Consider the following 57,671-nt stretch of genomic DNA (forward strand, 5'->3'; position numbering starts at 1 on the left):
CGGTTCTGCAGATCACCCTGCCCCACCAGCCAGTCGGTCGCTTCGCGCAAGCTTTCGCAGGCCTGCCAGACGGCTTCGGCCATATTGGGGTGGGTCGGACGGGCGCGTTCGGCCAGTTCTTCGATCTCATCCATCAGACGGTTGGCCATCTCGCCGCCATCCATCATCTTGCGGGCAACAAGATCCATCGCCTGAATGCCGTTGGTGCCTTCGTAGATCGAGGTCACGCGCACATCGCGGCAGAATTGCGCGGCGCCGGTTTCCTCGATGAAGCCCATGCCACCATGCACCTGCAGGCCGATATCTGCGACGCGAATGCCGGTGTCGGTGCCAAATGCCTTGGCAATCGGCGTCAGGAAGGCCGCGCGGGTCTTGCAATCCGCCTCTCCGGTGGCGGTGGACATGTCGATGGCCTGCGCGCAGGCCAGCAGGATCGCACGGGAGGCAAAGAGATCCGCCTTCATCTCCATCAGCATCCGGCGCACATCCGCGTGGTCGACGATGCCGCCCGACGGCGTCTTGCCCTGCTTGCGCTCCAGCGCATAGGCCAGCGCCTTCTGATAGGCGGCTTCGGCAATGCCGACACCCTGACCGCCGACACCCAGACGCGCGTTGTTCATCATGGTGAACATGGCCGCCATACCGCCATGTTCGGCGCCCACCAGCCAGCCGGTGGCGCCATCATATTGCATCACGCAGGTCGGGCTGCCGTGCAGGCCCAGCTTGTGTTCGAGACTCACCACCTTGAGACTGTTCGCCTTGCCGGGGTTGCCATTGTCATCCGGCAGGAATTTGGGAACCAGGAACAGCGAGATCCCCTTGGTGCCCGGCACACCGTCAGGCAGCCGCGCCAGCACCAGATGGCAGACATTGCCTGCGAAATCGTTGTCGCCCCAGGTGATATAGATCTTCTGCCCAGTGACGGCATAGGTGCCATCGCCATTCGGCACGGCCTTGGAACTGAGCGCGCCCACGTCCGATCCGGCCTGCGGCTCGGTCAGGTTCATGGTGCCGGTCCATTCGCCCGAAATCAGCTTCGGCAGGTATAGCTCTTTCAGCGCGTCGCTGGCGTGGTGATCCAACGCCTCGATCTGTCCCTGGCTCATCAGCGGGGCCAGCTGCAACGACAGGCAGGCGCCGGACATCATTTCATTGACCGCCGAGGTGATCGTCATAGGCAGCCCCATGCCACCGTGCTCCTGCGGTGCGCTCATCCCGAGCCAGCCGCCCTCGGCGATGGCACGCCAGCCATCGGCAAAGCCGGGCGAAGTACGCACAACGCCGTTTTCCAGATAGGCCGGGTTCAGATCTCCCGGACGCTCCAGCGGCGCCATCACCTCGTCGCACATCTTGCCCGCTTCGGTCAGAATCGCCGTCACCATGTCGTCCGAAGCCTCGGCAAACAGGTCGGTTGCGGCGACCTCCTCAAAACCGACGATGTGCTTGAGCATGAACTCATACTCGGAAACGGGGGAACGGAAGGTCATTGGCGTCCTCTTGGCGTCCTGTGGGGCTCTCTCGTGTCTGGGCTAGTCTTTTACCCAGTCTTGGCATTGCTTACGAGGCCCTTTATATCTCGCGGCCTGTCCGATTACCTATCCTCTCGACCTTTTCAATCAACCAAAACGCCGCGTCACCCGCCATGTCCAGCCTGACCACCGAAATTCTGGGGACCTCGGATGCTGATCTGAGCCGCGCCGCCGATCTTCTGAAGGCGGGGCAGCTGGTGTCCTTTCCGACCGAGACGGTCTACGGCCTGGGCGCCGATGCCCGCAACGGCACGGCGGTGGCTTCGATCTATGCAGCCAAGGGGCGCCCCAGCTTTAACCCGCTGATTGCCCATGTACATTCCGTCGCGGCGGCGCAGCAGCTGGTGCAGTGGAACGATTTGGCCGAACGGCTGGCAGCGGCCTTCTGGCCCGGGCCGCTGACCCTGGTCTTACCACTGCGCGAGGGCCACGGCGTTTCCGGACTGGTGACCGCGGGACTTCAGACACTGGCAGTTCGGGTTCCGGCCCACCCCACCGCCCTGCGGCTGCTACGCCTCGTGGACGGACCGGTGGCAGCGCCCTCGGCCAACCCGTCGGGACGGATCAGCCCCACTACGGCCGCGCATGTACTGGCCGGGCTGAACGGCAGGATCGCTGCCGTCGTGGACGATGGTCCCTGCGGCGTAGGAGTGGAATCCACCATCGTTGGCCTCAGCGGACCAGAACCCATGCTGCTGCGCCCCGGCGGACTGGCAGCCGAGGATATTGAGGCAGCCCTCGGTACGTCGCTGACCGGCCGCAACGCAGCCGATCCCCTGTCGGCGCCGGGGCAGTTGCTGTCCCACTACGCGCCCAATGCCCGCGTCCGCCTAAACGCGACAGAAGCCGGTGAGGGCGAGCTGCTGCTCGGCTTTGGCTCCATGGACTGTGATCTGAACCTGTCAGCGGTCGGCGATCTGGCCGAAGCCGCCGCCAATCTGTTCGAACACCTGCACCGGCTTGATGCAATCGGTCAGCCGATTGCTGTCGCGCCCATCCCCGAACATGGCCTTGGCAGCGCGATCAACGACCGTTTGCGCCGGGCCGCCGCGCCCCGGGACGACAGTTCCGCGCACTGACCCCGGCCCTAACGGCCAGCCAGATCCGCCAAAACCCCATCAATTATTCATATATTCGCTAGTCTCTATGCATAAATGGGATACCGGGCTATCCTGACCTCCTACTAGGGAGGAACATCATGAAACATTTACTGACAGCGGCCGCTGTAGCCACAAGCCTGTGCGCAGGCTGGACCACCGCAGCCCTTGCCGAAGGTGCCACGCATCACATCGCCGTTCACGTCAATCAGAATGACCCCAAGGTCATGAACATGGCGCTCAATAACGTGCAGAACCTGACCCGCTATTACGAGGCGCAAGGGGACACGGCGGTTGTGGAAGTTGTCGCCTACGGCCCCGGCCTGCACATGCTGATTCCGGGGAAAAGCCCGGTCGCGGACCGCATTGCAACCATGAGCCTTGAGAACGACAAACTGTCCTTTTCCGCCTGCGGCAACACCCACCGCAAGATGAGCGAGAAGGCAGGCAAGGAAGTTGCCCTGCTCGAGGAAGCCTCGATCGTGCCTTCCGGTGTGGTCCGGCTGGTGGAACTGCAGGAACAAGGGTTCTCTTACGTCCGTCCCTAATTGGCGCAGACCTGACAGACAATAACACGCAGGGGCGACCCGTCCCTGCGTATCTCGCCGCACTGACCGTGTGGGGTCAGGCGGTTCCGGCGCTTGAGGACAGCGACACCGGGTCCACGCCCAGCGTTTTCAACGCCGCGCCCCATTTTTCCAGATCGTCCATCTCGAACAACAGCTCGGCGCTGGCCTCGGCCGTCAGCCAGCCATTGGCGACGATTTCGCTTTCCAGCTGCCCCGGCCCCCAGCCAGCATAGCCCAGCATCACGACCATCTGCTCTGGCCCGCTGCCTTCGGCAATGTCTTCCAGAATGTCCAACGTCGCGGTCATCGCAAAACCGCCCGGAACATCCAGAGAATTGACCCGCGAATGATAATCGTCCGAATGCAAAACGAAGCCGCGCTGGGTCTCGACAGGACCACCGAAACGGACAGGCAGAGATGCAACATCGGTGTTTGCCTCGATCTCCAGCTGTTCCAGCAGACTGCCCAGCTGCACACCCGGCGCCGTCTTGTTCACGATCAGCCCCATCGCCCCCTCATCACTGTGAGAGCACAGGAACACCACCGCATGTTCGAACCGCGGATCGCCGATTCCCGGCATGGCAATCAAGAGTTTACCTGTCAGATCCATATCGCCTGTCTTTCTGTCTGCTTGGTCCATCGGACCAGACCGCATGCGACCAGCATGCAGCCCCACGCCCAGAGGTGCAAGGGCTGGTCCCCTGCGACACTGAAGCAGCCAGATCTGACGAAGTCTGACCGGAACGTGACTTGGCATTTGCAGACGGAATGCGCATTTATTGGTGTATGAGACATAAACGCCCCTCCTCTCGCCCTGTGTCCCGATCTGTGTTCGGGCTGGCCCGTCTGAAATCCGCCGTGGCGGCTTGCGCCGTTCTTGCGCTGATGCCGGTCGCGACTGTGCAGGCGGGCGCATCGCCCGATCCGGTGCAGATCGAGATCCTCGATGGCGGGATGACGAAACGGGGCACCTATATGGGCGCGCTGCGGCTGACGCTCGACAGCGGCTGGAAAACCTACTGGCGGGCGCCCGGGGATGCCGGCATTCCGCCCAGATTTTCCTGGCGTGGATCGCGCAACATTGGCGACGTGTCGATGACATGGCCCGCCCCCGAAGTCTTCATGACCTCCGGCTACCGCACCATCGGCTATCACGATCAGCTGGTGTTGCCGATCGAGATCACCCCCGCGAATCCTGCCAAACCCGTCCGCATCAAGGGACGCATGGAACTGGGCGTTTGCAAGGACGTCTGCGTGCCATCCGAGCTGTCCTTTGATCACCGGCCAGACCCCGAGGCAGGCCGCAACCCGGCGATCGTCGCGGCGCTGGCCTCGCGCCCTTATTCGGCGCAGGAGGCAGGCGTCTCCTCGGCGATCTGCAGCCTGTCCCCCGGCAGTTACGGCATGCGCGTCGAAGCGCAGATCACCATGCCCAGCGCCGGCGGCGAGGAAGTCGCGGTGATCGAACCGGGCACACCGCATCTGATGGCCGGGGAAACCAGCACCGAACGGCGCGGCGGTATTCTACTGGCACGGACCGAGTTCATGCCCGCAACCAGCAACAGCCCGACCTCCATTGACCGGTCAAAACTGCGCATTACCGTGCTGGGGCGCAGCCATTCGGTGGACATCAAAGGCTGCGACGCCGGATGAGCCGCCCGGTTCTGGGCGCGCTGGCGGTGGTCTGCCAGACCGTGGCCGGACAGGACAGCGTGATCCTGATCCAACGCCGCAATCCGCCCAACGCAGGCTGGTGGGGCTTTCCCGGCGGCCATGTGGAATGGGGTGAAACCGCGCTGGAGGCCGCCGCGCGTGAACTGCACGAGGAAACCGGCGTCCTTGCCCGTCCGCGGGGCTATCTGACCAATGTCGACGTGATCCTGCCCGGCCCGGATGAGGCGGTTTCACACCACTACCTGCTGACCGCCGTGCTCTGCGATTATGTCAGTGGCGCGCCGACCCCGGATGACGATGCGCTGCAGGCCAAATGGGTGGCGGTGGACGATCTGCCCCGCAGCGGGCTGGAGCTGATCGATCAGGTGGCCGAAGTGGCGCTCTTGGCCCGCTCACGCTGGCGCGAGCGCAGCGCGTGGGACAGCGCCCCGACCACATAGGTCAGCAGCCCCAGCACCGCCGCACCCAGCAGAAACAGGATAAGCGCAGCCCGCACCGGCTCCATCGTGGCCAGCCCGGCGTCCAACACCATGAGCGCCCCATGCAAGGCCGGATGCAACGCGCCGGTGGCCATGGCCCAGCCCAGCGTCAGCACCAGCCAGCCGAGCTGCACCGAAGCCGATCCGGCGATCAGCCAGCGCAAAACCCGGGTATGGGCCCGCTGGCCAGTCCGCAGTGCCCGCCGCAGCGATGTGATGGGCCGCGCCGCGTCCCGCTGCACCGCAACCAGCGCAGGAACCACCAGAAGCACCAGGAACATGCCAAAACCCAGCCCGTAGACCAGCGTGATCACCGTCGGTTTCAGGAACTGCGCCTGCTGAGAGCTTTCGTACATCAAGGGCGCCAGCCCCAGCACCGTGGTCAGCGTCGTCAACATCACCGGACGCCAACGATCCGCGGCCCCGTCGATGATCGAAGGCACCAGCCCGCGCTCAGCCGCGTATTCGTCGATGGTTGTGACCAGCACGATGGAATCGTTGATGATGATCCCGGTCATACCCAGAAGCCCCACCACCGTGAACATGCTGAGAGGCACCTCCCAGATGTAATGCCCCCAGATCGTCCCGACGAGGCCGAAGGGAATGATCGCCATCACCACGATGGGCCGCGTCCAGCTGGCAAAGATCCAGGCCAGCACCAGGTAGATGCCGGTCAGGCACAGGATCAGACCGGTGCCCGCCTCGGAGAGGAAGGTGTCCTCCTGCTCGCTGAGACCCGCAAGGCGCCATTCCACCTGACGCTCGCTGGCGATTGTCGGCAGGATCTCCTCCTGCAGCGCGGTGATCACCGCCTCGGCACGGGCGGGATCATCCTCCGAGATATCGCCGGTGACGCTGATCACCCGGATGCCGTTTTCGCGCCGCACGGTGGAAAACCCGCTGCGCTGGCTGACCGAAACGATATCGGCCAGCGGCACATAGCTGCCGCCCGGCGCCCGCATCAGGGTGCGCTCCAGGAAATCCGCCGTCAGCTCTCCCTCGGGCAATTCGACCCGGATGGTGGCGCTGCGCGGTCCGTCCGGATAGGTCGCTGCCTCGATCCCGTTGAGCCGCGCCCGCAGGGCCCGGCCCAGACTGTCGATGGTAAAGTTCAGCGCCTGCCCCTGCGGTGTCAGATCCAGAATGACCTCTTCCTTGTCATAGGCGAGGTTGTCCTCCACCGCTGACACCTCAGGATAGCGCAGGACGGCGGTTTTCAGATCTTCCGAGGCCGCCTTCAGCGTCTGCACATCGGCGCCGTAGAACTGCACATCCATCGCATCGCCGCCCGGCCCCGAGCGCCAGCTGCGGAAGGAAATCGTCTCTGCCAGCGGATGGCGCACCACCCGTTGCTGCAGCTCCGCAACAAAGGCAAAGCTGGAGTAATCCCGCTTGTCCGCGTCGATCAGCTCGATCGAAATGCCGCCCAGCAGGTCTGCGTCCTTGGCTTCGACGCCCGACAGACCGCGCCCGGCGTTGCCGCCAATCTCGGCCATGACAAAATCCAGCGGGTTTTCGCCATAGCGTTCGGCGTATTCAGCGCCCAGCGTCTCGGTCGCGCGCTGCATCTCGCGCATCATGTCCAGCGTGTCTTCGCGGGTCGCGCCCTCGGCCATGGCGAAATTGCCGGTGATCGAACCGCGCTCCGGCGCATTGAAGAACCGCCATTTGACATCGCCGCCAATGAACAGCGCCAGTTGGCTGGCCAGAATGACCGCAGCACCTGCCAGCACCACGTAACGCGCGCGCACCACCAGCGCCATCAACGGGCGGAACAGCACATCCCGGACCCAGCGAAAACCCCGGTTCACCGCCCGGTTGGGCCAGTCGTACCAGTGCCGCTGCTGCGCATGGGTCAGGGCATGAGCCATGTGGTTCGGCAGGATCAGGAAGCATTCCGCCAATGAGGCCGCCAGCACCATGATCACCGTAAAGGGAATATCCCGGATCAGATCGCCAAAGCGCCCGCCGATGATAACCAGACCGAAAAAGGCTATGATCGTAGTCAGGGTTGCAGCAAACACCGGCAGCGCCATGCGCCGGGCGGCGTTCTCGGCCGCCTGCATCGGCGTCTCGCCCAGGCGCCGGACCCGGAAATCGGCGTGTTCACCCACCACGATGGCATCATCGACCACGATCCCCAGGGTGATGATCAACCCGAACAGCGACACCATGTTGATGGTCAGCCCCGCCGCGTACATCAGCGCCACGGCAGCAAACATCGCCGCCGGGATGCCCGCCGCGACCCAGAAGGCGATGCGCACGTTGAGGAACAGGAACAGCAGGATCAACACCAGCCCGAGCCCCATCAGCCCGTTGTCCACCAGGATGTTGAGCCGGTCCGAGATCGCCTCGGCCCGGGTGCGGATCAGCCCGGCGGTGACCCCCTGCGGCAGGCTCAGCTGCAATTCATCGACGACCTTTTCAACCTTGTGCTGGATGCCGATGGCATCGCCCTGATCCGAGCGGTCGACCCGCACCGACATCGCCGGATGCTCCCCCACGAAATAGGAGCGGCTGCGGTCGACGCCTTCAACCCGGATGGTGGCAACATCGCCAATGGTCAGCGCCGATCCGTCCGCATTGGTGCGCAGGACGATCCCGGCCAGCTCGTCCGGCCTGCGTTTCTCACTGCCGGTGCGCACGCGGGTATTGGCGCCGGTGACATCGCCTGCCGGATCGGCATCGACCTCGGCGGCGATGGCGGCAGCGATTTCCGCCATGCTGACATCATGGGTGATCAGCGACGACGAGGGCACTTCGACGATGGTTTCCGGCGCTGCGACACCGCGGATGGTGGTGCGGGTGACGCCGACCTCGAACAGGCGCACGACCAGCTCATCCGCAAAAAGCCCCAATTGCTCGGGGCCGATATCGCCGGTGATCACCACGTCGGTCACCCGATCGCGCCAAGCACCGCGTTTGACGGTGGGCTCTTCCGCCTCTTCCGGCAGGGTGGTGACCAGGCTGACCGCTGTCTGCACATCATCCGAGGCGCGTGACATATCCCAGCCCGGTTCGAACTCCAGCGTGATGGTGCCCAGCCCCTCGCGGGAGATGGCGCTGGTTTCCTCGACCCCGTCCACCGCCAGAAGGGCCGGTTCCAGCGCCTGCACGATGGCGCTGTCCACGTCCTCAGGGCCGGCACCATCCCATTGCACCCGGACGGTGACGTTTTCCACGATCACATCGGGAAAGAATTGCGCCCGCATGTTGGGGATCGCCGCCGCGCCCAGCACCAGCAGGATCACCAACAGCAGGTTGGCCGCCGTCCGGTGACGGGTGAAGTAGCTTAGCAGGCCGCCAGCGGGCCGGGACAGATCGCGCATGGATCAGCCTCCCTTGCGGGCTTCGATACGGTTGACCAGTTGCGCAGGCACCGCCGTTTCCGAGAGCTGCGCCAGCACCCGTTTGCGAGCCTCTTCCGGCATCCGCGCGTTGCCTTCGACAAGAGCGACAAGACGGGCGCGGCGATCCTCGGTCAGCTCTATCAGCTCAGGCCCTGCGGCTTCGGGGGCAATCTCAGCCTTGGCGTCGATCCGCAGCGGCCGCACCCGGATACCCGCGCCCAGAAGGGGCGTGCGCCCAGTGACGATCTCGCGCCCTGCTAGGCCTTCGCCCCGGATCAGAACCGCATCGCCCTGCCTGCGCACCAGTTCCACAGGCAGCGCCTCCAGCCGGTCTTCGGCGCCCAGCACCAGCACCTGACCATCGCTGCCCAGCGCCGAGGCAGGCACCCGCACGACATTCTCCACCGGCGGTTCGGTCACCGAAACGGTCACAAAATCCCCCGGTTTGAACCCTGGCGCCGCATCAAGGCGCGCATAGACCAGACGGCCGGTCTGCCCGTCCCCGGCGGCGCCGCTGACCCGCGACAGCTGCCCGGTGGCCGACAGCGCGGCCCCGGCAGCATCCAGCATCACCCGCACCGGGGCCTCGATCAGGTGCCCGGCATCATCCAGCAGGCGGGCGTATTGCAGGGTCGAAACCCGGAAAGCCACCTCCAGCCGGTCCGCGTCCACCAGTTCGGCGAGTTTTTCATTGGCCGAGACGAGGCGCCCCTCGACCAGGCTGACCGCTTGCAAGGTACCGCTGAAGGCGGCCGAAATCGTGGTATCCGCCAGATCGCGCTGTGCGGTTTCCAGCGCAATCCCGGCGCGGGCCACCCGCGTCTTGGCCTGATCCACCCGGGCCTCGGCCTGCGAAATCGCCTGCCTGCGGGAAATCACCGCCTGCCGTGCCTGCGCTGCCGCCAGCGCTGCGGTTTCCACCGTTGCCGTGGTACCGACACCTCGTTCCTCAAGATCCAGCTGCCGCTGATAGGCCTTGCCACGCAATTCCGCCTGATCCTGCGCGGCTTCGAGCTCATCATTGGCCAGGATCAGGGCCCGTCCCGCATCACGCTCTTCGGCGCGGGCATCCATCATGTCAGCCTCGGCCCGGTCCAGTGCCGCCTGCGCATCGGCAGGATCGATCTGCACCAGCAGCGCGCCTTCCTCGACGCCGCCCCCCTCTTCGAAATTCTCGGACAGGTGAATGACCCGACCGGCCAACGCGGTGCGCAACTCCAGCGTCCGGCGGCTGTCGATGCGGCCAAAGGCGATCAGCTCTGGCGCGATGGTCTGTGCATCGGCTGAGACTACCCGCACCGCAAAGATCCGTTCGCGCGCAGGCGGCGTGCGCGGTTCGGCATTGAGCCGCGCCTGCACCGCGCCCATCACCAGCCAGCCCGCGTAGAGCAGCAGACCCAGCATCGCCGCCGTCAGAAAAAGACCCGTCAAACTATGCCGCAAAAACCGCATTCATATTCCTTCCGGTGGCAGATGTTGCCGCTTCGATCCCGCAAAACACCCGGGCAGGCGCAATCGCCCACCTGAAAAGATAGCAACTGAACATACCCGTTACGAGGTTACACGCGGCCGCGGATCACTTCCGTCGCAGATGTTCGTCCAAACGGGGCATTATCTCGACGAAATTGCAGGGGCGGTGGCGGAAATCGAGCTGTCTGCCCAGGATTTCGTCCCAGCCGTCCTTGCAGGCGCCCGGGCTGCCCGGCAGCGCGAACAGATATGTGCCCCCGGCAACACCGCCCGTGGCCCGTGACTGCACCGCCGAGGTGCCGATCTTCTGCATCGACACGATGGTGAAGACGGTACCGAAGGCGTCGATTTCCTTTTCATAGACATCGCGGTGCGCCTCGACCGTGACATCACGGCCCGTAAGGCCGGTGCCGCCGGTGGAAATCACGACGTCCACCTCCGGGTTCGCCACCCAGGCGCGCAATTGATCGGCGATCTCGCTGCGCTCATCCGGCAGGATCTTCCTGTCGGCCAGCACATGCCCTGCCTCGGTCAGCCGGTCCACCAGGACCTGCCCGGAGCGGTCCTCCTCCAGAGAGCGACTGTCCGAGACGGTCAGGATGGCAATGCGGACGGGAATGAAGTCTTTGCTCTCATCGATACGCGACATGGTCTGCTACGCCTTATGCTTTTTCCAGAATGGCCAGCCTCAGCGCGAGACCGGCAAAAATACCGCCAGAGATCCGCCCCAGCCAGCGCCCCGCCACCGGATTGGTGATCAGCCGCCGCCCGGCCTGCCCCGCAAAGATCCCGACCAACCCGTTGATCACGAAACCGCCCAGCGACAGGACCGCACCGAAGATCAGGAACTGCAGCAGCACCGGGCCTGCCTCGGGGACCACGAATTGCGGGATAAAGGCGAGGACGAAAAGGATCACCTTGGGGTTGGTGAGATTCACCAGAAATCCGGAACGAAAGGCCCGCGCCGCAGGCACCGCAGGCGCATCGCCGGGGGCCGGGCCGCTGCGGAAGGTGGTCCAAGCGAGATAGAGAAGATAGGCCACGCCGACCCAACGGATTACATCGAACAGGCCGGGCACCGCAGCAACCGCCGCGCCAAGGCCGAGACCAGCCAGTGCCACATGCACGAAACACCCCGCCGTGATCCCGGCGCTGGCCGCGACCGCCGCGCGCCGCCCCGAACGCAGCCCCTGCCCAAGGCAGAACATCATATCCGCCCCAGGCGTCAGGTTCAGCGCCAGCGCCGCGGGCACAAAGGCAAGAAGCGTCAGCGGATCAATCATGGCTCACCTCGAAAAAACTGGCCGTCGGGCCAAGGTTGGCACAGGCCGTCTGCCCGATCTTCCCGCGCGTGCCCCAGGCCTCGTGCACGTGACCGAACAAGGCCAGCTGCGGCTGCAGGCGCTCAATCGCGGCGCGGATCGCTGTGGAGCCGACCGACAGGCCGGTGGAGGTGAGATCGCCCAGCCCCTTGGGCGGCGAATGGGTCACCAGCACGTCTGCCTGCGTGCAGGGTGCGAGCAGGTCCTCGGCTGCGTCTTCGGACAGATCCCAGGACCAGGCGCCAAAGGGTGTTTCCGGCACACCGCCGCCCAACCCCCAGAAGGTAATGCCATCGATTGTGACACCATTTCCATGGAGCACATGGGCATGCCCGGGCGCAGCAGCGCGCAGCTCTTCGGCACTTTCGGCATTGCCGGCGACCATGACCATCGGCGCGGTAATACCCGAAAGCAGCTCCATCGCCTGATCCAGCCCCTGCCGCCCGTTGCAAAAATCACCGGCACCCACCACCAGATCTGCATCGGCGCTGGCCGCCACCAGATCGGCGGCGCGGGTGCGGGTCAAATGCAGGTCGGAAAAGGCAAGAATTTTCATGGCAAAGCCTCGTCAAAGGGCGGTGAGCCGCGCCTTCAGCTCCAGAAGGTCGGCCCAGGCGGCGCGTTTCTGCGCGGGCTGGCGCAAGAGGTAGGCCGGGTGGAACATCGGGATCACCGGCTTGCCCCAGACCTGATCCCACTGACCGCGCAGCCGGGTGATGCCACGTTTGCCCAGCACCGCCTGACAGCTGATATTGCCCATCAGCACCAGCACCTCCGGCTCGGCCAGCTCCACGTGGCGTTTCAGGAATGGCACCATCATCGCCATCTCCGCAGGCAGCGGATCGCGGTTCTGCGGTGGGCGCCAGGGCAGCACGTTGGTGATATAGACGTTCTTTTCGCGGTCCAGATCGATGGCGCCCAGCATCTTGTCCAGCAATTGCCCGGCACGGCCCACGAAAGGCTGCCCCTCGCGGTCCTCGTCGCGCCCCGGGGCCTCTCCGATGACCATCACGCGGGAACCGGCCTGACCGTCGCAGAACACCAGATTGCGGGCGCCGCGCTTCAGCTCGCAGTGATCGAAGGCGGCCATCGCTTCGCGAAGGGCAGGCAGGGAGGTCGCAGCGGCGGCGGCCTTTTGCGCGACTTCGACCGGGTCCACCTCGGGGAGGCGCTGGATCTGTCCGGGCTGCGGTGCATCAGGCTGCGCGCCGCGCGCGGGTTTGGGCGCCTGCTGCTCCAGCTCATACCGGTTCACGGGCGTTTCGCACAGGGCTTCGGTTGCGCCCAGTTCGATCTGCCACGCGAGCAAGGCGCGGGCGCTGTGATAATCCAATGCCGATTCCATGGCGCAAAGCTACTCTGCCTCAGCGCCAAGCGGAACCAGAGACTTGCGCATCGGGACAAGAGGTAACACCTTTGAGCCAAACCACCCCGCAGCGGCAGCACGGTGCCTTGCCCGGCAGCGACGCCGCGCCTATAAGGGCGCGCAAACAGCGCGGAGCCTGCCTCATGTCTCATGTTTCCCCACCCCTCACCGGCCCCGGTTTTGCAGCCCGTCATCTGTTGGGGATCGAGCATCTGAAGCCCCATGAGATCACCGAGATCCTGGATCTGGCCGATACCTACGTGGATCTGAACCGCCGCCCGGAAAAACATTCCGACGTGCTGGCGGGGCTGACGCAGATCAACATGTTCTTTGAAAACTCCACCCGCACGCAGGCCAGCTTCGAACTGGCCGGCAAACGGCTTGGTGCGGATGTGATGAACATGGCGATGCAGGCGTCCAGCATCAAAAAGGGTGAGACGCTGATCGACACCGCGATGACGCTGAATGCGATGCATCCCGATCTGTTGGTGGTGCGCCATCCCCATTCCGGCGCCGTGGGCCTTTTGGCGCAAAAGGTAAACTGCGCGGTGCTGAACGCAGGCGACGGGCGGCATGAACACCCGACGCAGGCGCTGCTGGATGCGCTGACCATCCGCCGCGCCAAGGGACGGCTGCATCGCCTCAACATCGCGATCTGCGGCGACATCGCCCACAGCCGCGTGGCGCGCTCAAACCTGATCCTTCTGGGCAAGATGGAAAACCGCATCCGCCTGATCGGGCCGCCAACGCTGGTGCCCGGCCATTTCGCCGAATTCGGCGCCGAGATCTATGATGACATGCGTGAGGGGCTTGAGGGTGTTGATGTCGTCATGATGCTGCGCCTTCAAAAGGAACGCATGGACGGCGGTTTCATCCCCTCCGAACGCGAATACTACCACCGCTACGGGCTCGATGCCGAAAAGCTGGCGCTGGCCAAACCCGACGCCATCGTCATGCACCCAGGCCCGATGAACCGCGGTGTCGAAATCGACGGCACCATCGCCGATGACATCAACCGCTCGGTCATTCAGGAGCAGGTGGAAATGGGCGTCGCCGTGCGCATGGCCGCGATGGACCTTCTGGCCCGCAACCTGCGCGCCGACCGCGTCGCAGAGGCGGGCTGATCCCGGTGGAGGGTGTCATACATATCCCTGCGGGCGAACACGGCGTGATCCGCCTGTTCCAGCTCGACATGCGCCCCGAACAAGCCGCTTTCCTGCGGGAACCGGGCGCGCTGGCGCAGGTGCTGGGGATTGATGCGCTGGATATGGAACAGGTCGAAATCTTCCCGGTCTGCGACCTCGAAGAGCTTGGTCTGGCAGGCTACCTGACCGAAGGCATGGGCGTTCCGGAAGAGCAGATCGCCCCGGACCGGGAGCGCCTTGCCGCGCTCGAAGGACATGTCATGGTGATCCGCTCGCGCGCCTTTGGCGGACGCGAGATGCGCCTGACGCCCGCCGAGCAGATCCAGCCCGTCGCCACCTACGGCACGCCTGGCACCAGCTGGAGTGGCGCCCCGATTGAGACGGAAAGCGCCAAACCCTATTCCGCACCGAAGCTGGCCCCGCGCAAAGCGCGCGCCGAGGCCCGCCGCATCGGCGCCACGCTTTTTGCGGTGGTGATGGGGTTGGTCGGGCTCGTGCTCTATCTGCTGGTGCGCTGACATGCAGCAGGGTACCGACGAGATCACCTTCACCCCCGACCGCAGCGCCTATATCCGCGCCCACGCCTGGATGGCGGCCTTTGCCATGGCGGCGGGCATGGGGATCCTCTGGGCGGCGGGCAATCCGCATATCTGGACCGGCGCCATCGGCGGGCTTGCTGCCATCGCCCTGCGCGGCTGGTATCTGGCGAGCGAGGAAATGGCCGTCGTCTGGCGCATCGCAGATGGTGTGCTGACCGGCCCCGCCGAGCGCCGGGTGCCGCTGGGTGAGATCGAGACCGCCCGGTCGATGGGCAGCTATGTCCAGATCATCACCAGGGGCGGTGACAAGCACCTTATCAAGTATCAGGCCGATCCGGCCGCCACCCTCTCAGCCATCGAAAGAGCCCGCGCATGACCACTCTGTTCATCAATGCCCGACTGATCGACCCCGAGGCCGGAACGGATGCGCCGGGGGCTGTGCTTGTCGCGGACGGTCAGATTACCGAAATCCTGCCCGAGGGTACGCAGGTAGAGCACCTGTTTCGTGCGCGAAACATTGACCCAACAGAGGCCGAAGTGGTCGATTGCGACGGCAAATGCCTCGCCCCCGGTATCGTCGATATTGGCGTGAAGGTGTGCGAGCCGGGTGAGCGGCACAAGGAAAGCTACAAGACCGCCGGCCTTGCGGCGGCGGCGGGGGGTGTCACCACCATGATCACCCGCCCGGACACCAATCCCGCAATCGACAGTCCCGAAACGCTGGAGTTCGTCACCCGCCGCGCCCAGGCCGATACGCCGGTCAACGTGTTGCCCATGGCCGCCCTCACCAAGGGGCGCGAAGGGCGCGAAATGACCGAGATCGGTTTTCTGCTGGATGCGGGCGCCGTGGCCTTTTCCGACTGCGATCACGTGGTCGCCAATACCAAGGTGTTTTCCCGCGCGCTGGCCTATGCCAAGAGCTGCGGCGCCTTGGTGATTGCGCATCCGCAGGAGCCAGTTCTGAGCGCAGGCACCGCCGCCAGCAGCAGCAAATTCGCCACCCTACGCGGCCTGCCTGCGGTCTCTCCCATGGCGGAGCGCATGGGGCTGGACCGGGATATCGCACTCTTGGAGATGACCGGCGCGCGCTATCACGCCGACCAGATCACCACCGCCCGCGCCCTGCCCGCATTGGAGCGTGCCAAGGCCAATGGGCTGGACATCACGGCTGGCACCTCGATCCACCACCTGACCCTGAATGAGCTCGACGTGGCCGACTACCGCACCTTCTTCAAGGTGAAACCGCCGCTGCGCGCGGAAGAAGACCGGCTGGCGGTGATAGAAGCGGTGCGCAGCGGGCTGATCGACACGATTTCCTCGATGCACACGCCGCAGGATGAGGAAAGCAAACGCCTGCCGTTTGAAGAAGCCGCTGCCGGCGCCGTCGCACTGGAAACCCTGCTGCCCGCAGCCCTGCGCCTGTATCATGCCGAGCAACTGGATCTGCCGACCCTGTTCCGGGCGATGTCCCTGAACCCGGCAAAACGGCTGGGTCTGGCTTGCGGACGCCTCACTGCCGGGGCACCTGCGGACTTGATCCTGTTCGATGCGGATGTGCCTTTTGTGCTGGACCGCTTTACGCTGAAATCGAAATCGCAGAATACCCCCTTTGACGGCCAGCGGATGCAGGGCAGAGTGCTGGCAACCTATGTGGCCGGCGCGCCCGTTTTCCGGAGAGACTGATGCCTGCATTCGACACCCCGTTCCTGATGATGCTGCTCTGGGCCCTTGTGGGTTACGGGCTGGGGTCAATTCCCTTTGGTCTGGTGCTGACGCGGCTGATGGGACTTGGCAACCTGCGGGACATTGGATCGGGCAATATCGGCACCACCAATGTGCTGCGCACCGGATCGAAACTGGCGGCCTTGCTGACGCTGCTCCTGGATGGCGGCAAGGGCGCGGCCGCGGTGGTTCTGGCACGGATGCTCGCCGGAGAGGACGCGGCGCAGCTGGCGGGGCTTGCGGCTTTTCTCGGCCATTGTTTCCCGGTCTGGCTCGGCTTCAAGGGTGGCAAGGGCGTTGCGACTTTCCTGGGCCTGATGCTGGCCCTGGCCTGGCCGGTGGGCGTTGCTGCCTGCCTGACCTGGCTGGCAGGCGCTGCGATCACCCGCATGTCATCGGCTTCGGCGCTCCTATCAGCGCTGGCCGCCCCGGTTTGGGCACTGCTGCTGGGTCTGCCGCAGATCGTGACGCTGACCATTGCCCTGACCGTGATCGTTTTCTGGCGCCATTCGGAAAACATCGCCCGCCTGCGCGCCGGAACCGAACCGAAAATCGGCCAGAAATAACTCCGGCGCACCCGGCGCACCCGGCCTATGTGGCCAGCGGCAGCGGCGCCCCAACGCGGTTGCGACCTTGACGCTTGGCCAGATAAAGCGCCTCATCTGCGCGCCGCAGCACCTCCTCCACCGGGTTGCGGCCATCGGCATAGCCAAGCCCGATGGAAATCGTGCAGTTCAGCTCTTTGTCCAGCACCTTGACGGTCTGCCGCTCCACCGCCTGCCGGATGTCCTCGGCGCGCTGCATGGCATCATCGAGATCCTTTTGCGGCAGGCAGACCACGAATTCCTCGCCGCCATAGCGCGCCGCCAGCCCGTCCTGCTTCACGTGTTCTTCAATCACCGCGGCGACGCGGCGGATCACCTCATCCCCCACAAGGTGGCCATAGGTATCGTTCACCTGCTTGAACAGGTCGATATCCAGCATCAGGAAGCTGCCCCGTAGATCCCCCTGCATCTCATGCATCTGCCGCATGAAATGACTGCGGCTAAGCAGGTTGGTCATCTGGTCATGGGCCAGAAGATGCTCCAGCTGTTTGTTAAGCTGGTGGATCTCAAGCGAGCGGTTGGCCGACATCAGGCAGGCAGGCGGTGCGATCAGCAGCGGCCCCAGAATCGAAGCCCGAAGCATATCGGTCGACAGCCCATCCCCCAGCAACAGCCATGTCAGCAGAACCGAAAGGCAAACGGCCATGCCGGTAATGCCCACGACATATTTCCATTTGTCGGCCTCGGAGCGAATTTTAAACATGATGACTCTTGATCGGATGTGCGGTCCGGTTCCTAGCATGCAATGGTTAAAGCTCCCTGCCGCGCAAAAGCAGTTTTAACCATTCTTTTGCGTCAGACCCTGTTCATCCGGTCAGGCTCCCTGTCCTTTGTTCGCAATGCGCTGGTGCGGCGCAACATTCGACACTGCGACCGCAGGCGCCGTACCCCCATCACAGGAAACCCGCAGCCTTGTGATGTGCAGTTCTGAACACCCAAAAGTGCCACCAAGCGCAGTCACTATGAGTTGTTTTGAACGTGAACGCCTCTGCCTCCACATGGGTGCTGTGACAGCCGCAAAGGGTTGCACGCAGACTATCGACCCAAGGGCCGACACATGGCGCATTTCGCCATCGGCCCGCATTCCAAAGGATGGAACCATGAACAAATTCAAGACTATTGTGAGCGGTGTCGCGCTGTCCGTTGCACTGGCGACTTCGGCGATGGCAGCAGGCGTGGAACTGAACGCGTCCTCGACCGGCCTGGCCCTGCAAGGCTACGACCCGGTTGCATATTTCACCGTTGGTGAGCCGACCCCCGGCAACTGGAAAATCACCGCGCTGCACAACGACGCTCTGTATCGCTTTGCTTCCGAAGAAAACAAAGTTGCATTTGAAAAGAACCCCGAAGCCTACCTGCCCGAGTACGGCGGATACTGCGCATTCGGCGCGGCCATGGGCTTCAAATTCGACGGCGACCCGACCCTGTGGAAAATCGTTGACGACAAACTGTACCTGAACCTGGCAACCGACATCCAGGAGCGCTGGGAAGGTGACGTCGCAGGCTTCATCGAAAAAGCCGACGCAAATTGGGGCGACATCGAGCACAAAGATCCGGTTGAGCTGCAGAACCAGTAAGGTTCCCACGCCTTAGCAAAAGCGACCTCACTCACGGACGCTTTACCCGGCGGCAGGATTCCCCTGCCGCCGGTTTTTTCTTGACTCGACTCTAAATCCAGTTATTTCTGACATTACAGAAATTTCAGGATCAATCGAATGAACCTCACTCCCGCCATGCAGAACTTCATCCTCCACTGGGGGGAAATGGGCTCCAAATGGGGCGTGAACCGGTCTGTTGCGCAGATCCACGCGCTCTTGCATATCTCGCCCGATGCGCTGACCGCCGAGGAAATTTGCGACACGCTGAACCTTGCCCGTTCCAACGTATCCAACGGGCTAAAGGAACTACAGTCACAAGGGCTGGTCAAATCCTCCCGCCAGCTGGGCGACCGACGCGATCATTTCACCTCGATCCGCGACATGTTCGATCTGGTGGATGCCGTGATCGCCGCCCGCCGTGAACGCGAGTTCGCCCCTACCTTACGCGCCCTTGAAGAGGTCATGGCCGAGGCCGAAGAGGACAACACCCCCAAGGTCATCAAGGCGCGCATGGGCGAGACCCTGCGCGTGATGCAGATGTTTGATGACTGGTACATGGACTTTTCCCGCCTGCCCCGCGCGGTGCATCTGGCGGTGCTGAAGATGGGATCGAAACTGGTGCGCTTCCTGCCCGGCGGTAAATCCGACTAGACCTGCCCAAAAAATTTTACCTGGAGATTTCACAAATGACAGAAATAACTGATAGGCTAAAAAATACTGAGCCCGAAGTCGTGGCAAAGCGCCACCTGGTGGACCCCGTTGCCTTCGCCCTCGCCGTCGTCGGCGGGCCGCTGCTGGCTGGATTGATAGGAGCACCGACTCTGATCAGCCCCTTCGCCACCCTTATCGGCGGACCAGTTTATGTTCTGGCCGGAACACCAATAATGCTGGCCTACCTGGCCATGCGCGACTCCACTCCGGAAGCATGGGCAGGGCTGGCATTTCTTACCAACCTCATTCTGTTTGGGATCATTCTACAACTGCCTGACATGTCCCGTTCCACACAAAGCTGGGATGGCATGCGCTTGGTTTGGGGAAGTCTCTTTGCCCCTATCTGGGGCTGGATTAGCGGCTGCATTTACGCCTCTCTCAAACGTGATTTTTACAAACAACCCCTCTGAATCGAAAGGACACCACCATGCTGCTTCAAATCGCAACCTACCTCGCCCTCGCCCTTCTCATGGTCACCGCGATGACCCTGATGATCCTCAAAATTTCCAGCATCTTAGGCGACTGCCCGCAATCGGGCAGTGCCGCGCAGGTGGCAGGCGTCACCATCGCAACCGGCTATGCCATGATCGCCCTCGGGGGCATCGGGCTGATCGGCGCCGCGATGCCGGTTCTTGACCTAGGTGTCTGGGGCCTGTTGCCCGCGCTCGGCTTTGCAGCGATCTGCCTTGGTCTCGGCTTCGCCCACGCCGTCGCCACCCTGCGCGCCGTGGTCCGCGAGGCGGTTAACCCACCTGCTACAGTGCCCACAGGCAAACCGGTCACCAGCGCCGCCTGAGCGCAGGTCCCAGAAAGCGGGGCGTCTCAGCGGCGCCCCCTTCCCCAACCGGTCCCCGGCATCGCCAAATCGAGGCTTCTCATGACCACCGACCACAAAGACACCTCCTCCCGCCCCAAGGCGCTGGTCCTTGGTGGATACGGGCTGATCGGCGCCGCCACCATGCGCGCGCTTTCGCAAGCGGGGTTTCACACCATCGGCCTTGGGCGGTCGCGCACAGCCGCCCTTGTGTCCGATGCGCAGGCCGAGTGGATCATCCGCGACATCCCTGCCCTTTCTGTCAGCGACTGGAAAACGATCCTGGCGGGCGTTGATGTTGTGGTGAACGCGGCAGGCGCGCTTCAGGATGGCGGCCGCGACGATCTTAAAGCCATTCATGTCACGGCGATAACCACCCTTCTCGCGGCCCTTGAAGGCGCGGATATCCGCTTGATCCAGATCTCTGCCGCAGGCGCCCACCCCGAGGCCAGCACCCGGTTCTTCCGCACCAAGGCGCGGGGCGATGCGCTGATCGCGGCACGCTATCACAACTGGGTCATCCTGCGCCCTACGCTTGTCTTGGCACCCGAGGCCTATGGCGGCACCGCGCTGCTGCGCGCAGCGGCGGCGCTGCCCGGCGTGACCCCCCGTCTCTTCCCCGAGACCCAGATCCAGACGGTTCATATCGACGATCTGACCCAAGCCATCTGCATGGCCGCCCGTTCCGAGGTGCCCGCTGGCACCCTTGCGGATCTCACCGAAGAGGAGAGCCGCAGCTTCCCCGAACTGCTGCAAGCCATGCGGAGCTGGCTGGGATACCCGCCCGCGCGCTGGTCCTTGCCCCTTGATCAACGCATTCTCAAACCCATTGGCGCGGTTGCGGATCTTCTCGGGCACCTCGGTTGGCGCGCGCCGCTGCGCAGTACCACCCTCACCGCCTTGCAAGACGGAATAGCTGGCGATCCACAGAACTGGACAGCCGCCGGAGGTTCCCCCTGCCGATCCCTCACAGCAACGCTGCGCAGTATCCCAGCCACGCGGCAGGACAGGATTTTTGCCCGCGCGTATCTCGCTCTGCCGCTGGCCATTGCGGTGCTTGCGCTGTTCTGGACCCTGTCCGGCCTGATCGCACTGGCTGACCTCGCTGGCGCTATGGCCGTACTGACGGATCGCGCCCTGCCGCATGGTTTGGCTGCTGATGGAGGAAAGATGACCTACGATCTTCTTCTCTTCCTGCATGTGATCGGTGCAACCGTCCTTCTTGGCACCGGCGCAGGCATTGCCTTCTTCATGCTGATCTCGAACCGCAGCCGTGATCCGGCGCTGATCGCCCATGTCTCGGGCATCGTGGTGCTGGCCGATGGGATCTTCACCGCAACCGCCGCAATCCTGCAACCCATCACTGGATACTTGCTGACGCAACAGGCCGGGTGGCCCCTGACCGAGGGTTGGGTCGTCCTGTCGCTCGGCCTTTATGTGCTGGTCGGCTGTTTTTGGCTGCCGGTGGTCTGGATCCAGATCCGGCTGCGCGATCTGGCCCGCGCCGCCTATGTTGTAGGCAGGCCCTTGCCCGCACGCTACCACCAGCTTTTTCGCTGATGGTGCGCTTGTGGCTGGCCCGCCTTTGCAGCGGTTTTGGGAATTCTCTGGCTTATGCTCACCAAACCGGTGCTATGACCGGATGCAACGCTGCAGGATCAGTAGCTGTATTCGGCGTAGATCCGGGTCAGATCGCCGTTCCAGTCGCCGTGGTAATGCTCCAGCAGCTCATCTGCCGGGACCTTGCCGCTGTCGATGCTTTCCTTCAGAGCGTTGAGGAAATGCGTCTCGTCAGGGACCATGCCACCAGCGCCGGGACGGGCGCGCGCCTTGAGGCCTGCCTCGGAAATCTCCAGCACCTGACGCGCCAGATCGTGCATCTTGATGTCTCCGACCTCGGCCTGCAGCGCCTGTTCCGCCGCGCCAACACGCAGGGCCTCGCGGGTTTCCGCATCCCAGCCCTTGACCAGATCCCAGGCCGCATCGAGGCTGTTTTGGTCATACATCAGCCCCACCCAGAAGGCCGGCAGCGCACAGAGCCTGCGCCAGGGGCCGCCATCGGCGCCGCGCATCTCCATGTATTTCTTGATCCGCGCCTCGGGAAAGGCGGTGGTCAGGTGGTCGGCCCAATCGCTGAGCGTCGGGGTTTCACCGGGCAACGCGGGCAGTTTGCCATTGAGGAAGTCGCGGAAGGACTGACCCAGCGCGTTGATGTATTCACCATCGCGGTAGACGAAATACATCGGCACATCGAGCGCGTACTCCACGTAGCGCTCAAATCCCATGCCCTCTTCAAAGACGAAGGGCAGCATGCCGGTGCGCGCATCGTCGAGATGGCGCCAGATCTTGCTGCGCCAGGACTTGTGGCCGTTCGGCTTGCCTTCAAAGAACGGCGAATTGGCAAACAGCGCGGTGGCCACCGGCTGCAACGCCAGGGCGACGCGCAGTTTCTGCACCATGTCGGCCTCGGAGGCGAAATCAAGGTTCACCTGCACCGTGGTGGTGCGGCGCATCATGTCCCGGCCCATGGTGCCGACCTTGGCCATGTAATCGTTCATCAGCCGGTAGCGCCCCTTGGGCATCAGCGGCATCTCGTCATGGGTCCAGATCGGAGCGGCGCCAAGGCCGATGAAACCGACGCCAATCTTGTCGGCGATTTCCTTCACCTCGCGCAGGTGGACGTTCACCTCGTCGCAGGTCTCGTGAATGGTTTCCAGAGGCGCGCCCGAAAGCTCCAGCGCCCCGCCGGGTTCCAGGCTAACGTTGGCGCCATCCTTAGTCAGACCAATGAGGTTGCCGCCTTCGGTGACGGGCGACCAGCCATAGCGGTCGCGCAGCCCTTCCAGCACCGCCTGGATCGAGCGTTGACCGGCGTAGGGCAGCGGTTTCAGCGTATCCTTGCAATAGCCGAACTTCTCGTGCTCGGTGCCGATGCGCCAATCGGCGCTCGGTTTACAGCCGGAGGCCAGGTATTCGGCCATCTGTTCGTGGCGTTCGATCGGTCCGCCGCCGGACTGGGGAATGGACATGCCGGGCACTCCGTCCTGTTGTTTCGCTGTTTTCGGCGGTCAGAAGTGGGGCCAAACGACGCCGGTGTCAATGCAGCCTTTGGTGGGTGGGTCGGCTTGGGATGCGCTCCCAGATCACGACCTGGTGAGCACCGGCCTTGCGCAGCTCGGCCAGCATCCGTTCCGTGCGCAGCCCCGGAAGGCTGGCAAAGACGTCAAACAGTGCCTCGTGACCTTCGGCGTTCACCGGGATCGCCAGCGGCGGCTGCCCCGGCTGCTCCAGCACCCAATGGGGCGGTTTCGCAGTATGATCCAGCCGCAGCCGTTCGATTTCAGAGGCCGCAACGGCACCACCTGTGAGAGGGCCGAAATAGGCGATCTGCCCTTCGTCCACCTGGACCACACCCGGCCCGCCTGCGCCCAGCCGGAAGCGCAACCGCTGCGCGCCTACCACGGCCAGAACCAGCCCGACCGCGATCAGCGCCCAGCCGGTCATGGCGGTAAATCCATAGGAGGTGAAAGCCCACTTCAGCCCCACCAGCAACATCAGCGCCGCGACGATTAGCTCGCGCCAGCGCCACAGGCTGGCCTGTGCTTCGGGTCGGATGAAACTCATGGCACCTCCTGTTCCGGGGCAAAAAGCACCAGAGAAAATGATCCAGCGGGCCGGAACCCGATTGCCTCATAGGCGCGCGCTGCCGCCGGGCTGGCTGCGAACAACACGGCCCGCTGCGCCCCGGCCTTGCGGGCCTCGTCCAGATGCAGGGCGACGGCAAGGCGCGCCAACCCCCTGCCCCGCAAATCCGGCGGTGTATAGACGCCACCGATCTGCACCACCTCAGGTATCTGGGCATTGAAGCCGGTCATGGCAACCGGTTGCCCGGCAATTGAAAGAACCCGGTGACTGTCACGGTCAAGGTAACCGGCGATATCCTGCGCCGCCTTTTCTTCACTGACATCGGCCCCGGTCCCCAGAACTTCGCGATGATATGCCGCCCGCCAGTCCAGCATCAGATCGCGCGGCGCCGCGGCCAGCGGAATCAGCGCCGCCTGTTCGGCCTTCGGTATTTCCAGCTGGTCAAGGTCAAGGTAGAACCCCGGCTCGTCTTCATCCAGCCGGGTCGGGCGGGAGACAAGATCGCTGGCGGCGAGAAAGGCGCGCAGCTGTGCGGTGTTTCCGGCGCAGCCCGCGATGCTGCGTCCCGCCAGCATCACCGATGCAGCCTGCCAGTCTTCGGCGCGCGCGTGGGGCGCCTGCATCAGCACCATGCCCGCCTCTGTCAGACCAAAGACACCCGAGAGGTCATCCTGCACCCAAAGATCCATCGCCTGTCCATTGCCGGGATCCTTCAGGTTGCCCAGAAGGAACATCGAGCTTTGCACATGTCGGCGCAGCAGGCGCTCTATCTGCGGAATGTCAGCCGCGCGGGCCGCGCGCCAGACCATGTTACCAATCCCCGAGGCTTTGCTGCCACAGGGTCATTGCCGCCACCGCTGCGGTGTCCGCGCGCAGGATCCGCGGGCCAAGGCTAACCACATGGGCCTGCTGCATCCCGTGCAGACGCTTGCGCTCAGCCTCAGAGAAACCGCCTTCGGGACCGATGAGGATGGCCCAAGACCCTGGCTGAGAGACTTCGCCCGGACGATAGGCCGGGCAGCGTCCGCCCGCCCCCGGACGGCCGCCACCCTCGACGCGATCCAGAAACAGCCTCTGCCCCACCTCGGCCTCGTCGCAGAACATCAACTGACGCTCCTGCGGCCAGTGATCCAGCAGGCGCGAGAGTTTCTGCAGGTCGGTCACCTCGGGAACGAAGGTACCACCGCATTGCTCGGCAGCCTCCACCGCGTGGGCCTGCAGCCGGTCCTGACGGATGCGCTCGGAGTTGGTGAATTCGGTCTGCACCGGCATGATCCGCGCCGCGCCCATCTCGGCGGCTTTTTCGACGATAAAATCGGTGCGCGCCTTTTTGATCGGGGCAAAAATCAGCCACAGGTCTGGCGGCATCTGCAAGGGGCGCGTCTGCTCAAGACAGCTCAAAACCCCGCCGCGTTTGCCCGCTTCGGCCACCTCGGCCAGCCATTCTCCATCGCGCCCGTTGAACAGGGCCACCTTGGCGCCGACAGCCTGCCGCATCACCCCAAAGAGGTAATGCGCCTGATCCCGGTCCAAAGGAATGGTTTGCCCTGCCCCCAAGGGGTGCTCTACATACAGTCTGATCTTCGCACTCATGAGGTCCTACATATGCAAGGGCAATCGCCAACACCAGATGGTCAGGTCGCAGATGCGGTCAAGGGGAATTGGGTGGACACCCACGCGCCCGCCTGGTCGCGCCCCTATCTGCGGCTGAGCCGCGCAGACCGCCCGATCGGCACATGGCTGTTGCTGATCCCCTGCTGGTGGGGTCTGGCGCTGGCCATCCTCTGGGATGACACCCCGGTCTGGCAGGACGCCTGGATCTTTGTCGCCTGTGGGCTTGGGGCCTGGCTGATGCGCGGCGCGGGCTGCACCTGGAACGACATCACCGACCGCAACTTTGACGGCGCGGTCGAGCGCACCCGGTCGCGCCCGATCCCCTCGGGTCAAGTCTCGGTGCGGGGCGCGGTGACTTGGATGTGCGCGCAGGCGCTTGTGGCCTTTGGCATCCTGATGACCTTCAACTGGGCTGCCATCGGCATGGGCGTGCTGGCGCTGTTGCCGGTTGCCGTCTACCCCTTTGCCAAACGCTTCACCTGGTGGCCGCAGATCTTCCTTGGGCTGGCCTTCAACTGGGGGGCGATGCTGGCCTGGGTGGCGCATACCGGATCGCTGGCCTGGCCGCCGGTCATCCTCTATCTGGCGGGGATTGCCTGGACGCTGTTTTATGACACCATCTATGCGCATCAGGACACCGAGGACGACGCGCTGATCGGCGTCAAATCCACCGCCCGCCTGTTTGGCGACAACAGCCCCAGCTGGCTACGCCGCTTCATCGTGGCAACCGTGGGCCTGATGGCCCTTGCCGTGGTGCTGGCCGCACATGTCGATGCCAACCTGCTGACCCTGCTGATTGCGCTTGCCGGTCCCTGGGCTATGGGCTGGCACATGACCTGGCAATTGCGCGTATTTGATCCCGAAAACAACCCCCGCCTGTTGAAGCTGTTCCGGCTCAACCGCGATACCGGCTTGATTCCGCTGATCTTCTTTGCCGTGGCCACTTTCGTGTGATTGAACAGGCCGCCGCTGGCCTGTATGACAGAGCCCAACCGTATCTGGGAATGCTGTTGCAATGCGCCTGTCTTCGTTTCTGATCCCGACTTTGTCCTTCGCTGCGGCGGCAGGGCTGAGCCTGATCGCAGCGGGGTTTGCCGTCACAGCCGTCGAGCGTGGCAGCGAACGCGAAGTGCGCCGGTCTCTGGATGTTGCGGGCCTGCACTGGGCCGAGGTCACCGCCGACGGGCTGCGGGTCACCCTGCAGGGCACCGCCCCGGACGAGGCCACCCGGTTTGCAGCGATTTCTCTGGCAGGCAGCATTGTCGATGCGGCGCGGGTGATCGACGATATCACGGTGCCGCCCTCGGACGGATTGGCGCCGCCGCGGTTTTCGGCGGAAATCCTGCGCAATGATCGGGGGATTTCAATCAGCGGGTTGATCCCGCTGTCCGCCTCGCGCGAGACGCTGGTCGGTCAGCTGGACCGGATCGCCGAAGACAACAACAAGAAGGTCGCCGACCTTCTGGAAACCGCCGATTACCCGACCCCCGATGGCTGGGACCCGGCGTTGAAATTTGCCGTCGCGGCGCTGGAGCTGCTGCCGCGCTCCAAGATCTCGGTCGAGGCAGGCGCGGTTTCGGTAACCGCAATCGCCGACAGCGCCGAAGAACGCGACAGTTTTGAACGCCAGCTGAGCAGGATGGCACCGCCGCAGATCCGTCTCAGCCTTGATATTGCGGCACCGCGCCCGGTGATCACGCCCTTTACCCTGCGGTTCCTGATTTCCGAAAGCGGTGCCCGGTTCGATGCCTGCTCAGCCGAGGACGAGGAAAGCCGCGCCCGCATCCTGTCCGCCGCCCGCGCTGCCGGACTGGAGGGAGAGGCCGACTGCGTGATTGGCATGGGGGTTCCCTCCCCCACATGGGCCGATGCCGCCGAACTCAGCATTCAGAGCCTTGCGGAATTGGGTCAGGGATCGGTCACCATCGCCAACGCCGATATCACCCTTGTCGCCGCCGAAGGCACGCCGGAGGCCCAGTTCGACACGGTGGTTGGAGAGCTGGAAACCGCGCTGCCGCAAGTCTTTGCTTTGCATGCGGTGCTGCCTATGCCGGAAACCGATGCCGCTGCTGGACCGCCCGAATTCACCGCCACGCTCAGCCCCGAAGGCCAGGTGCAGCTACGCGGGCGCATCACCGATGCCGCCACCCGAACCATCGCCGACAGCTATGCCAAGGCGCGGTTCGGCTCCGACAGCGTCTATACTGCGGCGCGGGTGGCCGAAGGCCTCCCTGCCGACTGGCCGGTGCGGGTGCTGGCCGGGCTTGAGGCGCTTTCCTATCTGGAGCGCGGTGCAGTCAGCGTCACGCCGGAGGATCTGACCCTGCGCGGCATGAGCTACCGCAAGGATGCCTCCTCCGAGATCGCCAAGTTCCTCTCCGCCAAACTGGGCGAGGCCGAAGACTATGAGCTCGACATCACCTATGAAGAGCCGCCCGCGCCCAAGGATCAACCGATGGCGCCGGAGCTGTGTCAGGCGGCGCTGACCAGCGTGCAGCTGGAGAATGGCAAGATCACCTTTGAGCCCGGCTCGGCCACGGTGGAGGCCGGCAGCAACGTGATCATCGACAAGATCGCCGCGATCCTTGAGAAATGCGGCCCGGTGCGGCTGGAAATTCAGGGCCACACCGACAGTCAGGGCCGTGAGGAGATGAACCAGAACCTCAGCCAGGCGCGGGCGCAATCGGTGCTCAACGAATTGCGGGCGCGGCGGATCCTGACCTCGACCTATATCGCGCGTGGATTTGGCGAAAGCAGCCCGATCGCCTCGAATGACACCGAGGAAGGCCGCGAAGCCAACCGCCGCATCGATTTCCGCCTGCTGCTGCCGACAACCGGCGAGAGCGAGGAAAGCACCCTCGACAGCGCCGCGGCGCCCGTGGAGGAGACAGCAGCAGAGGCCGAAAGCACTGAGGCTGATACGCAAACCGAAACCCAGGCTGACGATACGCAAGGTGACGACGCACAGGCGGCTGACACTGAGACCGGCGACACAGAACAGGAGACATCGGGCCAATGAACAGGACAGAGTTCATCCTCACCACCGCAATCATCCTGTTTGCCGCCTTCGCGATGGGCTGGTTCGCCAACTGGCTGGTGCACCGGTTCACCCGCGTCAAGCAAAGCGACGTGGCCGATCTGGACCGGATGAGCCAGGAATTGCACGAGGCCGAAGAGACCCGCGATCAGGCCATTACCTATCTGCAACAGCGCGAAGCGGAACTGACCAACCAGCTGACCCAGACCGAAGCCGAGCTGAGCGCGGCCATGGAAGGTCTGCGCGATGCCCGCCGCGAGGCAGAAGAGCTGCGCGCGCAGCTGAACCACTGATCCAAAATAGACCACCCCGACCATCCTGCCCGGGAAGAGGATCGGGCGGAACGGCCGGGGCGGCGGTTTCTGCGGCCCATGTTCCAATGCACATGGGCCGATTGATGGCTTACCAGGAATTATAGCCGAGGTATTTGCCGGACATCTCGATCTTGACCCGGTCGCCCTTTTCATGGGGCACGCGGATCACCTGCATGTCGAAATCGATGGCTGACATGATGCCGGTGCCGAATTTCTCTTCGATCAGCGCCTTGATGGTCGGGCCGTAGACGCCGACGATTTCGTACAGTCGATAGATGCAGGGATCGGTGGGGATGGCTTGTTCCCAAACCTTGGTCGGCGGCTCTTCCAGAACCGAGACCGCCTCTTGCGGCAGGGCAAGGGCCGTCACCAGCGCTTCGGCCTTGTCCTTGGGAAAGCCATTCATGCCCATGCAGGCCGAATGGGTCCAGACCGGCGACATGCCGATCTTTTCGGCGATGCCTTCCCAGGTCATCCCGGCCTGTTTCTTGGCCGAGAGGATCATCATGGTCACGTCTTCTTTGCTCATCATCGTGGGCACCTCAAAAGTATCTTTCATCTGTTGTCCTCCTGATTTGTCTTCAGTCGGCCGCGCCGACCTGTCAGTCGTTGACCGCCTGTAGGTGGCGGGCCGGTTCCGGTTCTGGTGCGGCTTCGGTGGTGGGTTCTGCCGCAGTTTTGTCGATCCGCACGGTTTCGGGCCGCTGATCGGGATCGTCGCTTTTCTGTCCGGCCAGTTCTTTCGACCTCTGGCCAAGGAACTGCACCAGATGGTTGCGGATGGCGTAGTAGTTGGGATGTTCGACGATCTCGGTACGGCTGCGCGGACGCGGGATGGTGATCTCCACCGACTCCGCCACGCGGGCAAAAGGACCGTTGGTCATGAGCAGGATGCGGTCAGCCAGCAAGATCGCCTCGTCGATGTCATGGGTGATCATGAATACCGTCTGCTCGGTCCCGCCCCAGATCTTCAGGAGTTCGTCCTGAATGGTGCCCCGGGTCAGCGCATCCAACGCGCCAAAGGGTTCATCCAGCAGCAGAAGCTTGGGATGGTTGGCAAAGGCCCGCGCGATGGAGACCCGCTGACGCATACCACCCGACAGCTGGCTCGGCTTGCGCTGAACCACATCGCCTTCAAGCCCGACCATGGCCAGATATTCCCGGGCGTGTTCTTCGACCTTGGCCTTGGACCAGTCGGGATAGCGCGCCTTCACACCAAAGGTGACGTTCTTCAGGGTCGAAAGCCAGGGCAGCAGCGAATAGTTCTGGAACACCACCCCGCGGTCCAGCGACGGGCCGGAGACCTCGGTGCCATCCATCTTGACCACGCCCGAAGTCGGCTCGGCTAGCCCGGCAAGGATGTTCATGATCGTCGACTTGCCGCAGCCAGAGTGGCCAAGGATGCAGACGAACTCTCCCTTTTCGATGCCAAAGGTGGCGTTTTCGAAAACGGTCAGGGTGCCCCCCTGACCGTCGGGGAATTTCTGCGTCAGACGCTCGATACTGAGAAAGGGTTTAGGCATTGGAATGCTCCTATTCGGCGTAGGCGACGGCGCGCTGCAGGACACCAAAGGCGGCATCCAGCATCATGCCAACAACGCCAATCATGAGGATCGAGAAGATGACGGAGGTCAGGTCGAGGTTGTTCCACTCGTTCCAGACGTAGTAGCCAATGCCGGTTCCCCCCACGAGCATCTCTGCCGCAACGATCACCAGCCAGGCGATGCCGATGGAGATCCGCATACCGGTGATGATGGTCGGCGCCGCCGCAGGCAGGATCACCGTAAAGGCGGTGCGCAAAGCGCCGAGTTCATGCGTGCGGGCCACGTTGACCCAGTCCTCGCGCACCCCGGCAACGCCAAAGGCGGTGTTGAGCAGCATCGGCCAGATCGAACAGATGAAGATCACGAAGATCGCCGAGGCCTCGCTGTCCTGAATGATGAACAGCGCAAGCGGCATCCAGGCCAGCGGTGAGATCGGGCGCAGCACCTGAATGAAGGGGTTGAAGGCCTTATAGGCGACCTGGCTCATCCCGATGAGGAAACCCAGCGGGATCGCGATCAGCGCCGCCATCAAATAGCCGGTCAGCACCCGGTAGATGGAATAGCCGATCTGGATGCCGATGCCCTTGTCGTTGGGGCCTGCATCATAAAAAGGGTTCGATAGCTGTTCCCAGGCCTTGGCGATCACCTGGCTTGGCGGGGGCACCCCGGCCTTGGGGGCACCGCCGCCGGTCAGCCGCTCGTATTCCGTCAGCTCGGAGGCCGCCTTCTGGGCGGGAATGGCGGCCTCCCAAATCAGGAGGCCCACCACCAGCATCACCACGGACAGGATCACCGCACGCTGATTGACTGAAAGGTTATCCAGCATGGATCACCCCTTTCCGATCGCAAAGCTGGACACGTATTCTTCGGGCTTGGCCGGATCGAAGGTCTTGCCCATGATGGTGTGCGATTTGTAGGTGACGTCGGGCGCCTCGTAGCCGAGATCGTTCATCACCTTCTTGGCGTCGGCGGCCAGATAGACCTGCTCAGCCACCGTTTTGTAATCGACGTCGCCTTCGATATAGCCCCAGCGTTTCATCTGGGTCAGGATCCAGACCCCCATGGAATGCCAGGGGAAGGGGTCGAAATCGATCCGGTCGGGCACGCGCTGAACCTCGCCCAGACCATCGGCATAGGTGCCGGTCAGCACCTGTTCGATCACCGGAACCGGCTGGTTCAGGTAGTTGGTCGGTGCGATGGCCTCGGAGATTTCCTTGCGGTTTTCCGGGTTTGACGCGTATTGCGTGGCGTCGATGATCGATTTCAGCAGGGCGCCGTATGTGTTCGGCAATTCGGTCGCAAAGGACAGCGGCGCGGCAAAGGCACAGCAAGGGTGACCTTCCCAGATGTCCTTGGTCAGCATGTGGATATAGCCGATGCCTTCCCAGACGGCGCGTTGGTTGAACGGGTCGGGCGACAGGTAACCATCAAGGTTGCCAGCGCGCAGGTTGGCGACCATCTCCGGCGGCGGCACTACGCGGATCTGGATATCGACATCCGGGTCCAGCCCGTGTTCGGCCACGTAATACCGCAGCAGGAAGTTATGCATCGAATATTCGAACGGCACGCCGAAGGTGAAGCCTTTCCACTGCTTCGGATCGCGCTTGTCCAGATGTTCGTTCGACAGGACGATAGCCTGGCCGTTGATATTCTCGACCGCGGGCATGATGTAGGGTTCTGCGATGGATCCGGCGCCTAGCGTCATCGCCAGCGGCATCGGTGTCAGCATGTGGCTGGCGTCATATTCCCCCGACAGTGACTTGTCGCGGGCCACGGCCCAGCCGGCCGTCTTGATGACCTGCGCATTGAGGCCGTAACGTTCGTAGAACCCCATCGGCTGCGCCATGATGATCGGGGTGGCGCAGGTGATCGGCACAAAGCCGATGTTGAGATCGGATTTCTCCGGCGGACCCAGCTCGTCAAGGATCGCCGCCTTGGCCTGCTCCATCGGAAAGACCGAGGCCAGCGCCGCAGCCACCGTGCTGCCGCCCAGCATGCCCATGAAAGAGCGGCGACCGATGTCATTGTGCCCGAAGACCGAGCGCACGATGGCGCTTTCGACGGCGCGTTCCATCATGTCGTCAGAGGACATATGCTGTGGCTCGGTGTGGCCCTTGTCATGGCCGTGTCCGGACAGGCATCCATCGCAACCGCAATCGGCGCCGTGTCGCAGATCGGTCTTATCCGAGAACGGATTTCCAAGGCTCTTTGTCGTCATGGGTGTCCCCTTTCAGTCAATGTTTCGTAAACTCTGACAGTCGACACGGGACAAAAAAAGCAGCCGCCCAACATTTGTGCAGCAAACAAAAAACATAAAAATCAGCATCTTATGTGAAAATCGGACCACACAAAATTACGACATATCGTAAATTATGAAATTTCGTTTAAACCGCTCTGCGGCAGCGATTAACCTTTCCCCATGTCACTCGATCTTCTCAACGCCGATTCCCTTTTGCAGTCGATTCCCGAGGCCATGCTTGTCCTCGACACCACGGAAGACCGGGTGGTTGACTGGAACCAATCCGCTGCCCGGCTCCTCGGAAACGGGCACGAAGGCAGCGCGCCCCTGCCCTTCTCACACTACCTGGGCAAGGACATGCCCCGGTTTGTGGTGTTCCTCGAGGAGGTGGACCATCGCGGCGCAAGCTGGACCCGCGATGTTACCCTGCGGGCCGGGGATGGCAGCGCGCTGAACTGCGAACTCCGGGCGCAGCCGGTACCGGGACAGGACGGCTGGATCATCCTGGCGCTGACCGATCTGCGTGCCCTTGATCAGCGCGCCGAAACCGCCGCCCTGGCGGAAACCTTTCGTGCCGGCCTCGTGAACTGGAAACGCACCGAAGGTTTCTTTGCCGAGCTGGAACGCCAGAACCAGCTGATCCTCAACGCTGCAGGCGAAGGCATCTACGGTGTCAACGCCGAGGGCAAGACCACATTCGTCAACCGCGCCGCGCGTGAGATGCTGGGCTGGACCTCCGAAGATCTGCTGGGCAAGGACATCCACTCGATGATCCACCATCATCACCTCAACGGCGAACACTACCCGTCACAGCAATGCCCGATCTACCGTTCCTTCCGCTTCGAACAGGTCCACCGGATCGAGGACGAAGTGTTCTGGCGCAAGGATGGCAAGCCGATCCGGGTCGAATATGTCTCGACCCCGATCTACGATCAGAAGGTGCTGGTTGGGGCGGTGGTGATCTTCCGCGACATCACCGAGCGCAAGGAAAGCGAACGCAAGCTGCGCGAGGCGATGGAAGAGGTCGCGGCCCTACGTGACCGGCTGGAACAGGAAAACGCCTATCTGCAAGAGGCAATCACATCAGAGCGCGCCCATCACGACATCATCGGATCCTCGCCCGCCATCCGGCAGATCGTGGCCCGCATCGATCTGGTGGCCAAGACAACGGCGACTGTCCTGATCAGCGGCGAAACCGGCACCGGGAAATCGCTGGTCGCCACCGAAATCCACAAGACCAGCCCCCGCGCCCGGCGCCCGCTGATCCATTTCAAATGCAGTTCGGTCGCCCCCGAGGAGGTCGAGGCCGAACTTTTCGGCCAGATGCGCGGCGCCCCGAATGGCGCCATGCGCGACAAGCCCGGCAAACTGGAACTGGCCCACGGCGGCACCCTGTTCATCGACGATGTCGAGGAACTGCCGGTCGAAATTCAGGGCAAACTGCTGCACGCCCTGCAAAGCGGATCCGTCACCCGGCTGGGCGATACCCGGGAAAAGCCGCTCGATATCCGGGTGATCGCAGCGACCTCGCTGGCTGAGGAGACAGTGCGCCGCACCGGGCGCATCCGCGAGGATCTGTTTCTGTTCCTCAACGTCTTTCCCATCAACTGCCTGCCACTGCGCGACCGCCGCGAAGACATTCCGCTGCTGGCCGCACACCTTCTGAAGATCGCCTGCCGCAGGCTGAACCGGCCGGTGCCGGTGATCACCGAACGGGTGATGCAGCAGATGCAGGCCTATGACTGGCCCGGCAACGTACGCGAATTGCACAATGCGATGGAGCGCGCCGCCATCGTCTCGCAGGATCGCAAGCTGGTCATCGAACTCTCCGGCACGACCCAAGACGCCCCTGCGCCCGGCACCAGGTTCCATACCGAGGCCAGAATGCAGGAGATGATCCGGGACAATATCATCGCCGCCCTGCGCGAAGCGGGTGGGCGCGTCTCCGGCCCGACCGGCGCCGCCGCCCTATTGCAGATTAAACCGACGACGCTCTATTCGCGGATCAAGTCCTTTGACATCACGCCGCTGGACTGGGCCTGAAGATCAGACAACCGCCACGGCCTTTGGAACCTTGGCGGTCTGGCCCGCCGCCGTTTGCGATTGCACTGTGGGCACCCCGCCCTCTGGCCAGGTGACCAGCAGGATCGCGCAGCCGGTGATGTGGCAGGCCGCGATGACATCCGCCAAAGAGCCCACCGTGGCAGCAAAATGCCGCTCCCCGGGTTTGGAGACCTCCACTGCGATATCAACGGGGCTGTCCGCAGGCAGGCCTTTCTGCATCAACTGATCCGCGAGCCGCCGCGCCTGACGCACCGACATGTAAAAGGCCGTCGTCGTGCCCGGCCCCGACAGGCGGGTGCAATCGGGAAAGGGATCGCTGGCACAGCCGGTGCCCGTGGTCAGCACCAGCGCATTGGCAACACCGCGACTGGTCAGGCTGCGCCCCAGCGCCGCCCCAGCGGCTGAGGCTGCAGTGATGCCAGGCACCAGCTCAACCGGGATGCCCGCCTCATCGGCGGCCTCCATCTCTTCGCTGGCGCGGCCAAAGATGCCGGGATCGCCGGATTTCAGCCGCACAACGCGGCGTCCTTTCAGAGCTTCGGTTACGATCACGCGGTTGATCTTCTCCTGCGGCCAGCTGTGCGCCCCGACATGTTTTCCGACAAAGACCATTTCAGTACCGGGCCGGGCAAGCTCCAGCACTTCAGGATCGACCAGCCGGTCGTAGAAAATCACGTCGGCCTGCTGCAGGCGTTTGACGGCGCGCAGGGTCAAAAGGTCCGCCGCCCCCGGCCCTGCCCCGACCAAGGCGATATAACCTTTTGCCTGCCGCTCCTTCGGCGTGGAAGGGGCACTAAGCTGGGGTGTCATCCGGTCCAGCGTGCGGCCCACCCGCGCCAGGATGAGGGAGGCAGGCCCTGAAGCGAGAGCAAGTGTTTGCGCCGGGCCAAACAGGGGGATGTGAAACAGCCGTTGCAGCAATGTCATGGGATGTCCTTTCAGGCTGTCAGGGGAAGGGCCGTCGGCACAGGGCTGCCGTCGGGAAAATGCAAAGGGCTCTCCGCACAGCCCATCGTGCCCATCGCCAGCCGCGCGGTGCCAAGGATGACTTCACTCTCAAATCGCGGCAGTGCGGCAGGGCTGATCGCCACCTTCAGCGAATTGATATGGCCTGCGCTGTCCGCCAGGCGCCGGGTTTCCTGTAGGCGCGGTGCCTCGGTGTCCTGCCAAAGCGCGCCATCCCGCAATCCGAAGGCTTCAATCGCCTTTGCCGGGTGACGTTCGAATTCGCCGCCGCCCCCCTTGATCACGGTCAGGGATCGCCAGCCAAGGCGCTGGGCGGCATCGGCCTGCAACAATCGATAGGAGGGGTGAAAGACGCCCTGAACACTGGCCGCCGCGCCAGCCGGGTTCAGCATCCGGCACACCGTGTTGACGCAAGAACGCAGGCCAAGCACCGCACGCAGGGACAAGAGCTGCATCAGGGGCGGGCAAAGATCTTCCAGCGGCATATAAACGATATTCCCCGCGTTCAGCGCGGCTTCGGCCTCGGCGGGGGTATGGGCAATCGGGATGGCAAGGGTGTCAAGACCGTTTCGCACGGTGGGATCGGATCCGTTCCAGCCATGCAGCATCACCCGCTTGCCGCTTTGGGCCACCATCAGCGCCGAGACAAGGAACCAGGGCAGCCCACGCGTGCGCCCTGCCGCATAGGACGGCCAGTCGAGGTCGACCTGCGGCAGCGCCGGGACTTGTTCTTGTGCGGCAGCCGCGAAACCGGCGATCTCTTCCGCCGTTTCGCCCTTCATGCGCAAGAGCATCAACAGCGCGCCAATGGCCTCGGGCGCGGCGTCCTTGCCCAGCATCAGGGTCATGGCGTCCCGCGCTTCGTCTTGGGTCAAAGAGCGGGAGCGTCCAGGGCCACGGCCCAGGGTGGCGACATGATCGGCCAGGCTCATTCCGCCGCCTCCCGCTGATGGGTGCTGGCCAGGATTGCGGCCAGTTCCGGACGGCAGGAACCGCAGTTCGTACCCGCCTCCAGTGCGTCACCGATCGCTTCCACCGTCATCAGGTGCTGGGTTTCGATGGCGCTGATGATGGTGTTGATCCCAATCCCGAAGCAGGAGCAGATCACCGGGCCAGGATCGGGCACATCCGCCGGGGGGCGCCCGGTCAGAACCTCTGTGCCTGCCGCATCCGGGAGCGTGGCAAGATAATCCCGCACCACCGCCACCGGTTCCCGGTCGACAAACAGGGCCGCAAGCAGGCGCCCCTTGTCGAACAGGGCGATCCGGGCTGTTCCCCGTGCGGGGTCCAGAATGGTGGCGGCTTCGGCGCCGGGCAGATCGAACAGGCGGCGGGCTTCCTCTTCCCAATCGGGCGCAGGCGCGTATCCGGCCATCTCGGCGCGATAGCCGCCACGAGTGGGGGCCAGCGCCCAATAGTCGGCGTTTGGCGCCATGGGCCGGGTCGAGACGGCAAAACCATACCAGGCGGCCTCCATCTTCTGGACGGCAACGACGCTGGCCTTGCTTTCGGGCTGGCCTGACACTGGATCGGTTTCGGCTGCGACCAGATCGTCGATCCTGCCAGAGGGCGCGGTTTCCCCGGTCCAGTGGATCGGGGCAAAGACCTGCCCGGGTTGCACCGCGTCACTGATCCGGGCGCGCAGGATGGCGTTGCCCTTGGGGCTGCGCACCTCCACAAGATCCGCAGGAACGATACCCATGGTGGCGGCGTCTTCCGGGTGCAATTCAAGGAAGGGTTCAGGCATATAAGCGCCAAGCCGCGGTGAAAGCCCTGTACGCGTCATCGTGTGCCACTGGTCGCGAAGTCGCCCGGTGTTCAGCCGGAAAGGGTATTTCGGCCCCGTCCTGGCTGCGGGCGGGCGATAGCGCAGCGGCAGCAGCCGGGCCTTTTTGTCGCCATGGTAGAAATTACCATCGGCAAAGAACCGGCCACCGCTGCGATCTGCGATGACAGGCCAGCGGGTAGGGGCAAGGGTGTCATAGGCCGATGCCTCCAACCCGGAGAGGCCGGAGATGTCGAAATCACGTCCGAACTGACCCGCGACCCCGGAGAGGGCGGCATATTCACGGAAGATCTCAACCGGGCTTTCATAGTCAAAGGCCGCGTGCCAGCCCATGCGTTTGCCAACTTCGCAGAGGATCTGCCAGTCGGGGCGGGCCGCACCGGGTGCGGGCAGGGCCGCGCGCTGGCGGCTGATGGTGCGATCGGAATTGGTAACGGTGCCGTCCTTTTCGCCCCAGGCGCTGGCGGGCAGCAGCACCCGTGCCAGGCGCGCGGTATCGCTGTGCTCGGTGATGTCGCTGACCACGGTGAAAGGGCAGGCCTTGATCGCCGCGCGCACGGCGGCGGAGTCGGGCATCGACACCGCGGGGTTGGTGTGAATGACCCAAAGCGCCTTGATCCGCCCATCGGCAACAGCGCGGAACATGTCCACCGCCTTCAGGCCTGGCGCCTCCGGCATTTGGGGGGCCTGCCAGAAATCGCGCACCGCCTGCCGGTGATCGGCGTTTTCCAGATCCAGATGGCAGGCCAGCATGTTCGCCAGCCCGCCGACCTCGCGCCCGCCCATGGCATTGGGCTGGCCGGTCACCGACAAGGGCCCCATGCCGGGATTGCCGATGCGCCCGGTCGCTAGGTGGCAGTTCAGAATGGCGTTGACCTTGTCGCTACCGCTGGTCGATTGGTTGACCCCCTGGCTGTAGATGGTGACGGTCTTTTCTGTGCCGATCCACATGTCGCAGAAGGCGCGGACCTCGTCCTCTGTCAGCCCGGTCGGGGACAGGGTCTCAAGCTGGGCTGCTTCGAGCGCAGCTTCGAACCCATTGGTGTGTTGCAGGAAATCGGGATCCATCGCGCCGCGCGCGTCGATCTCCCTTAGAAGGTAGTTGAACAGGGCCACGTCCGACCCCGGCTGCAAGGCCAGATGCAGATCAGCGCCGTCGCAGCTGGCGGTGCGGCGCGGGTCCACCACCACAATCTTGGTGCCGCGTGATTTGCGGGCCGCAAGAAGGCGCTGGTAGAGCACCGGATGGCACCAGGCGAGGTTCGATCCCACCAGCACCACCAGATCAGCCTCGTCCAGATCCTCGTAGGTGCCGGGCACGGTATCACTGCCAAAGGCACGTTTGTGCCCCGCCACGCTGGAGGCCATGCAGAGCCGTGAATTGGTGTCGATATTGGCCGAGCCGATGAAGCCTTTCATCAGCTTGTTGGCGACGTAGTAGTCTTCGGTCAGCAGCTGGCCCGAAACATAGAAGGCAACGCTGTCCGGCCCGTGATCGCGGATCGTCTGGGAAAACCGATCCGCAACCAGATCGAGCGCCGTGTCCCAATCGCTGTCCTGCCCGTCTATCTTTGGAGCAAGCAGACGATGCTCCAGCCCCAGGGTTTCCCCCAAGGCTGAGCCTTTTGAACAGAGCCGCCCGAAGTTGGCCGGATGATCCGGGTCGCCGCGCACGGAAAGCGCGCCGTTCTTGTCCTCAGACAACAGAACCCCGCAGCCCACCCCGCAATAGGGGCAGGTGGAGCGGATCCCGCCGGGCGCGCTCATGCGGCGCTCCGCCGGGCAAGGGCACTGGCATCAATCAGAATGCGCGCCCCTTCAAGACGCAAGGGGTAGGTCTCGATCCGCCCGTCATCAGCGCCCTGCGCCTCTCCTGTATTGAGGTCAAAGACCCAGTTGTGCAGCGGGCAGGTCACCGATTGCCCATGCACGATGCCTTCGGACAAGGGGCCGCCCTTGTGCGGGCAGCTGTTGGAGGCGGCAAAGACCTCTGCCTCGCCTGTGCGAAAAACCGCGATACAGCCCATCGGAGTTTTCAAAAGCCGTGCCCCGCGCAGGGGCACCTCGTCAATATGTCCGATATCGATCCAGCTCATTCCGCGGCCTCCAGGGTGAGATCGGCAAGGGGGGCATAAGAGGCGGATTTCTCCTCCACTTCCTTGGCCCAGGGATCCTTGCGGTAGATGGTTTGTGACAATTCAAACGCGTCGATCAGGCGCTGGCGTTCTTCCAGATCGTCCACGACGCGGGCCTTCACCCAATCAAGGCCGACCTTGGCGACCCATTTGTAGGGCCGGTCGAGGTATTTGGCGTTCTCGCGGTAAAGCTGCATGAAGGCGGTGGCGAGGTCGAGCGCCTCTTCCTCGGTTGCCACATCGGCCAGACGTTCGGTTTCCTTCACATCCATGCCAGCCGCGCCTGCGACACCGATCTGGTAACCGCTGTCGACGCAGACAACGCCGATGTCCTTGCAGGTGGCTTCGGCGCAATTGCGCGGACAGCCCGAGACGGCCAGCTTCACCTTATGCGGAGACCATGAACCCCACAGGCGTTTTTCCAGCTTGATGCCAAGGCCGGTGCTGTCCTGCGTGCCAAAGCGGCAATGATCCTTGCCGACGCAGGTCTTCACCGTGCGCAGCCCCTTGGCGTAGGCGTGGCCCGAGACCATGCCCGCCTTGTTGAGATCGGCCCAGATATGCGGCAGATCCTCGCCCTTGACGCCAAGGAGGTCGATCCGCTGGCCGCCGGTCACATGCACGGTGGGCACGTTGTATTTCTCGGCGGCATCGGCGATGGCGCGCAGCTCGGCCGGGGTAGTCATCCCCCCCCACATGCGCGGCACCACGGAAAAGGTGCCGTCCTTCTGGATGTTGGCGTGCTTGCGTTCGTTGACGAAACGGCTTTGCGGATCGTCCTGATATTCCACCGGCCAGTCGGCAAGCAGGTAGAAGTTCACCGCCGGGCGGCAGACATGGCAGCCATTGGGGGTTTTCCAGCCCAGCTCCTGCCAGACCGCAGCCTGAGATTTCAGCTCTTGTGATTTGATCAGGCGGCGCACGTCTTCGTGCGTCAGATCACAGCAACTACAGATGGGCTGCGCTGTGGGCGCGGCGTAGTCGTCCCCAAGGGTGACGGCCAGCACCTGTTCCACCAGTCCCGTGCAGGTCCCGCAGGAGGCAGACGCCTTGGTGCAGGCCCGCAATGCACCGAGATCGGTGGCGCCATCGTGGATCGCCGAGACGATATCGCCCTTGCATACGCCGTTGCAGCCGCAGATTTCCGCATCATCCGGCAAGGCTGCAACGGCTGACAAAGGGTCCGCAGAGACGCCCCCCTGATAGGCCGGGCCAAAGATCAGCGTATCGCGCATCTCGGCGATATCGCTGCCATCCTTGATCTGACTGTAGAACCAGGCGCCATCGGCGGTATCGCCGTACATCACAGCGCCGATCAGTCGATTGCCTTCCAGCACCAGCCGTTTATAGACGCCGCGCGCGGGATCGCGGAAAACGATATCCTCGCGCCCTTCGCCATCGGCAAAATCCCCGGCGCTGAACAGATCGCAACCGGTGACCTTCAGCTTGGTCGAGACCTCCTTGTTCACGAAACGCGCCTCTTGTCCCAAAAGGGTCTGCGCCAGCACCTTGGCCTGATCGTAAAGCGGCGCCACAAGACCAAAGAGCGCACCATCGTGTTCAACGCATTCACCAAGGGCAAGGATATCGGGATCCGAGGTCACCATGTGGTCGTCCACCACGACGCCCCGGTTGCAGGTGAGGCCCGTTGCCTCTGCCAGCGCCATATTGGGGCGGATGCCCACCGCCATCACCAACAGATCGCAGGGCAGTTCGGTGCCATCCTCCAGTCGCAGGGCCTTCACATGGCCGGTGCCGTCATCCAGGATCTCCTTGGAGTTCGCCTGGCAAAGGACCTTGATCCCCTTCTCAAGCAGCGATTTCCGCAAGAGATATCCGGCCGCCTCATCCAGCTGGCGCTCCATCAGGTGACCCATGATATGGACGACGGTCACATCAACGCCACGCGCGGCCATGCCTGCTGCCGCCTCCAGCCCTAACAGGCCACCACCGATCACGACCGCCTTTGTGCCAGGGGTGTCGCCAAGGGCCATCATCGCCTCGGTGTCTTCCAGATCGCGGTAGGGGATCACGCCCACCAGATCATGGCCGGGCAGGGGGATCATGAAGGGGTTGGACCCTGTGGCGATCACCAGCTTGTCGTAAGAGACATCGCCCTTTTCGCCGCGCACGACTTTCTGCGCGGGATCGATGGCGAGGACCTTTTCACCAAACCGGCAGGTGATGCCATTCTCGGCGTACCAGTCTTCGTCATGGGTGACGATCTCGGCGTAGGTCTTTTCGCCGGACAGCACCGGCGACAGCATCAGCCGGTTGTAGTTGCCGCGGGGCTCGGCGTTGAACAGGGTAATGTCATAGGCCTTTGGATCCGCGTTCAGAAGATGCTCCAGCATCCGTCCCGAGGCCATGCCTGCCCCGATAACAACAAGATTCTGCTTCATGGTCCTCACTCCGCAGCGACGGCGCTCAGCGCCGGTTTTTTCGGTTTCGCGCCATGCTCGTATTCCTCAAGGAAATCGAGCACCTCTTGCCGGTAGGTGTAGTAATCCGGGTGTTCGAGCAGCGCCTTGCGGGTGCGTGGGCGCGGCAGGTCGACCTCAGTGATCTTGCCGATGGTGGCCTGCGGACCGTTGGTCATCATCACCACCCGGTCAGCCAAAAGGATCGCCTCGTCCACATCGTGGGTGACGCAGATGGCAGTGACCTTGGTGCGAGACCAGACCTCCATCAGCACCTCTTGCAGTTCCCAGCGAGTCAGGCTGTCGAGCATCCCGAAGGGTTCATCCAGCAGCAGCAATTTCGGCGACAGGGCAAAGGCGCGCGCAATGCCCACCCGTTGCTGCATCCCGTTGGACATGTCGCTGGCCGGGCGGTCCATCGCATCGGCCAGGCCGACGCGCTCCAGATAGTATTCCACCACGTCCTGGCGTTCGGCGCGGCTGGCTTTGGGGTAGACCTTGTCGACACCGATGGCGCAGTTTTCCCGCGCGGTCAGCCAAGGAAACAGGTTCGGCGACTGGAACACCACGGCGCGTTCGGGATCGGCGCCCTCCACATGGCGGCGGTCCAGCTTGATCGCCCCCTTGGAGATCGGGTTCAGACCCGCCGCCATGGTCAGGACAGTGGATTTGCCGCAGCCCGAGTGGCCGATCAGCGAGATGAACTCGCCCTTGTTGATCTTGAGGTTGAAATCCTCGACCACGGTGAGCGGCCCCTTCGGCGTGGGGTAGATCTTGTGCAGTTGCGAGAATTCGAGGAAGCGTTCCTCGATCGCGCTTTCCTGGGCCTTGGCCACCGCAGACGGCAGGCCATGAATCGGGGTGACATCCGGCAACAGGCGGGTGCCTTCGACCTTGGATTCGATGCCAACCTCCATCAGGTAGGAGGTGACCTGGCTGCGCAGGGATTTGAACCCCTCGTGGTGGTTCATCTCGACCCGGTCGCGCGGGCGGGGGATGGTGACACGGAATTCCTCGCCCAGGGTGCCATCGGGATTGAGCGCAATGATGCGGTCGGCCAGAAGGATCGCCTCATCCACGTCATTGGTGATCAGGACGCAGGTCTTCTTGTCCGCCTCCCAGATCGCCTCGATCTCATCCGCGAGGTTGGCGCGGGTCAGCGCATCAAGCGCCGAAAGCGGCTCGTCCAGAAGCAAAACCTCGGGCGACATGGCCAGGGCGCGGGCAACATTGACCCGCTGGCGCATGCCCCCCGACAGTTCCGCGGGGCGGCGGCTGGCGGCATGGGACAGGCCAACCATCTGGATGTAATGGGCGACCTTGGCGTCCTTTTCCGCCTTGGGCATCTTTGGATAGACCGTATCGACGGCAAGGCGCACATTGCCTGCCACGGTCAGCCAAGGCATCAGCGAATAGCTTTGAAAGATCACGCCGCGTTCCGGGCCGGGGCCGTCGATCTTCTGGCCGCGAAAGCTGACGGTGCCTTTGGTCGGGCTGTCGAGCCCCGCCATCAGGTTGATCAGCGTCGTCTTGCCAGTGCCGGAAAAGCCAAGCAGCACGAGGAATTCGCCTTCCTCCACCTCAAGGTTGATGTTCTTCAGCACATGGGTTTCGCTGGTGCCGGTGCCAAAGCTTTTGGAGACGTTGTCGAATGTCAAAATAGCCATGGCGATCACCGGTTGTTCGTGAAGGTGAACAGGGACTGCAGCGCAAACATCACCCGGTCCAAGAGGAAGCCGATGATGCCGATGGTGAAGACGGCCACCATGATCTTGGCGAGCGAGCTGGAAGAGCCGTTCTGGAATTCATCCCAGACGAATTTGCCAAGACCGGGGTTCTGCGCCAGCATTTCGGCGGCGATCAGCACCATCCAGCCCACGCCCAGGGACAGGCGCAGCCCGGTAAAGATCAGCGGCAGCGCCGAGGGCAGCACCAGCCGGGTGATCTTGGTCCAGGTGTTCATTTTCAGGACCTTGGAGACGTTCACCAGATCCTTGTCGATGGAGGCAACGCCCAGCGCGGTGTTGATCAGCGTCGGCCAGAGCGAGCAGAGCGTCACGGTGATGGCCGAGATCAGGAAGCTCTTGGAGAACAGCCCGTCATTGGTCGCATAGACGGCCGAGACGATCATGGTGACGATCGGCAGCCAGGCCAGCGGCGAAACAGGTTTGAAGATCTGCACCAGCGGGTTGATGGCGGCATTCGCCGTGGGCGACAGACCTGCCGCGATACCCAGCGGCACGGCAACAGCGGTGGCGATCAGGAAGCCAAAGAACACCGTGCGGATCGAGGTCCAGATCTGCTGGTAATAGCTCGGCGCGCCGGTATAGGCGACGGTCTTGACCTCATCGGCGCGGCCTGCGGCGATCAGTTTCTCGTTGCGCTTGGCCAGCATGGCTTCGAATTTTTCGCGCTTGGCCGCCTTGGCCTGCGCGTCTTCATGCAGGTTCACCACCTCGGCCCAGACCTGCGCCGGACCGGGTACTGCGCCAAGCGAGGTTTGCACCTTCGGGGCCAATGTGCCCCAAAGCAGCAGGAAGGCGAGGATCGCGATAAGTGGCACGGCCAGAAGGCGCCAGATTTCCTTGACCTGAGCCTGTGGGTTGTCGCCTGCAACCGCTTTCAGGATCGGAGTCATCCAGACAAGGCCCAGAACCTGGAACCATTTGTCGGCGGTGTTGATCTGGGTGAACAGCCTTGCGCGCCGGGCTTCGCGCTCCTCGGCGGCGGCAAAATCGGGGTCGGTCGTGGTCATCGGAAGAGCCTTTCGGAACCGGAGGTACAACGGAGAGAGGGGAGATGGAGCGCGCCGCTTCAGGCGCGCTCCGGGTCAGGAGAGGTCAGCCTTCCACACCGGCGCCCACGACAACCTGCTCACCCTTCAGGCCGATCGGCAGGCTTTCGAGGTAGGCGTTGGGGGTGCGGCCATCAAAGGCGATGCCGTCGATGATATCCTCGGCCGGGGTCGCGGCCTTGTAGCCATCGCTGTCCCAGGGGAAGTCGGCACTGTCGGCAAGGCCTTCGTCGACCAGCATCTTGGCCGCGTCCAGGTAGATATCCGGACGGTAGACCGATTTGGCGACCTCGTCATACCAGCTGTCGGGCTTGGCATCGGCGATCTGACCCCAGCGGCGCATTTGCGTCAGGTACCAGACGGCATCCGAATAAAAAGGGTATGTGGCGTTGTAGCGGAAGAAGACATTGAAATCGGGCACTTCGCGCTTGTCACCCTTTTCATATTCAAAGGTGCCGGTCATCGAGTTGGCGATGACGTCGTAATCTGCGCCGACGTATTCCGGGCGGCTCAGGATCTCGACCGCTTCGGGACGGTTTGCGTTGTCGTTCTCATCCAGCCAGATGGCGGCGCGGATCAGGGCCTTGGTCACGGCGCGGGTCGTGTTGGGGTATTCTTCGGCAAACTCGGCGGTGATGCCAAAGACCTTTTCCGGGTTGTTCTTCCACAGCTCGTAATCGGTGACCACCGGAACGCCGATGCCCTTGAATACAGCCTGCTGGTTCCAGGGTTCGCCCACGCAGTAGCCGTTGATGGTGCCCGCTTCCAGCGTGGCGGGCATCTGCGGCGGCGGGGTCACGGACAGGAAGACATCGGCGCCGATCTGACCGGTCACATTTTCCGGGCTGTAATAGCCGGGATGCAAACCGCCAGCGGCCAGCCAGTAGCGCAGTTCGTAGTTGTGCGTGGAAACCGGGAAGACCATGCCCATGTTGAAGGGCTTGCCTTCGGATTTATACTGTTCGACCACCGGCGCCAGCGCCTCGGCAGAAATGGGATGCTGCGGGCGACCGTCATCCATGGTGGGGATGTTCGGTTTCATCATGTCCCAGACTTCGTTGGAGACGGTGATGCCGTTGCCGTTCAGATCCATCGAGAAGGGCGTGATGATATGTGCCTCGGTACCAAAGCCGATGGTCGCGGCCAGCGGCTGTCCAGCCAACATATGTGCGCCGTCCAGCTGCCCGCCGATGACGCCATCCAAAAGAACCTTCCAGTTGGCCTGCGCTTCCAGCGTGACGAACAGGCCTTCGTCGAGGAAATAACCCTGTTCATAGGCCACGGCGAGGGGCGCCATATCGGTCAGCTTGATAAAGCCGAAGGTCAACTCATCTTTTTCAAGTTCCAGTGCTTCGGCAAAGGCCGGGCTGGTCAGAGCGGTGGAGGCCACGAGGCCAAGCATCAGTTTTCTCATCTTCTTCCCTTTCGGTAAGGCCCGGTCGGAGGAGGATGGAACCGGGCAAACGCAAAACAGGCCGCTACGCTACGCGCCGATGGTTTCGGCGGTGCGAGAGCGGCCCTGCTCAGAATATCCCTGTCAGTGGGAGAATTTCGGACCGGTCCACCCCGTTGTGAACCGATGTCCTCATCTTGCGGCAGCGCAGCATGATCGCGAAGAAAAAACGAAAATCTGATCGGGATTTTCCCAACCAGGACGGCCTGGGCGGGATTTCTGCCCAATAAGTGATCAATCCAGGGCCTCTGGGTCAAAAATCCGACCATCAAAGAACACATCTGGCATCAGGCACAATTCGCCCCGCGTCGAGGCCACCGCCGTTTTGTGTCGAATCGCACCTTCCAGTTTTTCGGAGGCCCCCGGCATATCCACTCCGGCTTCGCTCAGTAGGCTGCGGTGCAGATCCGCGCGGAAAACCCGGGCGACCTCATCAAGGGAGGGCGAGGCTGCGGCCTCATGGGATTGTTGCAGACGATGGGCGATCCATTTCGCCTGACTGCGCCACGGAAAGGTGGCCGCGCCGTGGTGGAATTCGACAAAACTGTCGACCCGGCGCTGCTCGCCCCGATCCGAAACGGTGAACTGCCCCGATAGGGCTCGGTCAATCAGTTCCGGCGACACATCAAGATAGTTCTTGCGCGACAGGATCTCTCCGGCGGTGCTGCGACTTTCGGGTTTGGCCAGCCAGCGCCCAGCCTGCCACAACGCGCGCATCATCCGCCCCAGAAGAGCCGGTTCGCTCTCGGCCCATTCGGTTTTGACGGCAAGCACCTTTTCCGGCGCAAAGCCCCAGATCGCCTTGCCGGGCAGCAGCAGCGCCCCTGAGCCCTGATCCACCGCGACCGATCCCCAGGGTTCACCGACACAGAAGGCATCCACATCGCCATTGGCCAGCGCAGTCGCCATCAGCGGCGGCGGCACCGTACGGATTTCAATCCCCCCAGCCCCAAGGGCAGTGCCTTCACACCAGTAGCGCAGCAATTCCACATGCATCGAGAACGGAAACGGCACGCCAAAAACAACCGGGCCGGAGCGTACCTCGGCCAGCGCTGCGGCGGCCTTCACCGGGTCGGCGAAATCAAAACCATAGCCAATGTCCCGCAACCGCTCTTCCAGCGCACGGCCAACACCGATGACGTTTCCATTGACCGACAGGACCGACACCGCCGAAAGGTCTGTCTTCACCCCGCCCAGCCCCATGGCCATCGCAACCGGCACCGGTGACAGCATATGGGCGGCCTCGACCCGGCCAAAGGCCAGCATATCCCGTACAGACGACCACGAGGGCGCGGCGATCAGGTCCAGCGCAATCCCTTCGGACTCGGCAAATCCCATTTCCTGCGCGATGATCAGCGGCGCAGCATCGACCAGGGGCATATAGGCGACAGGTAGGTGGCTTCGCTTCATCCCAAGAGCCCCGAAGCCGTGACCAGCGCCTCTGCCACGTCCGGCACCCGGCGTCCCTGATCCATCGCCGTCTTGCGCAGCAGCGCATAGGCGGCGTCTTCATCAATGCCCTTTGCCTTCATCAGCAGCCCCTTGGCTCGGTCGATGACCTTGCGCTCTTCCAATGCCCGCCGGGTTTCGGCCAGTTCGTTGCGGATCTGGCGCACCATGCGAAAGCGAGCAATGGCGGTGTCCATAACGGGTTTGATCCGGTCCGGCGCCAGACCGTCTACCACATAGGCCGATACGCCCGCCTCGATCGCGGTCTGCGCCAACCCGCCGGCGGGGCCGGACACGAACATGGCCACCGGCCGCTCCAGAGGCCCGGAGGCCAGCGTCAGTTCCTCCAGCATGTCACGGGTCGGGTTGTCGATGTCGATCAGAACAATGTCGGGATCATGGGCCGCAATCTTGCGCGCCAGGGCACTGGAATTGCCGATCACATAGACATCGCACTCGGCGGTATCCTTGATCGCATCGACAACGGCAATTGCACGATCACGATCTTCCTCGACAACAACAACTGTCAATCTGGCACTCATTATTCCCGCTAGGGCGAACCCTGCTGGCTCCGCAAGCAGCCGCAGTGCCGCAGGCCAGCGCCAGAGCCGCGGCCGGACGCCGACCACGGGTGAGTGCTCATTTTATTGGCGGTAACGTCAAAAATTCAGCAGACGACAAACCTGTGCGGGGCGCATATCACCCCCGGCTATCCAGCCCTATCAGGGACCTACTGCCATGCGCCGCGCGCCAGGGTTTCAGGCCGTTTCAGACAGCGGATGATAGCAGGCAGCCCAGACCCCGTCCGATTGCTGCTCAAGCGGCGGCGGCGCCTGCCTGCATTCAGCGCTGGCGTAAGGACAACGGGCGCTGAAGGCGCAGCCCGGCGGCGGGTTCAGCGGATCGGGCAGTTCGGTCTCGCGTCCCTCCGGCGCCACCAGCGCACGCCCGACAACCGGGGCGCTATCCGCCAAGAGCTTGGTATAGGGGTGTTTCGGCTGGGCAAAGATCTGCTCCGCCGGGCCGACCTCGACCACCGCGCCGAAATAGAGCACGGCAACGCGGTCGCTGACTGCCTCGACCACAGCCAGATCGTGACTGATGAACAGGTAGGTCAGCCCGAACTTTTGTTTCAGATCAGCCAGCAGGTTCAAGACCTGCGCCTGCACCGAAACATCCAGCGCCGAGACCGGCTCATCCAGGATCAGGATCCGCGCATCCGCCGCCAGTGCGCGCGCGATGCCGATCCGCTGCGCCTGCCCGCCAGAGAATTCATGCGGGTAGCGGTCAAGGAACTCCTCCCGCAGGTTCACCGCGGCAAAGATTTCCCGGATCCGGGCGTCTCGCTCCTCGGCAGACATGCCATGCAGGTGCTTCAGCGGCGCTTCCATGATCTGGCGGATCGTCTTGCGCGGATTGAGGCTGCTGATCGGGTCCTGAAACACATACTGGATCTTGCGGCCAAACACCGCCGGATCGGCGGCGTCCAAGGGCGCACCGTTGATTTCGATCGTGCCGGTGGAGGGCGGCAGCAACCCCACAAGCATCCGCGCTAGGGTGGATTTACCGCAGCCCGACTCGCCGACGATCCCGAGTGTTTCGCCCTCTTCAACAGAGAGCGACAGGGGCTGCACCGCGCGCACCATCCCCTTTGCCGGGCCGAACAGACGCTTGCCCACCGGAAAGGTCTTGCTGAGGTCGGTCAGTTTCAGAGCCATCGTCATGCGCGTGCCTCCTGCAGGGTGTCTTCGGGGGCGATGCACCGCACCCGGTGGTCAGCGCCATGATCGGCAAGCAAGACATCCGCTGCGCGGCAGCCGTCCTGTGCCTTGTGGCATCGATCCGCGAAGGCGCAGCCCTGCGGCAGCCGATCAACCGCAGGCGGCAGCCCCGGGATCGCGGCCAGCTCGCGCCGCCCCTGCCCCAACTCGGGCACGCAGGCCATCAGCCGCGCCGTATAGGGATGCGCAGGAGCGTTGAGGATCGTTTCACTGGGACCTTCTTCGACGATCCGGCCCGCGTACATCACCGCGACCCGGTCGCAGATCTGCGCCACCACGCCGAAATCATGGGTGATAAAGATGATCGCCAGCCCGCGTTCGCGCCGCAGGTCATCGAGCAGAGACAGGATCTGCGCCTGCACCGTCACATCCAGCGCGGTGGTCGGCTCATCCGCGATGATGACCTCGGGATCGTTGGCCAGCGCCATGGCAATGCCAACCCGCTGCCGCATGCCGCCCGACATCTCATGCGGGTAGCTGTCCACGCGCTGCTCAGCATTGGGAATGCGCACGGATTTCAGCAGCTCGATAGCATGGGCACGCGCCACGGCCCGGTCCGTTGGGTGGTGCGCGCGCACCGCCTCGATCAGCTGATCGCCGATGGTGTAAAGGGGGTGCAGCGTCGCCAGCGGATCCTGAAAGATATAGGCGATCCGGCTGCCGCGCAGGCTCCGCAGGGTTTCATAGGGGGCACCAATCAGATCCTCGCCCTTGTAGTGGACGGCGCCGCCGGTGATCACGCCGGGGGGCGAGGCCACCAGACCCATCACGCTGAGTGCTGTGACCGATTTGCCCGAGCCGCTTTCGCCGATCACACCCAGACATTCGCCGGGCTGAACCTTCAGATCCACGCCGCCCACGGCCTTGTAGACGCGGTCCTTGACCTGGAATTCGGTCTTGAGCCCGCGCAGCGCCAGTAGAGCATCATCCGACGCTGCCGGAACCGGACCTGACCGCTCAACACGAGTGGTGGGCATCGGCCGCGACAGCGCGCCGGACTTCAGCCGGGGATCCAGTGCATCGCGCACCCCGTCGCCCAAAAGGTTGATCGCCATGACAATCACGAGGATCATCGCCCCCGGCACAATCGAGGTATGCGGGTTCGAGATCAGCGCCGCGCGTGCCTCGCCCAGCATCGAGCCGAGGTCGGCCTGCGGCGGCTGTGAACCAAGACCGAGGAAGCTGAGGCCGGCGGTTTCAAGGATCATCCAGCCGACCGTGGTGGACATCGCGATCACGATCACCGGGATCACGTTGGGCAGCACTTCGGTCAGGATGATCCGCCAGTCGGTCATACCGGACAAGCGCGCCGCATCGACGAATTCCTTGTGCGCGATGCCCACGGTGATGCCGCGGATGTTGCGCGCGAAAAAGGGGATATTGACAGCGGCGACGGCGATCAACGCATTCATCAGCCCCGGCCCCAGCGCCGCAACGATGGCCAGCGCCAGCAGGATATAGGGAAAGGCCATCAGCATATCGACGCCGCGCATGATGATATTGTCGGTGCGCCCGCCATAGAACCCCGCCACGATGCCAATCGCAGCGCCCAGAGTGGCGGCGATCACCGCGGCGGCAAATCCCACCGCCAGCGACAGGCGGGTGCCCCACATCAAACGGCTCAGCAGATCGCGGCCCAGATGATCGGTACCCAACAAGCCGCCCTCTGACAGCGGCAGTTTGAACCGGTTTGCCGTATTGGTCACATCCGGATCAGCCAGCGGCAACAGCGGCGTCACCAGCGCCAGCAGCACGACGACGCCCATCACGATCAGCCCGCCAAGGGCAAGCCGGTTGCGGGCGAGAAGCGAAAGAAAGCTCTTCATGTCTTGATCCTTGGATCCAGCATGCTCTGGGCGACATCGACCGCGATGTTGAACAGCACGTAACAGGCCGCCACAAAGACCACGCCGCCCTGCACCAGCAGGATGTCGCGTTTCAGGATGGCATCGACCAGCATCCGCCCGACACCCGGCCACTGAAACACCATTTCGATATAGACCGCGCCCGACAGCACAAAGCCCGCCTGCACCCCCAGAACCGGGATGATGCCGACCATGGCCGCGCGCAGAGCGTGGCGCCAGATCACCGAGCGTTCATGGACGCCCTTGGCCCGCGCGGTGCGGATGAAATCCTGCCGCAGCACCTCCAGCATGGCCGAACGCGACAGCCGGGCAATCACCCCGGTCGCCACCACCGCCAGCGCCAGCGCGGGCAGGGTCAGATGGCTGATCAGCGCAGAGAGATCGCGGGCGCCGTAGATGGGCCACATGCCCGACACGGGAAACCAGCGCAGCTTCACGGCAAAGATCAGGATCATCATCATGCCAAGGAAGAACGACGGGATGGAAATCCCCAGAAGCACGGCAAAGGTAATCGCCTTGTCCGCCAGACCGTATTGGCGCGCGGCGGAAACAACGCCCGCAGCAATGCCAAGAATGGAACACAGCACAAAGGAGGTACCAGCCAGAACCAGAGTGGCGCCAAAGCGGTCCAGCACCTCGTCCAGCACGGCACGGTTCAGAGAGAAGCTGCGGCCGAAATCACCCTGCAGCATATTGCCAAGCCAGATGAAATACCGCTGCACCATCGGCTGATCGAGACCCAGATCCCGGTTCAGTTTCTCAACATTCTCCGGCGTGGCATAGGAGCCCAGAATAGCCGTGGCCGGATCACCGGGGATCATCGCCATGATGACAAAGACGATGATGGAAATACCAAACAGCACAGGTATCGCCGACATCAGCCGTTTCAGAATATAGCCCGCCATGGCGCGTCCCTCCTGAGTGGCGCCGCCGCAGGATCAGCTGCGGCGGCGCCTTGTTTCTTATTTCTTGGCCACGTCATCCAGCAACAGGAAGAACGACGGCTGCAGGGCAAACCCTTCGACCCGATCAGAGGTCACCGCGTTCTGCTTCCAGTTGGCGACAAAGACCCACGGGGCGTCTTCCTGCACGATGGTCTGCATTTCGCGGTAAAGCTTAGCGCGCTCCTCCTGATCGGTGGCAGCACGGGCGGCTTCCAGCAGTTCATCCACCTTGGGGTTGGAGTAATAGCCGGAGTTGAAGCCGCCTTCTTCGGGCCACGCGCTGGTGCGCAGCGCCAGGAACGGCAGGGTGTCCGGATCGTTGGTCATCCAGGCCATCTCGGCCATGTCGGCCTTGCCTTCCAGACCGGGGTTCACCTGGCCAAGGAAGGTATTCCATTCGTAGGTTTCGATTTTCACGTCAAACCCGACAGCCTCAAGATCGGCCTGAATGGCGGTGCCCATGGCCAGCGGATCCAGCATGCCCGAGCCACCTTCGGTGACGTAGAAGGTCAGTTCCGCCCCTTCGGCGCCCGCGTCAGAGATCAGTTCCTTGGCCTTGGCCGGATCATAGGGATAGGGTTCCAGTTCCTCGTTATAGGCCCAGGCAAAAGCCGGAGGCGTCGGACCGGCGGCGACTTCCGCGGTGCCTTCCAGAACGTCATTCACGATCGCGGATTTATTGATCGCATAGTTCGCCGCCTGACGTACGCGCTTGTCGGCAAAGGGGCCTTCCTTGGCATTGAGGATCAGGAACCAGACGTGCGGGCCAGCCTGTTCGTGCACGGTGTAGGCGTCGCTCTGGAATTCACCCAATGCTACCGGAGGCACCTCGACCATCAGGTCGATCCCGCCCGCCAGCATTTCCGCAGTGCGGGTGTTGGCATCGGTGATCGGGCGGAACACAACCGCGTCCAGCTCGGCCGCGCCATCCCAGTAATCGGCGTTCTTCTCGATGACCACCGCCTCGTTCGAGCGCCATTCGGCGAATTTGAACGGACCCGTGCCGGACGGGTTGCGACCGAAATCGGCGCCGTGTTCGGCCACGGCAGCGGGCGAAACGATCAGGCCGGTCGGATAGGCCAGGTTCGACAGGAACGGAGCATAAGGCGCGTTGAGCGTGAATTTCACCGTCAGCGGATCGACAACCTCGACCTCTTCCACGGCGGAAAAGAAGAAGGCCAGCGGGAAGGGACCGGTGTTGTGATAGGGGTGATTTTCATCCAGCATCCGGTCAAAGTTGAACTTGACCGCCTCGGCATCAAAGGCGCTGCCATCGTGGAAGGTCACGCCCTCGCGCAGGGTGAAGGTATAGGTCTTGCCATCCTCGCTGATGTCCCAGGCCGTGGCCAGCGCCGGTTCAATTTCCAGCGAGCCATCCTTGTAACGCACCAGACCGTCATAAACATTCATCAGAATACGGAAGTCATTGACGGCGGTGACCGCAGCGGGGTCCAGCGCCTTCGGCTCGGCAATCTGGCCGACAATCAGGACACCCGGCGGCGTCTGAGCAGCCGCAGAAAGCGGGGAAAGGGCGAGTGCCGTTGCTGCGCCAGCAGCCAACATCGCCCTGCGGGTCAGTTTCAGCAGAGTCATGAGCGGGTCCTTCCCTGTTTATTTATCATAATGAATTGCATTCACGCAAATTATCATGATAAATACAAGGGAAATGTGATTGGACCCTGAAATGACCTTCTCGATTTTGACATACGACCGCAAAACAGGCGTTTTCGCTGCGGCGGCCGCCACTGGCAGCCTTTGCGTGGGCGGCTGGGTGCTGCGGGGGGATATCGAATCGGGTCTTGTGGCGTCTCAAGGCACGGCGCCCAGCAGCTTCTGGCGCGATGACGTGCTGCGGGCCATGTATCAGGGCGAGGACGCCGAAACCGCAGTCACCCGTGTCACCAGCGCCGATCCGGGGCGTGGGCACCGGCAGCTCACCGCGCTGGACCGGCAAGGGCGCACACAGGGCTTCACCGGCGATCAAAGCGTTCCCTATGCCAGCCATATCGCGGAGCTGGGTCTTGTCATCGCCGGCAATATGCTGACCGGTCCCGAGGTTCTGGAAGCGATGAAGACAGCGGCGCAAGCAGAAGCCCTCTCGCCCGCCGAACGCATGCTACGGGTGCTGACCGCCGCAAAAGACGCAGGCGGCGACAGCCGCGGGCTAAAGTCCGCAGCCCTGCTGGTGCTGGAGCCGGAGCGCCCGCCACTGGATCTGCGCATCGACCAGCACGACAACGATCCGATCTCGGCGCTGGAGCAGCTTTGGCAGAAAACCTGCCAGTCCCCCTATTTCGACTGGTTGGCCGAGGTCCCCGTGCTGAACGACAAAAGCCGCGCGCCGCAATAGACCGCGCCACAATCGCTCCTGCAAAGGCTGAACCACGGGCTTCACGCTGACGCATTTACGCTGCGCGCAACACGTTTTCGCCACATTTCCGCCGCAATCGCTAATTGGTTAATGGCACTCTTGCCCATGCGCGGCATGGTTTCAGGGGTTTAGCCCCTTGTTGCATGTTTTCGCCGATCCCGGACGCAATGGCCCAACGCCACTTTGCCGCCACCTTTGGCGCGACATTGCCCGATAAACTTCTCCCCAACAGCAACCACAGAACATAGGCTAAAGCAAAAAGAGGACCCTGAGCATGGTCGCGAATACCCCGACTCCGGTTTTCACGAGAGAAGCCGACCGCATTTATTCCGGCGCGCAGGAAGATATCCTGAACATCCGCCATTCCGATGCCTATGAATCCCGCGCGGCGACGGTTTCGCTCAGTTTTTCTCTGGACCGGCTGCCGGGGGAAATGGCGCTGATCTCCAAGGATGGCAAAGGCGACGGGAAAGGTGATTTCACCCTCTGGGTCAAGGATGGCACCCTGCAGCTCAGCCAGTCGGACGGGGCCGAGACCGAATACCTGAAGGTGCCCGATCTCGTCCTGTCGGCGCAGACCAAATACCACATCTCCGTCAGCTTTGGCAGCGATGGGATGATGATCTGGCTCAATGGCGCGCTGGTCGCGGCAGAACCGGAGTTCAAGCAGGGCCTGCAACTGAACGATCATTCGCTGGTGGTCGGCGGCAGCCGGGCCTGGCGCGAGGGGCAGGACGACGACGCCCATTCCCTGTTCAAGGGCACTATCGGCGATGTCATGATCTTTGACCGCCAGCTGGGTGCAGACAGCCAGTTGGCGCTGGTCGAAGCCGCCGGAGCCGAGTTGGCCATGGGCGCGCAGATGCAGGCCGCGATGGCGGATCTGGCGCCGGTCTTTGGCCAACTGCACGGCGCCAGCGACACCTTCCTCGATATTCTGGCGGATTACGGCGTCAGCGCCCATGGTCACATGGAGAGCCACCTCAACATGATCAGCCGCAATGGCGGCGACAACCGCGTTGCAGGCACCGGCGGCGCCGATGGCATCAACGGCGGTGGTGGCAACGACCGGGTCAAGGGCAAGGGCGGCGCCGATGTGCTGCAGGGCGGCTATGGCAATGACCGCCTTTTGGGCAGCGGCGGGCATGACGTGCTGGATGGCGGCCACGGCGAGGACACGCTGAAAGGCGGCGGAGGCAACGATCTGCTGATCAGCCGCGCTGACGGGCGCGAAGGCGCCATCTATTATGACCCCGACCGCGACGAGGGCGATCCGCTGAACGAGCTGACCGATGGCAAGCTCTATCCCGACCAGCCAATCCCGGCCGATGATCTTCTGATCGGCGGGCGCGGCGCCGACATCTTCTATTTCCAGACGCTGATCAACGCCAAGGAACGCTATATCGAAAAGCACACCCGCGACGACGGCACCATCAACTGGCACGGCGTTGCGGGCGAAAACGACAAGCTGCACGACCATTGGGTCGATATCCTAGGCAACGACGTGGTGCAGGATTTCAGCCGCGCCGAGGGTGACAGGCTGGTGATCGAAGGGCACACCACCCAGATCGCCTCGATCACCTATGGCGATGCTGATGGCAACGGGGTGATGGACCATTCGGTGATCGCGCTCTACTCGGATCAGGGCAACAACGGCGGCGCCCATAATGACGACCGGCTGGGCACCATCACCGTCTACGGCGATCTGGTAAAACGCTCTGATATTGAGCACACGGCGGCCCCGGCCTATGGCATCGTCAAATCCATCGACGATCTGGAAGAGGCCCTAGCCCCGCTGGACCCCGGCACCAACAGCGGCCCGATCCGTGCGCCCGGGTCCCAGCTTCCCGATGCCGCCGGGCTCCCCCTATCCGAAACCCGCATGCCAGTACTTTCCATGCCCGGGACCCATGTCTTGAACGGTGAAGAGGGCGATTACCTCAACGCGGGCCATCTGGACAGCCTTTCCTTACGCGCGGCGACGGTTTCGCTCAGTTTTTCACTGGACCGGCTGCCAGGGGAAATGGCGCTGATCTCCAAGGATGGCAAGGGCGACGGGAAAGGCGATTTCACCCTCTGGGTCAAGGATGGCACCCTGCTGCTCAGCCAGTCGGACGGGGCCGACACCGAATACCTGAAGGTGCCTGATCTCGTTCTGTCGGCTCAGACCAAATACCACATCTCGGTCAGCTTTGGCAGCGATGGGCTGATGATCTGGCTCAATGGCGCGCTGGTCGCGGCAGAACCGGAGTTCAAGCAAGGTCTGAAACTGAACGATCATTCGCTGGTGGTCGGCGGCAGCCGGGCCTGGCGCGAGGGGCAGGACGACGACGCCCATTCCCTGTTCAAGGGCACCATCGGCGATGTCATGATCTTTGACCGCCAGCTGGGTGCAGACAGCCAGTTGGCGCTGGCCGAAGCCGCCGGAGCCGAGCTGGCCATGGGCGCGCAGATGCAGGCCGCGATGGCGGATCTGGCGCCGGTCTTTGGCCAGTTGCACGGCGCCAGCGACACCTTCCTCGATATTCTGGCGGATTACGGCGTCAGCGCCCATGGTCACATGGAGAGCCATCTCAACATGATCAGCCGCAATGGCGGCGACAACCGCGCCGTCGGCACCGGCGGCGATGATGGCATCAACGGCGGTGGCGGCAACGACCGGGTCAAGGGCAAGGGCGGCGCCGATGTGCTGCAGGGCGGCTATGGCAATGATCGCCTATTGGGCGGCGGCGGCCATGACGTGCTGGATGGCGGCCACGGCGAGGACACGCTGAAGGGCGGCGGGGGCAACGACCTGCTGATCAGCCGCGCCGACGGGCGCGAGGGCGCCATCTTCTACGACCCCGACCGCGACGAAGGCGATCCGTTGAACGAGCTGACCGATGGCAAGCTCTATCCCGACCAGCCAATCCCGGCCGATGACCTGCTGATCGGCGGGCGCGGCGCCGACATCTTCTACTTCCAGACGCTGATCAACGCCAAGGAACGCTATATCGAAAAGCACACCCGCGAAGATGGCACCATCAACTGGCACGGCGTTGCAGGCGAAAACGACAAGCTGCACGACCACTGGGTCGATATCCTCGGCAACGATGTGGTGCAGGATTTCAGCCGCGCCGAGGGCGACAGGCTGGTGATCGAAGGGCATACCACTCAGATCGCCTCGATCACCTATGGCGATGCTGATAGCAACGGGGTGATGGACCATTCGGTGATCGCGCTCTACTCGGATCAGGGCAACAACGGCGGCGCCCATAATG

Annotated in this window: 50 protein-coding genes and 2 pseudogenes (2 of these 52 cut by a window edge); 21 read left to right on the forward strand and 31 right to left on the reverse strand. The window is 63.2% G+C overall.

The window, feature by feature from the left end; all coding sequences use genetic code 11:
* Positions 1 to 1,487 carry the 5' portion of an acyl-CoA dehydrogenase family protein gene (locus tag SM764_RS01925; protein WP_369000870.1) on the reverse strand. The gene continues 217 nt to the left of window position 1, outside the view, so only the first 1,487 of its 1,704 coding nucleotides appear in the window; its start codon is at positions 1,485 to 1,487; its stop codon lies off the left edge, out of view.
* A 155-nt stretch (positions 1,488 to 1,642) separates the two neighbouring features.
* On the opposite strand from SM764_RS01925, the gene SM764_RS01930 reads away from it, so the two are divergent.
* Positions 1,643 to 2,608, forward strand: coding sequence for an L-threonylcarbamoyladenylate synthase (locus tag SM764_RS01930; protein ID WP_369000871.1), 966 nt, complete (start codon positions 1,643 to 1,645; stop codon positions 2,606 to 2,608).
* A 119-nt stretch (positions 2,609 to 2,727) separates the two neighbouring features.
* Positions 2,728 to 3,174, forward strand: a complete 447-nt coding sequence (locus tag SM764_RS01935; RefSeq protein WP_065272465.1) for a DsrE family protein — start codon at positions 2,728 to 2,730, stop codon at positions 3,172 to 3,174.
* 76 nt (positions 3,175 to 3,250) lie between these two features.
* Here SM764_RS01935 and SM764_RS01940 read toward each other — a convergent pair whose 3' ends face one another.
* Positions 3,251 to 3,805, reverse strand: coding sequence for a YqgE/AlgH family protein (locus SM764_RS01940; RefSeq protein WP_369000872.1), 555 nt, complete (start codon positions 3,803 to 3,805; stop codon positions 3,251 to 3,253).
* 176 nt (positions 3,806 to 3,981) lie between these two features.
* Here SM764_RS01940 and SM764_RS01945 point away from each other — a divergent pair, with 176 nt between their 5' ends.
* The gene (locus SM764_RS01945) at positions 3,982 to 4,848 is read left to right on the forward strand and encodes a protein-disulfide reductase DsbD domain-containing protein (protein ID WP_425541633.1); all 867 of its coding nucleotides are present in this window, start codon (positions 3,982 to 3,984) and stop codon (positions 4,846 to 4,848) included.
* A complete protein-coding gene (locus tag SM764_RS01950) occupies positions 4,845 to 5,309 on the forward strand; it encodes an NUDIX hydrolase (protein WP_369000873.1) in 465 nt (154 codons plus the stop codon). The genes SM764_RS01945 and SM764_RS01950 overlap by 4 nt, the downstream gene beginning before the upstream one ends.
* On the opposite strand, the gene SM764_RS01955 is transcribed toward SM764_RS01950, so the two are convergent.
* The 6 genes from SM764_RS01955 to SM764_RS01980 form a co-directional block, all read right to left on the reverse strand.
* Positions 5,231 to 8,677 (reverse strand): efflux RND transporter permease subunit, encoded by a 3,447-nt coding sequence (locus tag SM764_RS01955; protein ID WP_369000874.1) that lies wholly within the window; start codon positions 8,675 to 8,677, stop codon positions 5,231 to 5,233. The genes SM764_RS01950 and SM764_RS01955 overlap by 79 nt on opposite strands.
* 3 nt (positions 8,678 to 8,680) lie before the next feature.
* Complete coding sequence (locus tag SM764_RS01960; RefSeq protein WP_369000875.1) at positions 8,681 to 10,150, reverse strand: efflux RND transporter periplasmic adaptor subunit; 1,470 nt, start codon at positions 10,148 to 10,150, stop codon at positions 8,681 to 8,683.
* Between the two features lie 124 nt (positions 10,151 to 10,274).
* On the reverse strand, positions 10,275 to 10,817 hold the full coding sequence (moaB, locus tag SM764_RS01965; protein ID WP_065272461.1) for a molybdenum cofactor biosynthesis protein B: 543 nt from the start codon (positions 10,815 to 10,817) through the stop codon (positions 10,275 to 10,277).
* 13 nt (positions 10,818 to 10,830) lie between these two features.
* Positions 10,831 to 11,451: a LysE family translocator gene (locus tag SM764_RS01970; RefSeq protein WP_274827565.1), complete on the reverse strand. Its 621-nt coding sequence runs from the start codon at positions 11,449 to 11,451 to the stop codon at positions 10,831 to 10,833.
* Complete coding sequence (locus tag SM764_RS01975) at positions 11,444 to 12,046, reverse strand: metallophosphoesterase family protein (RefSeq protein WP_369000876.1); 603 nt, start codon at positions 12,044 to 12,046, stop codon at positions 11,444 to 11,446. Before SM764_RS01975 ends, SM764_RS01970 begins: the two co-directional genes overlap by 8 nt.
* A gap of 12 nt (positions 12,047 to 12,058) precedes the next feature.
* Complete coding sequence (locus SM764_RS01980; protein WP_369000877.1) at positions 12,059 to 12,835, reverse strand: uracil-DNA glycosylase; 777 nt, start codon at positions 12,833 to 12,835, stop codon at positions 12,059 to 12,061.
* 164 nt (positions 12,836 to 12,999) lie between these two features.
* Between SM764_RS01980 and SM764_RS01985 the strand changes: the two genes are divergently transcribed.
* The 5 genes from SM764_RS01985 to plsY are packed head-to-tail and all read left to right on the forward strand — an operon-like array spanning position 13,000 to position 16,828.
* Complete coding sequence (locus SM764_RS01985; protein ID WP_369000878.1) at positions 13,000 to 13,980, forward strand: aspartate carbamoyltransferase catalytic subunit; 981 nt, start codon at positions 13,000 to 13,002, stop codon at positions 13,978 to 13,980.
* Positions 13,981 to 13,985: 5 nt separating this feature from the next.
* Positions 13,986 to 14,519, forward strand: a complete 534-nt coding sequence (locus SM764_RS01990; RefSeq protein WP_369000879.1) for a hypothetical protein — start codon at positions 13,986 to 13,988, stop codon at positions 14,517 to 14,519.
* Between the two features lies 1 nt (position 14,520).
* Entirely contained in the window at positions 14,521 to 14,916 is a 396-nt protein-coding gene (locus tag SM764_RS01995) for a hypothetical protein (protein ID WP_369000880.1), read from the forward strand.
* Complete coding sequence (gene pyrC / locus SM764_RS02000) at positions 14,913 to 16,223, forward strand: dihydroorotase (protein ID WP_369000881.1); 1,311 nt, start codon at positions 14,913 to 14,915, stop codon at positions 16,221 to 16,223. The genes SM764_RS01995 and pyrC overlap by 4 nt, the downstream gene beginning before the upstream one ends.
* The gene (gene plsY, locus SM764_RS02005; RefSeq protein WP_369000882.1) at positions 16,223 to 16,828 is read left to right on the forward strand and encodes a glycerol-3-phosphate 1-O-acyltransferase PlsY; all 606 of its coding nucleotides are present in this window, start codon (positions 16,223 to 16,225) and stop codon (positions 16,826 to 16,828) included. Before pyrC ends, plsY begins: the two co-directional genes overlap by 1 nt.
* A 25-nt stretch (positions 16,829 to 16,853) precedes the next feature.
* Here plsY and SM764_RS02010 read toward each other — a convergent pair whose 3' ends face one another.
* Positions 16,854 to 17,570, reverse strand: a complete 717-nt coding sequence (locus SM764_RS02010) for a GGDEF domain-containing protein (protein ID WP_274827559.1) — start codon at positions 17,568 to 17,570, stop codon at positions 16,854 to 16,856.
* A gap of 397 nt (positions 17,571 to 17,967) precedes the next feature.
* On the opposite strand from SM764_RS02010, the gene SM764_RS02015 reads away from it, so the two are divergent.
* The 6 genes and pseudogenes from SM764_RS02015 (at position 17,968) to SM764_RS02040 (ending at position 21,628) form a co-directional block, all read left to right on the forward strand.
* Positions 17,968 to 18,444 carry a YHS domain-containing (seleno)protein gene (locus tag SM764_RS02015; RefSeq protein ID WP_065272451.1) on the forward strand — a complete coding sequence of 159 codons (477 nt, stop codon included), beginning with the start codon at positions 17,968 to 17,970 and terminating at the stop codon, positions 18,442 to 18,444.
* 138 nt (positions 18,445 to 18,582) lie between these two features.
* Entirely contained in the window at positions 18,583 to 19,116 is a 534-nt protein-coding gene (locus tag SM764_RS02020) for a GbsR/MarR family transcriptional regulator (protein WP_065272450.1), read from the forward strand.
* Positions 19,117 to 19,151: 35 nt separating this feature from the next.
* Positions 19,152 to 19,586, forward strand: a complete 435-nt coding sequence (locus SM764_RS02025) for a hypothetical protein (RefSeq protein WP_065272449.1) — start codon at positions 19,152 to 19,154, stop codon at positions 19,584 to 19,586.
* Positions 19,587 to 19,603: 17 nt separating this feature from the next.
* The gene (locus tag SM764_RS02030; RefSeq protein WP_369000883.1) at positions 19,604 to 19,972 is read left to right on the forward strand and encodes a hypothetical protein; all 369 of its coding nucleotides are present in this window, start codon (positions 19,604 to 19,606) and stop codon (positions 19,970 to 19,972) included.
* An 81-nt stretch (positions 19,973 to 20,053) separates the two neighbouring features.
* A pseudogene (locus SM764_RS02035) lies at positions 20,054 to 20,527 on the forward strand (NAD(P)H-binding protein); the annotation flags it as partial.
* Between the two features lie 633 nt (positions 20,528 to 21,160).
* A pseudogene (locus SM764_RS02040) lies at positions 21,161 to 21,628 on the forward strand (DUF2269 family protein).
* A gap of 20 nt (positions 21,629 to 21,648) precedes the next feature.
* Here SM764_RS02040 and SM764_RS02045 read toward each other — a convergent pair.
* The 4 genes from SM764_RS02045 to SM764_RS02060 form a co-directional block, all read right to left on the reverse strand.
* Positions 21,649 to 23,019, reverse strand: a complete 1,371-nt coding sequence (locus tag SM764_RS02045; protein WP_274827554.1) for a glutamate--cysteine ligase — start codon at positions 23,017 to 23,019, stop codon at positions 21,649 to 21,651.
* 67 nt (positions 23,020 to 23,086) lie between these two features.
* Positions 23,087 to 23,614: a hypothetical protein gene (locus SM764_RS02050; protein WP_065272447.1), complete on the reverse strand. Its 528-nt coding sequence runs from the start codon at positions 23,612 to 23,614 to the stop codon at positions 23,087 to 23,089.
* Positions 23,611 to 24,444, reverse strand: coding sequence for a GNAT family N-acetyltransferase (locus SM764_RS02055; RefSeq protein ID WP_369000884.1), 834 nt, complete (start codon positions 24,442 to 24,444; stop codon positions 23,611 to 23,613). Before SM764_RS02055 ends, SM764_RS02050 begins: the two co-directional genes overlap by 4 nt.
* A gap of 1 nt (position 24,445) precedes the next feature.
* Positions 24,446 to 25,228 (reverse strand): 16S rRNA (uracil(1498)-N(3))-methyltransferase, encoded by a 783-nt coding sequence (locus SM764_RS02060; RefSeq protein ID WP_274834660.1) that lies wholly within the window; start codon positions 25,226 to 25,228, stop codon positions 24,446 to 24,448.
* A gap of 12 nt (positions 25,229 to 25,240) precedes the next feature.
* Here SM764_RS02060 and ubiA point away from each other — a divergent pair, with 12 nt between their 5' ends.
* The 3 genes from ubiA to SM764_RS02075 all read left to right on the forward strand — a co-directional run bounded on the left by ubiA (position 25,241) and on the right by SM764_RS02075 (position 28,579).
* Positions 25,241 to 26,203, forward strand: coding sequence for a 4-hydroxybenzoate octaprenyltransferase (gene ubiA, locus SM764_RS02065; protein WP_274839396.1), 963 nt, complete (start codon positions 25,241 to 25,243; stop codon positions 26,201 to 26,203).
* 61 nt (positions 26,204 to 26,264) lie between these two features.
* Positions 26,265 to 28,268, forward strand: coding sequence for an OmpA family protein (locus tag SM764_RS02070; protein ID WP_369000885.1), 2,004 nt, complete (start codon positions 26,265 to 26,267; stop codon positions 28,266 to 28,268).
* Complete coding sequence (locus SM764_RS02075; RefSeq protein WP_274866876.1) at positions 28,265 to 28,579, forward strand: hypothetical protein; 315 nt, start codon at positions 28,265 to 28,267, stop codon at positions 28,577 to 28,579. The genes SM764_RS02070 and SM764_RS02075 overlap by 4 nt, the downstream gene beginning before the upstream one ends.
* Positions 28,580 to 28,688: 109 nt before the next feature.
* On the opposite strand, the gene cynS is transcribed toward SM764_RS02075, so the two are convergent.
* From cynS to SM764_RS02095, 4 genes are read right to left on the reverse strand one after another with little or no spacing between them, the layout of a single operon-like run.
* Entirely contained in the window at positions 28,689 to 29,159 is a 471-nt protein-coding gene (gene cynS / locus SM764_RS02080) for a cyanase (RefSeq protein ID WP_237028372.1), read from the reverse strand.
* A gap of 43 nt (positions 29,160 to 29,202) precedes the next feature.
* Positions 29,203 to 30,123: an ABC transporter ATP-binding protein gene (locus tag SM764_RS02085; RefSeq protein ID WP_368999333.1), complete on the reverse strand. Its 921-nt coding sequence runs from the start codon at positions 30,121 to 30,123 to the stop codon at positions 29,203 to 29,205.
* A gap of 10 nt (positions 30,124 to 30,133) precedes the next feature.
* Positions 30,134 to 30,970: a nitrate ABC transporter permease gene (ntrB, locus tag SM764_RS02090; RefSeq protein ID WP_274827548.1), complete on the reverse strand. Its 837-nt coding sequence runs from the start codon at positions 30,968 to 30,970 to the stop codon at positions 30,134 to 30,136.
* 3 nt (positions 30,971 to 30,973) lie between these two features.
* The gene (locus SM764_RS02095; protein WP_274834664.1) at positions 30,974 to 32,362 is read right to left on the reverse strand and encodes a CmpA/NrtA family ABC transporter substrate-binding protein; all 1,389 of its coding nucleotides are present in this window, start codon (positions 32,360 to 32,362) and stop codon (positions 30,974 to 30,976) included.
* Between the two features lie 201 nt (positions 32,363 to 32,563).
* On the opposite strand from SM764_RS02095, the gene SM764_RS02100 reads away from it, so the two are divergent.
* On the forward strand, positions 32,564 to 34,426 hold the full coding sequence (locus SM764_RS02100) for a sigma 54-interacting transcriptional regulator (protein ID WP_369000886.1): 1,863 nt from the start codon (positions 32,564 to 32,566) through the stop codon (positions 34,424 to 34,426).
* A 3-nt stretch (positions 34,427 to 34,429) separates the two neighbouring features.
* Here the strand turns inward: SM764_RS02100 and cobA are convergent, their stop codons facing one another.
* From cobA to SM764_RS02170, 14 genes are all read right to left on the reverse strand, one after another.
* Positions 34,430 to 35,374, reverse strand: a complete 945-nt coding sequence (gene cobA, locus SM764_RS02105) for a uroporphyrinogen-III C-methyltransferase (protein WP_369000887.1) — start codon at positions 35,372 to 35,374, stop codon at positions 34,430 to 34,432.
* 11 nt (positions 35,375 to 35,385) lie between these two features.
* The gene (locus tag SM764_RS02110; RefSeq protein WP_369000888.1) at positions 35,386 to 36,345 is read right to left on the reverse strand and encodes a glycosyl transferase family protein; all 960 of its coding nucleotides are present in this window, start codon (positions 36,343 to 36,345) and stop codon (positions 35,386 to 35,388) included.
* A complete protein-coding gene (locus SM764_RS02115) occupies positions 36,342 to 38,966 on the reverse strand; it encodes a molybdopterin-dependent oxidoreductase (protein ID WP_369000889.1) in 2,625 nt (874 codons plus the stop codon). The genes SM764_RS02110 and SM764_RS02115 overlap by 4 nt, the downstream gene beginning before the upstream one ends.
* A complete protein-coding gene (gene nirD / locus SM764_RS02120) occupies positions 38,963 to 39,295 on the reverse strand; it encodes a nitrite reductase small subunit NirD (protein ID WP_274839391.1) in 333 nt (110 codons plus the stop codon). Before nirD ends, SM764_RS02115 begins: the two co-directional genes overlap by 4 nt.
* Complete coding sequence (nirB, locus tag SM764_RS02125; RefSeq protein ID WP_369000890.1) at positions 39,292 to 41,736, reverse strand: nitrite reductase large subunit NirB; 2,445 nt, start codon at positions 41,734 to 41,736, stop codon at positions 39,292 to 39,294. Before nirB ends, nirD begins: the two co-directional genes overlap by 4 nt.
* Positions 41,737 to 41,741: 5 nt before the next feature.
* The gene (locus tag SM764_RS02130) at positions 41,742 to 43,421 is read right to left on the reverse strand and encodes an ABC transporter ATP-binding protein (protein ID WP_369000891.1); all 1,680 of its coding nucleotides are present in this window, start codon (positions 43,419 to 43,421) and stop codon (positions 41,742 to 41,744) included.
* A 5-nt stretch (positions 43,422 to 43,426) separates the two neighbouring features.
* Entirely contained in the window at positions 43,427 to 44,509 is a 1,083-nt protein-coding gene (locus SM764_RS02135; protein WP_369000892.1) for an ABC transporter permease, read from the reverse strand.
* A gap of 85 nt (positions 44,510 to 44,594) precedes the next feature.
* Positions 44,595 to 45,962: a CmpA/NrtA family ABC transporter substrate-binding protein gene (locus SM764_RS02140; protein ID WP_369000893.1), complete on the reverse strand. Its 1,368-nt coding sequence runs from the start codon at positions 45,960 to 45,962 to the stop codon at positions 44,595 to 44,597.
* Positions 45,963 to 46,235: 273 nt separating this feature from the next.
* Complete coding sequence (locus SM764_RS02145) at positions 46,236 to 47,411, reverse strand: CmpA/NrtA family ABC transporter substrate-binding protein (RefSeq protein WP_369000894.1); 1,176 nt, start codon at positions 47,409 to 47,411, stop codon at positions 46,236 to 46,238.
* Positions 47,408 to 47,992 (reverse strand): ANTAR domain-containing response regulator, encoded by a 585-nt coding sequence (locus SM764_RS02150; protein WP_065272431.1) that lies wholly within the window; start codon positions 47,990 to 47,992, stop codon positions 47,408 to 47,410. Before SM764_RS02150 ends, SM764_RS02145 begins: the two co-directional genes overlap by 4 nt.
* 216 nt (positions 47,993 to 48,208) lie before the next feature.
* Entirely contained in the window at positions 48,209 to 49,174 is a 966-nt protein-coding gene (locus SM764_RS02155; RefSeq protein ID WP_369000895.1) for an ABC transporter ATP-binding protein, read from the reverse strand.
* A complete protein-coding gene (locus SM764_RS02160; protein WP_369000896.1) occupies positions 49,171 to 51,057 on the reverse strand; it encodes a dipeptide/oligopeptide/nickel ABC transporter permease/ATP-binding protein in 1,887 nt (628 codons plus the stop codon). Before SM764_RS02160 ends, SM764_RS02155 begins: the two co-directional genes overlap by 4 nt.
* On the reverse strand, positions 51,054 to 52,001 hold the full coding sequence (locus SM764_RS02165; RefSeq protein WP_065272428.1) for an ABC transporter permease: 948 nt from the start codon (positions 51,999 to 52,001) through the stop codon (positions 51,054 to 51,056). Before SM764_RS02165 ends, SM764_RS02160 begins: the two co-directional genes overlap by 4 nt.
* 57 nt (positions 52,002 to 52,058) lie before the next feature.
* Entirely contained in the window at positions 52,059 to 53,633 is a 1,575-nt protein-coding gene (locus tag SM764_RS02170) for an ABC transporter substrate-binding protein (RefSeq protein WP_368947333.1), read from the reverse strand.
* 91 nt (positions 53,634 to 53,724) lie between these two features.
* Here SM764_RS02170 and SM764_RS02175 point away from each other — a divergent pair, with 91 nt between their 5' ends.
* Complete coding sequence (locus SM764_RS02175; protein ID WP_368947334.1) at positions 53,725 to 54,390, forward strand: DUF1028 domain-containing protein; 666 nt, start codon at positions 53,725 to 53,727, stop codon at positions 54,388 to 54,390.
* A 295-nt stretch (positions 54,391 to 54,685) separates the two neighbouring features.
* Positions 54,686 to 57,671 carry the 5' portion of a LamG-like jellyroll fold domain-containing protein gene (locus tag SM764_RS02180; protein WP_369000897.1) on the forward strand. 1,469 nt of this gene lie beyond the right edge of the window, so only the first 2,986 of its 4,455 coding nucleotides appear in the window; the start codon lies at positions 54,686 to 54,688; its stop codon lies off the right edge, out of view.

It is taken from the genome of Pseudophaeobacter sp. 1A16562, from assembly GCF_041008785.1.
Lineage (GTDB): Bacteria > Pseudomonadota > Alphaproteobacteria > Rhodobacterales > Rhodobacteraceae > Phycobacter > Phycobacter gallaeciensis_A.

Coding starts and splice junctions, on each gene's coding strand:
- SM764_RS01930 (WP_369000871.1), top strand. CDS start 1,643: ATGTCCAGCCTGACCACCGAAATTCTGGGGACCTCGGATGCTGATCTG.
- SM764_RS01935 (WP_065272465.1), top strand. CDS start 2,728: ATGAAACATTTACTGACAGCGGCCGCTGTAGCCACAAGCCTGTGCGCA.
- SM764_RS01940 (WP_369000872.1), bottom strand. CDS start 3,805: ATGGATCTGACAGGTAAACTCTTGATTGCCATGCCGGGAATCGGCGAT.
- SM764_RS01945 (WP_425541633.1), top strand. CDS start 3,982: ATGAGACATAAACGCCCCTCCTCTCGCCCTGTGTCCCGATCTGTGTTC.
- SM764_RS01950 (WP_369000873.1), top strand. CDS start 4,845: ATGAGCCGCCCGGTTCTGGGCGCGCTGGCGGTGGTCTGCCAGACCGTG.
- SM764_RS01955 (WP_369000874.1), bottom strand. CDS start 8,677: ATGCGCGATCTGTCCCGGCCCGCTGGCGGCCTGCTAAGCTACTTCACC.
- SM764_RS01960 (WP_369000875.1), bottom strand. CDS start 10,150: ATGCGGTTTTTGCGGCATAGTTTGACGGGTCTTTTTCTGACGGCGGCG.
- moaB (WP_065272461.1), bottom strand. CDS start 10,817: ATGTCGCGTATCGATGAGAGCAAAGACTTCATTCCCGTCCGCATTGCC.
- SM764_RS01970 (WP_274827565.1), bottom strand. CDS start 11,451: ATGATTGATCCGCTGACGCTTCTTGCCTTTGTGCCCGCGGCGCTGGCG.
- SM764_RS01975 (WP_369000876.1), bottom strand. CDS start 12,046: ATGAAAATTCTTGCCTTTTCCGACCTGCATTTGACCCGCACCCGCGCC.
- SM764_RS01980 (WP_369000877.1), bottom strand. CDS start 12,835: ATGGAATCGGCATTGGATTATCACAGCGCCCGCGCCTTGCTCGCGTGG.
- SM764_RS01985 (WP_369000878.1), top strand. CDS start 13,000: ATGTCTCATGTTTCCCCACCCCTCACCGGCCCCGGTTTTGCAGCCCGT.
- SM764_RS01995 (WP_369000880.1), top strand. CDS start 14,521: ATGCAGCAGGGTACCGACGAGATCACCTTCACCCCCGACCGCAGCGCC.
- pyrC (WP_369000881.1), top strand. CDS start 14,913: ATGACCACTCTGTTCATCAATGCCCGACTGATCGACCCCGAGGCCGGA.
- plsY (WP_369000882.1), top strand. CDS start 16,223: ATGCCTGCATTCGACACCCCGTTCCTGATGATGCTGCTCTGGGCCCTT.
- SM764_RS02010 (WP_274827559.1), bottom strand. CDS start 17,570: ATGTTTAAAATTCGCTCCGAGGCCGACAAATGGAAATATGTCGTGGGC.
- SM764_RS02015 (WP_065272451.1), top strand. CDS start 17,968: ATGAACAAATTCAAGACTATTGTGAGCGGTGTCGCGCTGTCCGTTGCA.
- SM764_RS02020 (WP_065272450.1), top strand. CDS start 18,583: ATGAACCTCACTCCCGCCATGCAGAACTTCATCCTCCACTGGGGGGAA.
- SM764_RS02025 (WP_065272449.1), top strand. CDS start 19,152: ATGACAGAAATAACTGATAGGCTAAAAAATACTGAGCCCGAAGTCGTG.
- SM764_RS02030 (WP_369000883.1), top strand. CDS start 19,604: ATGCTGCTTCAAATCGCAACCTACCTCGCCCTCGCCCTTCTCATGGTC.
- SM764_RS02045 (WP_274827554.1), bottom strand. CDS start 23,019: ATGTCCATTCCCCAGTCCGGCGGCGGACCGATCGAACGCCACGAACAG.
- SM764_RS02050 (WP_065272447.1), bottom strand. CDS start 23,614: ATGAGTTTCATCCGACCCGAAGCACAGGCCAGCCTGTGGCGCTGGCGC.
- SM764_RS02055 (WP_369000884.1), bottom strand. CDS start 24,444: ATGGTCTGGCGCGCGGCCCGCGCGGCTGACATTCCGCAGATAGAGCGC.
- SM764_RS02060 (WP_274834660.1), bottom strand. CDS start 25,228: ATGAGTGCGAAGATCAGACTGTATGTAGAGCACCCCTTGGGGGCAGGG.
- ubiA (WP_274839396.1), top strand. CDS start 25,241: ATGCAAGGGCAATCGCCAACACCAGATGGTCAGGTCGCAGATGCGGTC.
- SM764_RS02070 (WP_369000885.1), top strand. CDS start 26,265: ATGCGCCTGTCTTCGTTTCTGATCCCGACTTTGTCCTTCGCTGCGGCG.
- SM764_RS02075 (WP_274866876.1), top strand. CDS start 28,265: ATGAACAGGACAGAGTTCATCCTCACCACCGCAATCATCCTGTTTGCC.
- cynS (WP_237028372.1), bottom strand. CDS start 29,159: ATGAAAGATACTTTTGAGGTGCCCACGATGATGAGCAAAGAAGACGTG.
- SM764_RS02085 (WP_368999333.1), bottom strand. CDS start 30,123: ATGCCTAAACCCTTTCTCAGTATCGAGCGTCTGACGCAGAAATTCCCC.
- ntrB (WP_274827548.1), bottom strand. CDS start 30,970: ATGCTGGATAACCTTTCAGTCAATCAGCGTGCGGTGATCCTGTCCGTG.
- SM764_RS02095 (WP_274834664.1), bottom strand. CDS start 32,362: ATGACGACAAAGAGCCTTGGAAATCCGTTCTCGGATAAGACCGATCTG.
- SM764_RS02100 (WP_369000886.1), top strand. CDS start 32,564: ATGTCACTCGATCTTCTCAACGCCGATTCCCTTTTGCAGTCGATTCCC.
- cobA (WP_369000887.1), bottom strand. CDS start 35,374: ATGACATTGCTGCAACGGCTGTTTCACATCCCCCTGTTTGGCCCGGCG.
- SM764_RS02110 (WP_369000888.1), bottom strand. CDS start 36,345: ATGAGCCTGGCCGATCATGTCGCCACCCTGGGCCGTGGCCCTGGACGC.
- SM764_RS02115 (WP_369000889.1), bottom strand. CDS start 38,966: ATGAGCGCGCCCGGCGGGATCCGCTCCACCTGCCCCTATTGCGGGGTG.
- nirD (WP_274839391.1), bottom strand. CDS start 39,295: ATGAGCTGGATCGATATCGGACATATTGACGAGGTGCCCCTGCGCGGG.
- nirB (WP_369000890.1), bottom strand. CDS start 41,736: ATGAAGCAGAATCTTGTTGTTATCGGGGCAGGCATGGCCTCGGGACGG.
- SM764_RS02130 (WP_369000891.1), bottom strand. CDS start 43,421: ATGGCTATTTTGACATTCGACAACGTCTCCAAAAGCTTTGGCACCGGC.
- SM764_RS02135 (WP_369000892.1), bottom strand. CDS start 44,509: ATGACCACGACCGACCCCGATTTTGCCGCCGCCGAGGAGCGCGAAGCC.
- SM764_RS02140 (WP_369000893.1), bottom strand. CDS start 45,962: ATGAGAAAACTGATGCTTGGCCTCGTGGCCTCCACCGCTCTGACCAGC.
- SM764_RS02145 (WP_369000894.1), bottom strand. CDS start 47,411: ATGAAGCGAAGCCACCTACCTGTCGCCTATATGCCCCTGGTCGATGCT.
- SM764_RS02150 (WP_065272431.1), bottom strand. CDS start 47,992: ATGAGTGCCAGATTGACAGTTGTTGTTGTCGAGGAAGATCGTGATCGT.
- SM764_RS02155 (WP_369000895.1), bottom strand. CDS start 49,174: ATGACGATGGCTCTGAAACTGACCGACCTCAGCAAGACCTTTCCGGTG.
- SM764_RS02160 (WP_369000896.1), bottom strand. CDS start 51,057: ATGAAGAGCTTTCTTTCGCTTCTCGCCCGCAACCGGCTTGCCCTTGGC.
- SM764_RS02165 (WP_065272428.1), bottom strand. CDS start 52,001: ATGGCGGGCTATATTCTGAAACGGCTGATGTCGGCGATACCTGTGCTG.
- SM764_RS02170 (WP_368947333.1), bottom strand. CDS start 53,633: ATGACTCTGCTGAAACTGACCCGCAGGGCGATGTTGGCTGCTGGCGCA.
- SM764_RS02175 (WP_368947334.1), top strand. CDS start 53,725: ATGACCTTCTCGATTTTGACATACGACCGCAAAACAGGCGTTTTCGCT.